Origin of the sequence: Emergencia timonensis, assembly GCF_900086585.1 — a bacterium.
Taxonomy (GTDB): domain Bacteria; phylum Bacillota; class Clostridia; order Peptostreptococcales; family Anaerovoracaceae; genus Senimuribacter; species Senimuribacter timonensis.
In genome coordinates, this window is record NZ_FLKM01000009.1 from 1,499,460 (window position 1) to 1,557,130 (window position 57,671).

Consider the following 57,671-nt stretch of genomic DNA (forward strand, 5'->3'; position numbering starts at 1 on the left):
TTGAGTTTGAAAAAATAGAAAGGCAAATAATTATGAAGACAATAGGAGTTATCGGTGCAGGCAGCTGGGGAACAGCACTTGCGATCACACTGAGCAACAAAGGTCACAACGTCAAAATTTGTGATGTCAATGCAGAGCACCTTGCAGAAATGCGTACAAATCGTGAGAATGTCAGATATCTGCCAGGTATTAAATTCTGTGACAATCTACATATGGTAGATAGCGCACAGGAAGCCTTAGAAGGCGCAGACGTGGCGCTTTTTTCCGCACCGGCACAACACTTCAGAAGTGCTTTTGAGGGCGCACTGCCTTATCTTACAGACGATATGGTAGTCGTCAATGTGGCCAAGGGCATTGAGCAGGGCACTTTGATGCGCCTGTCAGAAATCGCTTATGCACTCAAACCGGATGTGAAGTACGTAGTACTTTCCGGCCCGTCCCACGCAGAAGAAGTGGGAAAAGCCCTGCCGACGACTGTTGCCGTCGCTTCTAAAGACATGGAACTGGCAGAGTATATACAGGATATCTTTATGACGGACCGATTCAGAGTCTACACCAATGATGACGTTTGCGGCGTAGAGCTGGGCGGTGCATTGAAAAACATCATAGCCTTGGGCGCAGGAATCTCCGATGGTATTGGTTTTGGCGACAATGCGAAGGCTGCTTTGATGACTCGCGGCATCACAGAGATGTGCAGACTGGGCGTTAAGCTGGGCGCTGATATCGCTACCTTCTCCGGACTGACTGGAATTGGGGATTTAATCGTGACTTGCACCAGTATGCATTCCAGAAACAGGCGCTGCGGCATCATGATCGGTGAAGGCATTAAACCGAGCGAAGCGGTTGAGAAGGTGGGCATGGTAGTGGAAGGCATGTTTACGGCAGAAGCCGCTTATGAACTGGCTAAACGTGTCGGCGTGGAAATGCCGATTACCGAGTGCATCTACGAGTGCATCAACGAGCGAATTTCCGCAAAGGACGCTGTAGATATGTTGATGGGAAGAGATAAGAAGAACGAGAAACATATAAACTAATATGGATTTTTAGCTGATGAAGGCGTTGCCTTCAAAATCCAGTTGAATCGGTCGAAACGGCGCAAACCTCTAATTTTAGATATAGTAGCGCCGTTTTTATGTTGCCGGGGACGATCTGAAACAAAAGATGATTACTGCATCATCCAAATTAGTAAAAATATGAGAGATGAATTTGCAGTCTTGACTTTTTGATGGTAAAGATACTGTCTACAATTCCTGTTTTTCTATGAAAAACGGTGAACCTATCTCCTGAATCAGCGCAGAAACGGCGCCAGGCATCGAAAAAACAATGCTTTGCGCCGTTTCTGGTGTTCTTTTGCATATTGATAACGGAACGCTTTCGGCGTCCCGGGTCGCTGCGCAAATATGTAGTTAAGAGAATACCCCTGTTGGGCTACAGGCCAGAGTGACGGTTTTGATTAATGTGTCAAAGACTTTCCCATCTTAATATTGCTTGCCAGTGGCGGTTGCACTGGCCGCATTGCCGGACTTGCTGCCGCTGATGTTAGAGACTTTCCCTGTGCTGCCAATTGCTTGAGCTGATGGAGTTGAAGCAGTACACTTTGCAGTACCGCTGCCATATGTGAAGGTGCCGGTAACCCTCACGTACCACAACTGTTCACCTGATGAAGATTCGTAATAAGCAGTTTTGCTCTTGGTCTTTGTCGTGGTGGAGAATGTCTGTATAGTATCTGTCGGTACATCCTCGATGATGGTGACATAGCGGCTGCCGTCATCAAGATATTCTACAGTGATGACAGCATCAGATGCATATACGGGCTGTATCGCTAAAATCAGCACGGCAGCTAATATGAATATAATGGTTTCATGAGTCATAATGGAATTTTGTGCTTCTTTGTAAAGGTCATAATAAAAATAGGTCTTAACGGATAGCACAACTACGACCACAACGGTAATGATGATAATTGCTTTTGTGATGGTTTTGCGCAGCGAAATCCTTTTGCATAATTGTGGCTGATCCAAAGATATTATGTAATTGTATACGGCATCTTTTGGTTCTTCAAAGTGGCTGATTACATCTTCCAGGTACAGCCCAGGTTCAGCTCGATATATTCCGTTATGGATGCTTTTAAATCCCTGAGGAATACCCGTTCTTCCTTTCCATAAACCGGTAACAGAAGGCGAATTTCTTACAGCTTGTACAGGGTAGGGTACAGCGTGCTCTCTGTTACGATGACATTACCGTTGGATTGCTTTTTTATCAGGGTGGTCAACTGATATCCGTACAGGTCTTGTTTTTGTAGAAGAAACAGGACAATCATCTCTACTGTCCCCATTTTGAAATTACTTCGGCCTCTTGCCATTTTCGCCCCCTAAATTTTATATATGAAATATATCACATAAATTCTGAAAAAATAATACTATGAAAAACTTAATACATTTTGACAAAGATAAATAGGTGGTATAAAATATAGAAAAATAAGAAAATTGCAAATAGTTAAAGCGGGAGGGATGCGTATGCGCAAATAATTATATATATCAGCATAGAATAATGAATTAACGAATTTACAAATTCAGAGATTCATTGTGTTCTAAAGAAAGAGGTGAAAAGATGGAACATCGCTTAAATAAAAAAGTTATCCTGTTTTGCTTTTCTTTAATCTTAGTAATAATATCCCTTATTGCAACACCAACGATTTACTCTTTTTTATGTTATGAAAAAAACCAGGTGGGTGAAAGCTATGGAAAAGCAGCTGAAATGATTGATGGATCCGGTTTTTTAAAAAATCCTGATCTCATAGAAATAATTGCAGATAATGGGAAAAAGGGTTATGTAAGGAAAAGTGATTACTACATAACACAGCCTAATAACCCAGAAGAGGCTATTGTATATATGAAAAAACTTTCGGCAATACCAGTTTATAAAAATGACGGTATAACCAAAATTGGTGAATTAAATTTAGCTAATAGAGGTAAGGGAGACTAGTAATTTTAGAAAGAAGAAAGTGAGGACAGAATGTTTAAAATGAAATTTAATTAAAAGAAACTCAATGGAGCAAGTATTATTCACAAACTGCGTGGCCATAAAACAGATAAGCTATAACTTATTTGTTATAGCTTCATTCGTTGGAGTGTCATATTATTGACGGCTAAAAAATAATACACTTTGCAGTTGGATTCAAAAGAGAAACTTGATAGGAGTTGAAAGTGTTGCTGCAAGAGTACTTAAATGAAGACTCTAAGACAAAAGATTATGATTTTAACTATGTGTCTGGTTTTCTCGTTTGTTGGTTGTATCTAAGCGTATGCAGACACTGATATGGAAGAAATCAATGGGAAAAATGAGATTGCTGCAGTAAGTAATGGGGTAATAACTGGATCTGATCATTGGATACTACCTGTACGAGATCTCGTTGGGGGAACGTATTTGGATTTATATTCCGGTGCAGAAGGTTATACTGTAAGCAGTACATACCATAGAACTTCTGTAGAATATCTTGTTAGTTGGAAGAGCGTAAAAGTTTAACTGGTAAAATACAGGTTTCCACTGGCTATGTTAGGCCTCCATATTCTAAACACTAGAGCTGCATTTAAATCGGCAGTATACTATGAATTCTAAAGAGGTATGAGCAATGAAAAGTCATCATAAAAAATTGCTGGTCAGATTATTATTGTTAGTGGGAATGCTTGCAGTTACGATTGGACCTTCCCTTGCATATTATGGAAACTTAAGAATTGTAGGTCTGTCATCTGAGCCAGAAATAGTTGAAGAAAATGTATCACCCGTATTCAGTGTCCCGCTTTCGGACTTATATGGAAGGGCTGAGGGATATGATTTATCGCAGTTTATGGGACGAGAAAATGTTTTGTCAGATCTGATTGAAATCAATAATACGTTGCATAGCAGCGATGTATTTGAATATTATCAGGTGACAGAACCTTCTATCTACTATGTAGGAAATTATCAAGGAAAACAGGAAACAATTGTTGCTGGGGAAGAATATAGGAATCAGGTAGATACTGAGACACGGGAACTCATTACATCTTTGAATTCCTTTGAGATATCAAAAAACATTGCAGATCAGATTGCAGATCAGACAGTAAAGGGACAAGCATTTTCTGATGGTGACTTTTCATTAACTTGTAAGGACGAAATACCGGTTGTTATTGGTAGTGCGTTTGAAGAAAACCTGTCTGTGGGAGACATTTTAAATATCCGATATTATCTAGCCAATATCAGAGTGAAGATTGTCGGTATCATGAAGAAAGGCGCCAGTCTAAAGATTCCAAATATGGAGATGAACCTTGATGGATATATGGTTTTTCCTGATATTAAAATCAATAGAGAAAATTTAGTAGCTAAAAAGCACAATATCATCATGATGCTGGAAAAAGACGAGGGCTATATTGGAATATATAAACTGAAGGATTTTGAGAAGGTTATTGAGGAACTGAATAGAATCAGCAAAAAATATAATTTTGCTCTAGACATCGAAAGTATAGAAAACACTTATACATACTTAAAGGGAGAAAAAGCCGAAACTGTAGAAAATGATAAAGAACATAATGTGGAAGAAAAGGAAATCAATATAGATAATTCAATGTCAAGAAAGATAACCATCCTTCTTTATATTGTGTCTATAATTGGGGCAATCTGTATTTTGATAATTGCCTTCTTCTGGAAGAGGGTCTTTGTAGATGTGAAGGTGAATTATCGAGGGATCGTATTTAAGACAAGAGAAACGATCAAATTTATCAGCAATATTATGGCCTCCTATATCATTTCTTACAGTATCTGTGCATTGATATTTGGAAGAAGATACGAAAATTTTGACTATCACTACATTGCATATCCGCAAAGCTGGGTCAGATTGTTTTTGATGTGTATCATAATTATGGGCAGCATGATTCTGTGCAGACAGATTGGGAAGAGCATGCAGAAAGAGGAGGAACCGGATGATTGAGTTGATTACGGCAACATTTTTGCAGGCCTATCCGATGTACTTTGCAGCGATACCCTTTGTTATCCTGGGACTGCTCATTAGAAAGAAAAAAAGCACGTGTCAAAGTTCTGTATATTTAGGGGACTTAGCATTTGTACTTCTCTGTTCATCAATTCTGGTTACGCTAGCGGCAACATGTTATTCAAAAGAGTTTTTTGACAACTTTGATATAAAGCGCCTGCTGCATTATGAGCAAATTCATTTTGACCCTGAGGGTTTTTTGTCAAATATTCTGCTGGCTAGTTTTGCAGGGAGTTTCCATGCTACTGTAAACTGGCTGGGTAATATTGGTTTATTTGTCCCTATTGCCTTTTTCACAATGTGGATCAGCAGGAAGGATAAATACAAAAAAGTGCAGATCGTTATCTGTTGCTTGCTGTTTTCGGTACTAATTGAATCAATCCAATTATGTAGTGGAAGATTAGCAGACGTCATGGATGTTTTTCTTAATACACTTGGTGCGTTTGTTGGATGTTGGCTTTTTGATTATTTTGTAGCGATTACAGATCATTTGAATAAGAGGCTGTAGAGTATTGTATTCGGTGTAGGAAATGTGACAGGATTTTGTTACATTCTAAAATGTAATGGAGGTTATGATTGAAAATACAGTATTTATGACTTTAGCTATTTGTATTGTGATGGTTTTGAGTTTAGCAGCCGTTACTGCAAAAGCAGGCAGCGTAATTATCTTTATTGGATATGTACAGGGACCAGCTTTGTGGGCTGAATCCCTACATGAAGACAGACATCAAGCGAGGTCCTCTATTAAAGGCGGCGACACAAAGATTGTTACCGCAAGCGGTGGTAATTGGGCAAAAACCTTTACTCTTGACGGAAGCCTTCTTGGTCCAAGTGGCACGGCTTTAAGTAGAGTTACGCCAAATGGAACATGGTACATATGGACGTTTAAGTACGGAAAGCTGTTGTAAACTAGTATGAAAGAGGATTTGTTACTATGCAAATCCTCTTTGATAGTCGCTGGAGATGTCTTATGAAAAAACTGATGTATGTGATGTTTACTTTGAATTTGATTTTTCTCTTGTTCTGCACATTATGGAATTTTACTGTTGATAATGATATGCGCCTATATGACGGCAAGGCATCTATTTCGATTGAAAAACCAAAAGAAATGAGCAATAAAGAGTACTTAGTATGCTTAGAAAAACAAGCAGAGATGCAGGATACGGATATTTTTTATGTCACCCATGACTATACAAAGGATAAATATAGCGAAAACGTTTATGCTACCAGACATGATCTGTCATTCTTGAATCTTTCACTGGAGATGGGCGGCCATAATGAATTGTATTCAACGATGGCGTTGACAGGCTCAAAAAAAATATACGGATGCAACTTATTCATAGAGTATACGATATATCGGCTTACTGACTTACAAAAATACGGGTTGGAAAAATTGGTTTTTTATGTCGATCAGAATAAAAGCCAAGAAATGCTTTCTCAGTTACGAGAAAAGGATATTACTGCAAACTTGATTTCTTCCCACCAAAGCAAAAAAAACTATCAGTTGAGTTTTGGTACTCTGCAGTTAATCGAGATTATTTTAGGAATCTTTTTATTTACTGCAATTTTGTTTCATATGTTTCATAAAAGTAAAGAGATTGCAATAGAAAAAATCAACGGTCTTTCATTTTGGAATGTTTTTAGAAAAGAGATAAGAGAAGACTTTAAATTGATGACAGTAATATCTGTGATTTTGATAGGGACCGTGGCAGCTGCCATTGTTTTGTATTGGGAGAAAGAGACGTTGCTGCTATATATTGAAATTGCCGGGGGAAAGCTGCTAAAGTTTTTACTATATGTAATAGCTGCATATTTTCTATCATGTATTTATATCTATGCGCAATGTTCTATAAGAAATATCAAAGGACAATCGCAGAATAAAGAACTATATTGGATTATAACAATTGTGAGAATGCTGATTATCGTTATCCTTGTCGTGAATACCTCTTCCATTTTCACTACAGTGCAGACTTTGAAGACGCTAAATGACAGTAATCTTAGAATAAACAAGGAACTAGAAGGTTATGTATATACGACGCTGAGAGATCCGGACATGCTGCTTTTTGATGAGGAAGAGGAACAGAAGTTTAGGGAACACTGCCAGCATTTTGTTAAGGAAACAGAGAAAAAATTTCAGGGAATTATACTCAATACATCCTCCTACTATTTGAAAAAAGATGATAAGCAATATCATACAGAGTCGAGGGTTATAACAATCAATGGGAACTATTTGCAGGTAAATCCTATTTATGATATGAAGGGGAATTTGATTACGGAAAGAGATTTTGATCCTGATAAATTCAATATGCTGATTAGAGAAGATGAAGACGTGAACCAGGCAGTAGGGCAGCTATTAGAAGATGTCAACTTTTGTGAGAAGGCATATGAAACAAATAGGGTTCTTACGAAAGAAGATGTGAACGTGATTCGATATCAAAAAAATGCGAAGATTTATGCGCTGAACCCTTTTACCAATGCAAGATATAGCGATATTTTAAAGAAACCGATTATGTATGTATATGATGATCAATATTGCTACTTTATGGATATGGAGGTAATCATATCAAATGGTGCATATCTGCTGAAATGTGATACAGAAAATCCGAAAAAGGAATTGTCTTCATATTTACAAAAGTATGAGTTGGACAAATTTATTCATGAGACACCTTTTATCAGCAATGCCTTTTCTGATGAAATAAGTTATACGAGTAATTCCCTTTTTACAAACTTTGCAGTTCTGATACTGTATACAATTCCTTTGACTTTTCTCTTGATATACTTTGCATCACTTTATTGTGAGAATAAAAGCAAAGAGATTTTCTTAAAAAGGTTAAATGGTGCCGGTTACTTTCAATGTCATTCTTTGATCTACCTCGTAGAGCTGGCAGTGTGGTTGGTTATAGCAATAGCTTTGTTATGGATGGACATCCTTCCTATGATGTTTTATGTATTGGCACTGTCAGACTTTCTGGCATTGACGTTTTGTATCAGATATTTTGAGAAAAAGAATATGAATGAAATTTTGAAAGGCAGACTATGATGATAATACAATTAAAGCGGATTAATAAGTCCTATGGGAAACATAAGGTGATAAACGATTTTCACTTAGATGTGAAGCCTGGGGAATTTGTTTTGATCAGTGGGAAGAGCGGCAGTGGGAAGACGACCCTGCTAAATATGATAGGAACCTTGGAAAAACCGGATGAAGGTGAAGTCGTGATTTATGGACATCACAACCCTTATTTTAATACAAAAATTGGAAGACGGCTGCTACGAGAGGAAATCGCATACCTGTTTCAAAACTTTGGTCTAGTGGAAAATAAAACAGTTTTCCAGAATATGATTCTAGGATTAAATATAAGAAAAAATGCAAAGAGCATAGAAAAAGCGGAGGCTCTGCTTAAAAGATTAGATATAGAGGATACACTGAATCAAAAAGTATTTCAATTGAGTGGGGGCGAGCAGCAAAGAGTTGCTCTGGCAAAAATTTTATTAAAGAATCCGTCTATCATACTTGCAGATGAACCTACTGGAAGCCTTGACGTTGAAAATAAAGAAATGGTAATGGAGATTCTTGCAGAACTTAACAAACAAGGCAAAACAATCATACTAGTAAGTCATGATTCGGAGTTAGAAAAATATGCAACTCAGATCGTTAAAATCCCTAGAACTCGTGGTTAAATCATCAAGATAAATATATGATTGTGAATACTTATATTGACGAATAGAAAAATTTCGCCTATAATGGTTCCATAATCTTATGATGTTGTCGCAAAGAAAGAATCACTAAATTATGTGCTACGGTTCTATTTTCAGAATTAGGCGCATGGTACAATTACTACAAACAGATAACACGATTGCTTTCTTTACCCCCGGGTAAAGATATGATAGCATTCCGATTTCATTCCGTTAGGGCCATTTATGGAGGGGTGGAACGGAGTGCTTTTGTTTTTGAAAGGAGAAAATGATGAACAATACATTTACAGCACGCGAAGTCTATGACGCTTACGAGAGAATTAAGAACTATATCTACAAGACGCCTCTTGAGGAATCCCTCTATCTGGGGACGGAGGAACAGAAATACTTTTTCAAGCTGGAATCCACCCAGACGGTCAAAAGCTTCAAAATCCGTGGGGCGCTGAACAAGATGTCAACCTTGACGGAGGAAGAAAGGCAGCGGGGTGTCGCCACGATTTCTTCCGGTAATCACGGAGCATCGGTGAGTTACGCAGCCAAACTTTTGGGTATAAAGAATGCAAAGATCATCGTACCGGAAACGACACCGCAGGCAAAGGTTGACAAGATTAAGTATTATGGTGCCGATGTCATGCTCATGGGAAGCGGCTATGATGAGGCCCATGCTATGGGAATGTCTTATATCGAAGAAAACGGCATGACCTACATCGATGCTTACTATGACGATCCGAAGATTTACGGTGGACAGGGAACTGTTGCTGTTGAAATCCTCGACCAAAATCCGGATATTGATACCATCGTCGTACCAATTGGCGGAGGCGGATTAATTACAGGTATCGCAGTAGCGGCAAAGGCCATCAAGCCAGATATCAGAATTATCGGTGTCCAGACCGAGGCCTGCCCGGCTATGATTCGCGCCTACGAAGATAACGTATTCTATGAGGAATATCCGACCACAGGAGACACAATCTGTGACGCCCTGGTCGGCGGCGTTGGCAAGCTGTCTTATGATATCTTAAAAGACTATGTGGATGATCTGATTGAAGTAAAAGAAGCGACCATCAAAAAAGCAGTGAAACATATGATTAAAGAGGAGAAGTTCATCGTAGAAGGCGCTAGTGCAACGACAGTAGCTGCAGTTATGGACGATAGAGAGCGAGTGGCCGGCAAAAATATCGCCCTGGTTATGAGCGGCGGTAATATAGACGGAGATTTGATGGTCAAACTGTTAAACGAATAATGGAGGCTTGAAATGAATGGTGAACTACAGAAGAAAATATTAAATACGATAGAACAGAATTTGCCAGAGCTTTATGAAATCAGGAATTATCTTTACGAGAATCCAGAAGTGGGCGGCGAGGAGGAAAAAGCTTACGCCCTTATGACCAGAACCTTAAAGGAACATGGCTTTGCAGTGACAGAGAATTTTCATGGAATCGATCACTGCTTCAGAGCAGTAGCGGACAGCAGGAAACCGGGGCCTGCAATCGGGCTGACTGCAGAATTTGATGCGCTGCCTGGTATGGGTCACGGCTGCGGCCATAACATCATCGCTGCTGCGCCTATGGGTGCGGCCTTTGCTCTGCAATCGGTTATAGAAGAAACTGGCGGGAAAGTAGTTCTCTTTGGTACGCCAGGAGAAGAATGCATCTGCAGCAAAGTACCTCTGGCAGAGGAAGGTGCTTTCGATGAGGTAGACGTGGTTATGACTGTCCATCCAAATCCAGTGAATCAAGCTAGTGGAAAGACTACGGCTATCGATTCTTGGCAGATTGACTTTTACGGCAAATCCTCCCATGCCGGTGCCCGTCCAGAAGAAGGCATCAACGCCCTCGATGCTGCTGTGCACTTTTATTCGTTGATCGGATTTGAAAAGCAATATCTGAAAGACACCAATATTTACGGCGTCTTTGCTGACGGTGGAGAAAAATGCAGTGTGATTCCAGACCATGCCGCAGTAAAATATTTAGTCAGAGCCAAAGACATGAAGACGATTGAGCAGATTCGCGATATGTTTGAACGGTGTGCAGATGCGGCGGCAAAGGCGGTAGGTGCTACTTACAAGATTTGGAGAAATGAGCCAGCCAACAAGGACATGGTGACCAACGAAACCCTGTCGGAAGTCTTTAACAAATATTACGAAGAGTTGGGCGGCGGGGAAATGCCTCAGATCGACAGCACTGGCTCGACGGATATGGGGGATGTCAGTTATGTAGTTCCGGCAATTCACCCATGGATCGGCTTGAATTGTCCGTCTTACCAGCTGCATTCAAAAGAGTTTGCTGATACAACCATAACAAAAGCAGGGGACAGAGCCGTGAAATTGGGGGCGGAGGCCTTGGCCCTGGCTGGGGCCGAAGTGTTGACAACGCCGGAATTGCTTGATAAGATAAAAGCAGAATTCAAAAAAGGAGAGTGAATCAATGGAGATACGGGAGCTGAGAAAAAAGGAGTACGAGGCTGCCATAGCTTTATCTTGGCGGGTCTTTCTGGAATATGAGGCTCCTGAATACTCACAACAGGGAATAGAAGCTTTCTATAGATGCATACACGATGAGGAATATGTGCGCAGACTGAAGATATATGGAGCTTTTGAGAGAGGGAGGCTGCTTGGTGTTCTTGCAACCCGCAGCAGCGGCAATCACATTGCGCTTTTCTTTGTAGATGGGAAGTATCATGGCAGAGGGATTGGCAGACAATTGTTTAACCTTGCAGCTGCTGACAATTACTCTGGTCATATGACGGTGAACTCCTCGCCGTATGCTGTAGAAGTCTATCACCATCTGGGATTTTCTGATTTAAATTGCGAGCAGGTAACTGACGGTATCCGTTTTACACCCATGGAATGCTATGGTCTGTGAAAGCAGAACTTATATGTAACATTGTAAAAAATTTACAATGCTTGCTTGTATTCCCCATACATCCATGCTATACTTCCAGTAATTTACATTACGAAAGGAGGTAAAATGGATGAATCATACAAATGATAGCTGTTGGAACGAACATCCCCGTAGGAACTATCAGGATACTGTTTTCCACATGCTGTTCTCTGAACGTGAGAACGCTATCGAACTGTTCAATGCTTTGGAAGGCACAGATTACGGACCAGACACGGAGGTGAAATTTACCACCCTTGAAGATGCAATATATGCTGGACTTAAGAATGATCTGGGATTTATCATTAATAGGAAGTTTCTCGTCCTCAGCGAGGCGCAGTCAACCATAAATAACAACATGCCTTTGCGACAACTGGAATATATTGCGAGGACTTATGAAAAAATTATATCTGTCTCTGAACTTTACGGCAGATGCAATATTCAGATCCCGACCCCGGAGTTTTTTGTGATTTATACAGGAAGGGAGAGATGGGATACTTGTGAACTGCGTCTTTCTGACAGCTTTTTGGATTCAGCACCAAAAAATTCTTTGGAACTTGTGGTAAAAATCGTCAAGATGAAGTACAATAAAGGAGAAAACGAAACGCTTGACATTCTGGAAAGAAGTGAGAAACTCCGAGGCTACAGTACTCTGTTAGAATATGTGAAACAGCGCCGTGATGAGGGCTGCGAGCTGAAGGAGGCCATTGACGAAGCTGTGAGACGGTGCATCAGTGAGGGGATTCTCAGGGACTTTCTAAAAAGCAATAGCCCGGAGGTGATGAGAATGTTGTTTAATGAGATTACCAGTGAAGAATTCGCTGAAATCAGGGCAAATGAAGCAGCAAAAGAATTCTATGAAAAAGGCATAGAGAAAGGTATAGAAAAGGGGGCCGCCAGTCTGATTGAAACCTGTAAGGAACTGGGTTTATCCAGAGCGGAAACTGCAGAAAAGCTGGTGGACAAGCTTACTCTTTCAGAGGACACAGCAGAAGCATATCTGATAGAATTTTGGGAATAGATTGAGTTCCTTTCTTCGCATAAGGCTTTAAATCAATGAGAAACACCATGAAAAAAATTACCATAGTAACCATTAAAAAGATTGCGTTGGACGCATATACACAGCAGATTAGAGGCTTCTTCGGAGAAGAAGCCTCTGTTTTAGGTTATGCTATGGAAGACAACCCGTTAGTTATTCAAGGCGACATCGTATTAACCACCTCTTATTTTCTGCTGCAGTCCATCAAGAGAAAGCTGGTCAATACCAACGCTGAAATACTGCATATGAGTGGAACCTTCAGCAAAGAGCAGTTTAACCAGATTAGCAGTATTCCCAGTAGAGAAAAAGTTTTGGTTGTCAATTCAACAAAGGAAATTGCGCACGACTGTATTTCACAGTTTAAGCAGAATATCAAAAATGACCTGAATTTTGTGGCGTATTCCGAGGAAGAGGACAAGAAAATTTTACCAGGTGAATATGACTATGCGATTACATTTATCGAAGGTTTTCAGCAAAGAGATGCCGTGAAACACGTAATCAGCTTAGGGATCAGGAAAATTCATCCGTATATTTTCGAGCACATTATTGACCTCTGTTATGCAGACGATGTGGGAAAATTTGAAAAACTGGAGCAGTATAAAAAGAAGATGGTACCTGTCAATTATTCTTTGATTGAGTTTGGCAATGTAGCTAGTGAATGGGAGGAGATCCTCAACAATATCATCTTTCTTACAGAATCCGGCGTCATTGTACTGGATGACAACGATCATATCAAAGGTATGAACGGCTATATAGCCGACCTGTTTCAGGTAGGGAAGTCTCAGTACTATGGGCGGGATATTAAGGAACTCTTCGATTTGAAAGATCTCTACGACTTTGTAATTAGGCTGGGAGAGAATAAAGAGGCGGATTTTTATCTGAAATCAATTGAAACGAGAGCCATTATCAAAAAAAGAATTGTTCAGTTTTACGGTTACAAATTTTTCACTGTGATCTTTGTCGACGTTGATCGTGGAAGAAAACGTCTGCCAGAGCAAAAGATGAAAGCAAGGTTTACCTTTGATGATATTAGAGGAAAGAGTCCGACGATCACCAGGGTTATAGAAATTGCGAGACAGATTTCCTACTCTGATAATCCAGTATTACTTCTGGGAGAGACCGGAACTGGTAAAGAACTGTTTGCTAATTCCATCCATAACAACTCACAGAGGGCATCAAAGCCGTTTATTGCAGTTAACTGTGCAGCGTTTCCGGAAAATCTGTTAGAAAGTGAACTCTTTGGCTATGAGCCGGGAACTTTTACAGGCGCATTAAAAAGCGGAAAGAAAGGAATCTTTGAGTTGGCCGATGGCGGAACTGTTTTTCTGGACGAAATCGGTGATGCGCCTCTGAGCATTCAAGCGAAATTGCTCCGTGTACTTCAAGAAAAAGAGATACGGAAAATTGGCGGGGAAGAGAATATTCCTATAGATGTACGGATTATATCGGCTACGAATAAAGACTTAAAGAAGCTGATTTCACAGGAAACTTTCAGAAAAGATCTATACTACAGACTGAATACCTTTACTGTGAACATTCCGCCTCTAAGGGAACGAATCGACGATCTGGAGATACTGATTGCTTTTTTTCTGGAGGAAGGCCACTATGGATATAAAAAGGTATCTAGTGAGGTTCTCGCTATTTTGAGAAAATGTCTATGGGAAGGAAACCTGCGAGAATTAAAAAATTGTGTAGACTACATGGCATTTATGAGCGGAGATTTGATTGAGAAGGACGCGCTCCCTGAGGAATATTTCATCATCAAGCCAGACATCACGGCAGAGATAGAGTACGCAGAGGGGATTTCTCATGCAGACCAGATCATTGTCAGTTTCCTCCTTGAGACTTTGTATTATCGGCCTATGGGTAGGGAACGAATTTTGCGTACTGCTGCAGAAAAGAAAATACAACTGACAGAACATCACCTAAAGCGAATTCTCAAGATTATGAGTGAAAAGGACTATGTGACTATCACCAAAGGGAGAGGCGGTATCAAACTTACAAACAAAGGGATAGAAATGTACGAGAAAAAAGGATAATAAATGGATGAAAATACAGTTTTATCCGTTTATAAACAAAGAAAAAGACCGATTTATCAGAAAACACTGGTAAAATCGGTCTTTTTTATAACATAGGAAATATCGTCCACAGGACGAATTTCCGTATGTTTCAAAGAAAGCATCTTGCGAAGCGTCGCCCCTTGCGGGCGACATGTGTGCATAGGAATCTACGATTCCATCATGCACACTTTCTTTACTTGGCATGCAAATTGCTTATTATATTGACAATCAAAGAACAGATATGCGCATACAGTATTTGATTAAATTGGAGGAATCTATGGATAAGAAAAATATAAGCTCACTCATCGAAAGAAGAGCACAGGAATTTATCGATTTAGCTGAAAAAATTTGGGAAAGGCCGGAGGTGGCATTAGAGGAAGTTTATGCAAGCTCGCTGCAGATGGAGTATCTTGCAGCCAACGGCTTTAGAGTCAGAAATGTCAACGGACTCTCCACAGCCTTTACTGCAGAATTTGGCAATGGAAAGCCGGTAATAGGGCTTTTGGGGGAATATGATGCACTGCCAGGCCTTTCACAAAAAGTGACAGCTCAGAGAGAACCCATCGCAGCAGATGATCCAGGACATGGATGCGGCCATAACTTAATCGGTGTCGGCTGTATCGCCGCGGCCATTGCAATAAAGGAACTGATTGAGAAAGGAATTCTCAATGGAACCATTAAATATTTTGGCTGTCCAGCGGAAGAGCGATTTGGAGGAAAGCGGCTGATGCTAAATGCCAATGCTTTTGACGGGGTGGATTGTTGTTTCAGTTGGCATCCTGAAAGCGTGAATAAAATCACCAAGGAAACTTTTCGCGCCATTTATGATGTATCCTACAGATTTAGAGGAACCACTTCTTATATAGCGGCAGACAGGGAGATGGGCGGCAATGCAGTGTCAGCCATGGAACTGCTCAATATCGGCGTACAATATTTGAGAGCACACTTAAATGACGACTATATTATAGAATACTGTGTGACCAAAGGAGCAGAGACTTCCAATGTTCTTCCAGAAATTACCGAAATCTCCTATGCTCTTAGAGCCGATAACACGGATCAGTGTAAAAAACTGGTGGAACGAATCGGTAAGATTGCTGAAGGCGCGGCCCTTATGAGTGGAACTACGGTCAAGCCGGAAATTACAGGAGAATACTACAGCGAACTTTACAATGAAGTATTAGGTGATATTGTATATCGAAATATGGTAGAAGTGCCCAGACCAGAATATACGCCAGAGGAAATGGAGTTTGCCGATACTTTGGCCGAAACAATTGGGAAGTTTCCTGTGGACAGAACCAAATCCTATTACGGAATCGTAGAAACACAGGGCAGTATGCATCGAGGCGTGGCGAAACAAGATCGAATCAGTTACAAACCAGCCTCTGACGTGGGCAATGTGAGCTGGCAGATACCGACAGCAATGTTCTTCGTTGCTACAAATCCAATCGGCATGCCAATGCACACCTGGCAGGCGACAGCCACCAGTGGAAGCAGCCTGGGATACAAAGGAATGCTCTACGCCAGCAAAGTTATGGCGGCATCGATCTTTGAACTGATGGAACACCCGGAGAAAGTGGAAGCTGCAAAGAAGGCGTTTAATGAGAACTTTGCAGACAGAAAGTAGTGAATACATGAATTTATTAAGAGATAAGAACTTTCATATTTTGAACTTGATCAGCATCGTCAGCATCATGAGTAATGTGTTGAACCCAGCATTCAGAGCCATTGGTGATGCTTTTCAGATTACCGCTGATCAGGTGGGTCTACTTACCACAGTATATTCCATACCCATGGTTATTTTGTCACCAGTTGTGGGAATCATTGCCGATCGAATCGGCAGAAGAAGAATTCTGGGTCTTTCAGCGCTCATCTTTGGTCTTTCCGCTATTTTATCAGTCAACGCTGACACTTATGCTATTCTTCTTTTCAGTGAACTGTTGAGAGGAATTGGTCAGCCAGGGCTAGCCATCGTGACCATCGTACTGATTGGAGATTTTTACACTGATAAGAATCGCAATCACGTCATGGGAATCAACACGGCTATTATGAACGCAGGTCTGGCGGTTTTCCCTATCATCGGAGGCATTTTGGCGGGGATGAGCTGGAAATATCCTTACTTCGTGATCTTTGCCGCGATTCCTATCGCACTGCTGGCCTTTTTCGGTCTCGATGAACCAGAGATTAAAAAAGAGCAGGGCAAGATCCTGCCATATATTAAAGAGGCGTTGACCTACTATAAAAACGGGAGAGTGATAGCGATCTCATCAGTATCCTTTGCGGTATACACTCTGTTGGCAGGCTGCTTTCTGGTGTATGCGGCCTTTATCCTGGAAGATCCGTCCTGGATTGGAGTCATCTTTGCGGTGATGTCTGTTTTCAGCTGCATTCCGTCTGTGATGGTAGAACCTCTGATCAAGAAGCTGGGAGAAGAGAACCTGGTGAGAATCACCTTTGTACTCTTTGCCATCGCCTTTATCATCGGCGCAAATGTGACCAGCGTGCTGACTGCTATGATGTTCAGCGCTGTGTTTGGACTGGGTATCGGCATCATCATGCCGGTTCAGATGATTATGCTGCTACCGCTTTCACCAGATCATGTGAGAGGTGCATTTATTTCGATACAAAATCTGATGCACCGTCTTGGGCAGGCCATTGGGCCAGTGCTCTTTGGATTCATGTATGTAAGGGCTGGACTTCCCAGCGTATTTTACGCGGCAGCAACAGTTTCAGTCATCGTATTCATTATATCTTTGAAATTTCTCAAGAAAGGAAAATAATATGGAAATTGCAGAAAGATTAGAACGTCCAGAAGCAAAAGAAGGAAAGCTTCTGACTGATAAGAATTTACATATTCTAAATATAATATGTTTTGTCAGCATGATGAGCAACGCTCTCAGTTCCTCGTATACGCTGATTTCAGATACCTTTAACGTTACGGCAAATCAGGTAGGCATGATGAACACTCTGTATTCCACGCCGATGATCTTCCTATCGCTGGTGGTAGGAATTATTGCGGACCGGTTTGGCAGAAAAAAAGTAATGGGTGTTTCCACTCTGTTGTTTGGAGCATCGGCCGTCGTTTCTCTGACAGCAGCCAACTTTAATATGATTCTACTGGGAGAATTCCTAAGAGGCTGCGGACAGCCGGGAATCGTCATCATCTCTCTAGTTCTGGTAGGTGACCTATACGAATCCCAGAAGAGAAGAACTGACGTCATGGGAATCAATACTGCAGTACTGAACATCGGCCTGGCGATCTTCCCTCTGATTGGAGGCTGGCTGGCGGGTTATGGATGGAAGTATCCGTATCTGATCATACTGGTAGCTATTCCTGCGGCATTGGTCGTCTTCTTCGGAATGGATGAACCAAAAATGCAGAAGCAACAGGAAAAACTTCTTCCTTATCTGAAGGATGCTCTCAAGTGCTTCAAGCAGCCTAGAGCTGTCATCCTTCCTTTGATCAACTTCTGCGTTTATGCCATGCTCAGCGGATGTTTCCTGGTATATATGCCTTTCATGGTTATCGCTGTGCTGGATAAAGTATATATGATTGGAATTGTCATGTCCGTCATGGCCATAACCAGCTGTATCCTGTCAGCGCTCCTGGGACCACTTTCGAGAAAATTCTCGGCGGAATGGATGGAAATCGCTGCACTGGTGATATTTATTGTAGCATTTATCATCGGAGCAAAGACAACTACCATTAATGGCGCACTGCTTTGCAGCGCCGTCTTCGGTATGGGCATCGGTCTCAATATGCCGGCGATTATGGCGATGATCCTGCCGCTTGCGGATACGGAAGTCAGAGGCGCATTCATTTCCGTGACCAACCTGATCAAAAGAGCAGGCCAGGCCGTGGGACCGATTATCTTCGGGTGGATCTTTGTACAGTGGAATCTGACAGGCGTGTTCTACGGTGCCGCAATTCTCTCCTCGGTCACTTTGGTGCTGGCATGCATCTTCTTCAGAAATAACAAAACACAGGTGTAAGGAGCAGGGGACAATGAAAGAAAATTTAATGACGTTTTTAGATGAAAACACTAGGGATTATGCCGACATGGCAAAAGACATCTGGGACAGACCCGAGACTGCACTCCATGAAACGTATGCGGCCAAGAGACAGAGCGAATTCCTCAAAAGCAAAGGATTCCGAATTAGCAGTGTAAGAGGAGTGCCAACGGCTTTCATTGCCGAATACGGCAGCGGAAGCCCTATCATCGGTATTTTGGGCGAATATGATGCACTTCCCGATATGAGTCAACAGGTATGTACTGTTCGAAAACCCGTAGATACTGATGCACCGGGTCATGCCTGCGGCCACAATTTGATTGGAACTGCGGGCGTAGCAGCAGTGGATGCTTTGAGAGAAATCTATGGTCGGGAAAATCTTAGGGGAACGATTCGTTATTATGGATGCCCTGCCGAAGAGCGGTACAGCGGAAAAATATTGATGCAGAAAGAACGTGTTTTTGATGATTTGGACATTGCTATTATCTGGCACCCACAAGATATTACAGGAATTTCATGCAAAAACTACTACAGCGGCCTGACCATGATGAAAGTAGAATTCTCGGGAGAAACAGGTCATTCTGTGGCAGCGAAAAACTATGGGGGAAGCGCTTTACAGGCGGCAAATCTGATGATTAACGGCATCAATGCTATGAGAGAATACATCTGGGATTATCACAGACTGCATTACTATATGAGTGATACAGGAAAAACAGCAAATCTGTTGCCAAAGAAAACTTCTGTCTATTGTGAGACCAGAGCCGCTGATGTGGATGTTCTGCTCAAGATCAAAGAACGGCTGACAGAAATCGCTGAAGGCTGTGCTAAAATCGCAGGAACTGATTTTACCATAGAGATGGAAGAGGAGCTGTATAGTGACAAAGAAAATCCTGTTATTATCGAGGTTTTGAAGCATAATTTGCAGCTCCTTCCACGACCTGAATATACGGACGATGAAAAGGAGTTTGTGATAAAGCTGGCAGAGACTTTGCCTAAAGGCGCCGAGAAAAAAGTAGCGTCCTTCTACAATATCGATAGAGAGCAGATTGAAGACCATCTGCATATGGGTATGGTGCAGAAGGATGATTTGATCTACCTCCCGGCAGATGATGCGGGAAATGTAAGTCAGGAGGTGCCTTTTGGAACCTTTCTGGTTTCCCTGCCTCCTGTGGGCATGCCTATGCACTGTTGGCAGGTGACGGCTCTCGCAGGCAGCAGCATAGGCAGCAAATGTATGATGCGTGCAGCTAAAGTCATGGCTGGTGCAGTGTATGACTTTTTGACAGATGAAAAATTAGTGCAAAAGGCAGCTGAGGAATTTGATCAGTAATAGAAAAGGGAAGAATCCCACGATAATTTGTGGGATTCTTCCCTTTGGTCTATCCCCAGATTTTTATCTGCGGCAAGATTTGCATTTTTACTGTAGTGCGGTCGAGAGCCTGTATAAAGGATGCAGCATTTTCATCTAAAAACATCTTCTGTGAAGCGGATTTTAACTGCTCTGCAGAATCCCAATGCTGTATCATCAGCCACTGACCGTTTTTTTTATCCTCCAAAAGTTCAGTATCCACAAAACCATCCTGCTTTGAATGGAAATTCTTTTCAAGTCCATCTACGATGGCCAAGAATTCTTCTCTTGAAATATCCTCAATTGTTTTCATTGTTACGATTTCTGTTATCATAATAAAATCCTCCTTATTTCCTTTCAGTTTACATGAGAATAAATAAGAGGTATTGTAAAAAATCGACAGATTAGAAATATTTATATTGAGCATTTTCCTTCACTGTTATTTTTTCTGCTTGAAACTTGCCCGCAGTCGTGCCGGAAAAACGGCGAAACTCTTTTAAAAAATGAGACTGGTCTGTAAAATGATTGTCATAAGTGATGTCTGCAAAGCTATGTTCTTTTTGATGGGATAATTGATTGCTGCTCTTTTGAAATCTCATGATACGAATCAGTGTTTTGGGTGTAAATCCCGTATAAGCTTTCGTATATCTTTCAAAGGTTTTAATGTTGATGGATTTTTCCCTGCAAAAGGACTGTACCGTTAGAGTCTCATCAGCGTACAGGAACGCAGATAATTGATTCGCATTTTTTTCAAAGGCGGCATTTACTGTCAATTGCTCGATCAAAGTTTGTTCAATGGCGGTAATTACAGTTTCTATATCCCTTTCACTGACTGCCGAATGCAGCTTATCATATAGGCCCGGGCATAGTTCCTGCAGGTTGACGATGGAATCCTGCAGCCCCGCCAACGATTCGTGAACGAAGGGAAATAGACCAAAGGGACGAAAAGCGATGCCGAAAATATTGACCTTGCCTTGCTGATGTATAAAGCTGGGATTACTGCGCAGGCCATTGATATGGAAAGGCGGGGCAGTGATGAAACCGCCCTTTCTCTCGTAAATCAGGTCACTCCCAAGATTTAATAGGAGATCAATATTCTCTGTGGGCAGAAGTTTATAGTGAAAGTCTGCGTTTTCGGCCCTGAGGTGCCACATGAATTTGATCCATGGGGAAAGAGCTGGATTTTTTATATTATAGCGGGTGATGGGAATCATATCTTTACCCCGCAGCCGTGTCTTGCCGTGTCGTCAAAGGACTTGTCGTAAAGTATGTACTCGTAGAAACCATAGCCTCCGGACAAGTTATAGCAGCAGTAGCCAAGTTCGGATAAAATTCTGCAGGCAACGTAACTTCGAAGTCCGCTGTAACAATTAACGTATACTGGCTTATTTTTTTCAATTTGATGAAGATTTTCCCGCAGAGAATCCAGTGGAATATTGATGCTGCCCGCCAAGGCACCTTCCCTGTATTCGCTTTCTGTCCGCACGTCTAAAAGCGTAACGCTGCCATCTTGCTGCAGCTCTTTGATCTCTTCCCAGTGATATTGTTTCACTCTGCCTTCCAGGATATTTTCAATGACGAAACCAACCATATTGACTGGATCTTTGGCTGAGGAGAATGGAGGTGCATAAGCCAACTCCAATTCGGCCAGATCATAGCCGGTCATACTGCCTCGTATTGCTGTAGCCAAGACATCTACTCGTTTATCTACACCGTCAAAACCGACAATCTGACTGCCCAGAATTCTACCTGTCTCAGGGTCAAAGAGCGTCTTGATGGTCATATCGCTGGCGCCCGGATAGTAGGTGGCATGGGACGGCGAGAAATTGATAACCTTATCGTATTTGATTCCTGCAGCTTGAGCGGTCTTTTCGTTGAGCCCGGTAGAAGCGCAGGTCATATCAAAGAGTTTGATGATGGATGATCCCTGACTGCCTTGATATGTACTTTGACGGCCACAGATATTATCCGCCGCAATTCGGCCTTGTTTATTTGCTGGTCCTGCAAGAGGAATCACTGCTTCCAGGCCGCTGACAAAATGGGATACTTGGATGGCATCGCCTACCGCGTAAATATCTTTATCTGAGGTCTGCAAGTGTTCATCCACCACAATGGCATCTTTAGCGCCCAACGTCAGACCGGCTTCCTTGGCAAGCTGGGTATCCGGAGATACGCCGATGGCAAGAAGAACCATATCTGTTTCCAGAGCAGTTCCGTCTTTTAAGTGGATTTTGATGCCGTTTGCCATTTCTTCGTAACTTGCGATGGGACTGTTGAGACGCAGATCCAGCCCCTGGCTACGCAGATAGGCGTGAAGCTGGCATGCCATGTCATAGTCCAGAGGCGGCATGACCTGACTGCTTCTCTGCAGCAAAGTGGTATGAATCTGTTCCTGTATGAGGTTTTCGGCCATCTCAAGGCCGATAAATCCTCCGCCTACTACGACGGCAGAAGATGGTTTTTGCCGTTCTATGTACTCACGGATGCGGAACGTATCTTCCACGGTTCGCAGGGTAAAGATCTTGTCCGAATCTATGCCCGGAAGAGCAGGTTTGATGGCATTTGCTCCTGGAGAGAGGATCAGTTTGTCATAACTTTCTGTATATGTTTTTCCTGACTGTAAATCTTTTATAAATAAAGTCCTTTCTTTTGGATTGATTGACAAGACTTCGCTGTTTACTCTGACATCAATATTAAACCTTTCCTTAAAACTTGCAGGCGTCTGCAGAGTCAATGCTTTTTTGTTTTCGATGATCCCGCCGATGTAGTAGGGCAGGCCGCAGTTGGCATAGGATACATAACCGCTCTTCTCAAAAACGATAATCTCTGCCTTTTCATTGAGTCTGCGGAGCCTGGCCGCTGCTGTTGCGCCGCCGGCCACACCTCCGATGATTAAAACTTTCATATTATACCTTTACCTTTCTAAATCTCCGCTGTAACTTGAAATACCGCCGATATTTGTAGTCTCATAACCCTGATCTTTGAGATAGGAACAGGCCCTGCTGCTCCTTGCTCCGCTGAGGCAGTAGACGAATAAAGGCTTGCTCTTATCCAGCTTGGCGCTGTGCAGGCTGTCGAGAGGGAGGTTGACAGCACCTGGTACATGACCTGTTTTATATTCCTCCTTTGTTCTTACATCAAGAAGGACGGCTCCTGCTGTTTTTCTGGCTGTTTCAATTCCTTCGCTGAATTTGCTGCCTCTATTAAAAAGATTAAATATTGACATTTTAACTCTCCTTTTGCTGTTTTGATAGTATTATCATACCCCAAAAAAACCCTTTTTACAGTGACTTTGTTACAAAGATGTCGATATCAAAATCAGGCTTAACCTTATGAGTCTGTTAAACAGTCCGCAGAGCAGCGAATTGCGTCTTCTGCAGTCAAAATTTATGCTTCGTATTGTAATTCTGCCGTATTTTATGATATACTAAAATTTCAGTTGAGAAAATAGAGGAGACTTGCATATGACAATGAAATTAATACTAGCGATTATCACTATTACAGCGGCACTTGTATTCTATACTATGGGCGTATTTTCTGAGAGACGCAGTGGAACCCTGCAAAAAAAGCATGTGATTCTTTTTTGGTGTGGTCTGCTATTTGATACAACCGGAACGTCTATTATGTCCAGCATGGCAAAAGGAGCTGGACTTCTGAGTGCCCATGGAATTACCGGTGCATTGGCCATCGTTTTGATGTTGTTCCATGCACTGTGGGCGAGTATTGTATTAGGCAAAAAGGATGAACGAAAGCAGCGCAGCTTCCATAAGTTCAGCATTGTAGTATGGCTGATCTGGCTGGTACCATACATTCTCGGCATGTTTATCGGTATGAGAGGTTAATTACAATAAGGAGAAGATTTAATGAGCAAGACATTTCACATAACAACTTTTGGCTGTCAGATGAATGAACACGATTCTGAAGTCATGGCAGGCATGCTGCTGGAAAAGGGCTTTGAACCAGTAAAAGAACGGCGGGATGCAGATGTGGCGATTATTAATACCTGCAGTGTCAGAGAAAATGCTGACAAGCGTTTCTTTGGAACCCTGGGGCAGCTGAAACGCAGGAAGAAAGAGAATCCGGATTTTGTGGTTTGTGTCTGTGGGTGTATGATGCAGCAGCAGCATGTCATCGACACCATCAAAGCCAAATATCCTTGGGTAGATATCATATTCGGAACCCACAATATTCATCAGTTTCCAGAACTAGTTGACAATGCTTTAAATGAGAAAAAGAAACAAATAGAAGTTTGGTCTGATGGCGGTGACATCGTAGAAGGCCTTCCGGCGAAACGTCTCTTTGACTGCAAGGCCCTTGTCAATATCATGTTTGGCTGCAATAATTTCTGCACCTATTGTATCGTCCCTTATACCAGAGGCAGAGAAAGGAGCAGGCAACCAGAAGAAATCATCAAAGAAGTTAAATCTCTTGTAGAAGACGGAGTAAAAGAAATCATGCTGCTAGGGCAAAATGTCAATTCTTATCGAGGCGATGAGCAAACTGATTTTGCGAGACTGCTCTACAGGCTTAATGAGATAGAAGGGCTTGAACGAATCCGCTTTATGACTTCCCATCCAAAAGATTTGTCAGACAGGCTGATTCAAGCTTTCGTGGATTGCAACAAGCTCTGTAAGAACATCCACTTGCCGGTGCAGTCTGGCAGCAGCCGTGTTTTAAAGAAAATGAACAGGAGATATACCAAGGAACAGTATTTGGAGTTGGTTGCAAAACTGAAAGCGGCCGTACCAGGCATCACCATGTCTACCGATATCATCGTAGGATTCCCCGGCGAGACCGAGGAGGATTTTGAGGAAACCCTGGATTTGGTCAGAAAGGTGAGATTCGACTCTGCCTTTACCTTCTTGTACTCCATTAGAAAAGGAACACCGGCAGAAAAATATGAAGACCAGGTACCGGAGGAAGTAAAGCACGAGAGATTTAACCGTCTTGTCGATTTGATCAACGCAATCAGCGCAGAAAAAAATGGGGAGTATGCTGGCAGAGTGGAACGCGTTCTGGTTGAAGGCGCAAGTAAAACCAACAGCAAAACTTTTTCTGGAAGAACCGACGGCTTTAAACTAGTTAACTTTGAAGGTACAAAAGATATGGTTGGAAATCTCGTCGATGTAGAAATCATAGAGGGAAAAACTTTCAGCTTGGACGGCAGAATAGTGAAATAGGAGAGATTTGATGGAGAAACTGAAGCGTACAATAGAAACTTACGTACCTGCTTGCGAGCAAGAAGAAAGAGATCGAGAAATCATGCTTCGTTTTTTAAAAAGCAATGGAGATTGTCTGACTCGTGACAACCAAATCGCTCACTTTACTGCGTCTTCTTGGATTATAAATGAGAGTAGAGATAAAGTCTTGATGGCTTACCACAATATTTATGATTCCTGGGCTTGGACTGGCGGTCACGCTGATGGAGAGGCGGATCTGCTGCAAGTGGCCATTAGAGAAGCCAAAGAGGAGACAGGGATTGAGAAGATGAAAGCGGTGAAAGATGAGCCTTGTTCTCTTGAAATCATCACCGTAGAGGGACATATCAAAAGAGGTGCATACGTAGCGTCTCATTTACATCTCAATCTGACTTATCTATTAGAGGCCGATGACAGACAGGAACTCACAATCAAAGCTGATGAAAACAGTGATGTCAGGTGGATTTACATAAGTGAACTGGACAAGTGCGTCAGCGAGCCGTGGATGATGAAATGGGTATATAAAAAGCTGATGAAACTGTGAAAGTTTCTTTCCAATCAGTTGACAGTGCTGGCAATATATAATATAATTTTACTGTTGAAATTGAATAGAAATATTGGTTGACAGAACAAGTTGTAATATGGAATCAGGTGAAAGACCTGAACAGTCCTGCTGCCGTAATGATTAAGTTTCATGCAAGGCGAGAGCCAGCCACTGAGGGAGGTCTTGGGAAGGTGCATCGGAAACGTTAGAGATCAAAGTCGGAAGACATCCCAATATTTGGCCATAAAAGTCACAGGATATGAGTTTTAGGTTAATATTGGAGAATTTATTTTGGAAGATATTAAAAACCCGAGTCCTGGAGATTCGGGTTTTTGTGTACTTAGGAAATCTGTATTTCTTAGGTATACAAATAATATGATTTAGTAGGGAAATACATGGAGAAATTCACAGTTAAAAATGGAAAAGCGCTGAGATTTGGATATACTACTGGCAGCTGTGCCACCGCAGCCGCCGCAGCGGCGGCGGAGATGCTCTTATCGGGCAGCCGCGTAGAGAGAGCGGATATTACGCTGCCCTCGGGGGAGAAGGCGGTCTTTACCATAGAGGACATCGATATGAGAGAAGATGCAGTCACTTGTTCCGTCACCAAAGATGGCGGAGATGATCCCGATGCAACCCATGGAGCGAAGATTTTTGCGAAGGTGAAGAAACGGGAAGCGGACATCTTGCTCATTGGCGGCCGGGGTGTAGGACTGGTTACGGCCAAGGGCCTGCAATGTAAGGTGGGAGAGCCGGCAATCAATCCAGTTCCAAGAAAGATGATAAGGGAAAATGCTCGCCGCATTTTACAGAGCTACAATGCGGACTGCGGACTGGAGATTACGATTTCAGTGCCGGACGGGGCTGAAATTGCCCAAAAGACTTATAATCCGCGACTAGGCATTGTAGATGGCATTTCCATCTTAGGTACGACAGGGATCGTCGATCCTATGAGCGAAAAAGCACTGGTAGACACCATCAAAGCAGTGGTTGATAAACAGTATGCCGAAGACTCTGAGAACATTCTCATTTCGCCAGGCAATTACGGCAGAGAGTTCTGTCAGGAGTATCTGCAGTTAGATATCCAGCGATCCGTGCCCGTGTCAAATTACATCGGCGAAGCCCTGGACTATATCCGCTACAAAGGCTTTAAAAGAATCCTCTTCGTAGGTCATACGGGGAAACTGATTAAAATCGCCGCTGGCGTCATGAATACCCATTCTTCTTATGCAGACTGCAGAATGGAGGTAATCGGTGTTCACAGCGCAATCTGCGGAGCTGATCCACAGACTGTAGGGCAGATTATGAACTGTGTTACGACTGATGAAGCCTTTGATTTGATAAAAGACATGTCCTATTATGAGGCGGTGAAGAATAGAATCTTAGAGAAGGTACTCTATCATCTGCGCTTTCGTCTCAAGGGGGCGGCAGAGATAGAAATCGTCATGTTTACATCAGATAGAGACCATATTATTAAAAGCCCCGGAGCAGATGATATGGCGATGCGATACCACAAAGCCCTAACCAGCTAAAGCTGGGGATTTAGCCGTAGAGTGCCGCGCTAAAGTGCTGCACTCCTGACAGGGGACCTGCCAACGATTTTGCTTTACAAAATCGGGCCAGGTCTGCCTAGCCAAAACAAGTTTTGGGGCAGAACCATAATACGACAAAATCCAGCCAATAGTGTTTCGCACAAGTGCTCACACTCTTGGGGATTTACAGCATAAGGTCTGCCTAGCCAAATCAGAGATTTGGGGCAGAACCATTAAGGAGAAACAATGAGAGGTAAATTTTTTGCAGTAGGTGTTGGACCTGGTGATCCGGAACTGATTACACTAAAGGCCATCAACACCATGAAGAACAGCGATGTTATTGCGGTGCCAAGAAGCGGTGCCTCAGAGAATATCGCTCTGAAAATTGCTGGTGCATACATAGAGGGAAAAACTCTTTTGGAATGCGACATGCCAATGATTAAAGATAAGGAACAGTTAGACCGGTATCACGACCAGTCCGCAATGGAAATAGGCGCGCTGCTTTCTAAAGGCAAAACCGTTTCATTCCTGACTTTAGGAGACCCTGCCATTTACAGCACAGTCATGTATGTTCATCGAAGATTGACAGAACAAGGGTTTGATACAGCCATTATCCCGGGCATCCCCTCCTTCTGCGGAGCGGCAGCCAGTCTCAACACTTCTCTCTGCGAACGCGATGAGATGCTGCACATCATACCTGCCACTTATAAAGGACATCAGGCGGAAGAACTAGAGGGAACCAGAGTTTTGATGAAATCAGGCAAAAAGATTATGGCGCTGAGAGATGATCTCATCCGCCAGAATGCTATGATGGTAGAGTGCGCTACTATGGAGAATGAAAAAGTGTACAAGAATCTGATCGATCTGAAAGAGCAATCCAGCTACTTTTCATTAATTGTCATTCATTCAGAGGACAGACAAAAGGAGAAATAAACAATGATATACTTTATCGGAGCCGGTCCTGGGGCCGCAGACTTAATCACGGTGAGAGGCGCAGAACTTCTCAAAAAAGCTGACGTCATCATCTACGCAGGGTCTCTTGTAAACCCGGCCCTTTTGGACTACGCGAAAGAGAGCTGTAAGATCTATAACAGTGCCAAAATGACTTTAGAGGAAGTCACCAGCGTGATGAAAGAAAATAAAGAAAAAGAAGTCGTCAGACTTCATACAGGAGATCCTTGTATTTATGGCGCCATCAGAGAACAGATGGACATCCTCGACAGAGAAGAGATGAAATATGTTTCCGTTCCGGGCGTCAGTTCTTTCATCGGCGCGGCTGCTGCGCTGAATGCAGAATATACTTTGCCAAATGTGAGTCAGACCGTAATCCTGACCAGAATGGCAGGCAGGACCCCTGTGCCGGAAAAAGAGGAAATCTCTAAATTGGCATCTCACGGTGCAACTATGGTGGTATTCCTCACATCTACCATGCTAGCGGAGCTTTCTGAGAGGCTGATAGAAGGCGGATATGCGCCGGATTCTCCGGCTGCTATCGTATACAAGGCTACCTGGCCGGACGAAAAGGTTGTGAGAACGACGGTCAAAGAAATCGCAAAGGCGGCCGAAGAAAATGGCATTAACAAAATGGCGCTGATTATGGTAGGCGGATTCCTGGGCAGCGAATATGAGCGGTCAAAGCTCTATGACCCATCCTTTACTCATTTATTCAGAGAGGCGAGCAAATAATGAGAGAGATAGGAATTCTTGCTTTTACAGATCGGGGAAGACACCTGGCAGCAAAGGTTTCTGACCGCCTCAGTTGCGAATGCAATGTAGACCTTTTTGATAACAAAGGCAGCGCCAAAGACTATTTAAGGGAACACTTCGATCAGAAAGACACCTTTATATTTATCTGCGCTGCAGGCATTGCAGTCAGGATGATTGCGCCGTTAATTAAATCAAAAGATGTCGATCCGGCAGTCATCGTCATGGACGAATTTGGACAATTTGTGATTCCCATTTTATCTGGGCATCTGGGAGGGGCCAATGAGGCGGGGGAGAGAATATCTTCTCTGTTAGATGCCACATTGGTGCTGACTACAGCGACCGATATCAACGAGAAATTTGCTGTAGATGTATGGAGCAAATATGCAGGCTGCAAAATTGTCGACATAAGCTGTATCAAAACCATTTCAGCGGCGATTTTGAGAGGTGAAAAGGTGGGATTTGAAAGCGGTTTTCCTTTTGAAGGAAAAGTACCGAAAGAACTGACTTTAGATGCTGCAGAAATTGGAATCTGTGTCAGCCTTTCTGATCAATTAAAGCCCTTTCCACAGACCTTCAATATGGTACCCAGAATCGTAACCATGGGAATAGGCTGCCGCAAAAATACCAGTATCGAACAATTTGAGAAGTTTGTATTGGGTGTTTTAGAGGAAAACAAGGTGTCCATTCATGCCATAGAGAAGATTGCATCCATTGATATTAAGAAATACGAAAAATGCATTTTGGCTTTCAGCGACAAATACCAAATTCCATTCGTCACCTACAATGCCGAGGAACTGTCCACGGCAACGGGCGATTTTGAGGTTTCGGAGTTTGTAAAAAGCGTTACCGGCGTGGATAACATCTGTGAGCGCAGCGCCTGTCTTGGAAGCGGAAACGGCAGAAGAATATTATCAAAGACCAGTGGCAGCGGCGTGACCTGCGCCCTGGCTATGAAGGATTGGAAGTGTAAGTTTTGAATATCGTAATGTCATACATCGATTATAATATGGCAGGGCTATCTGAACGAGAGATCTTCTCCTGTACAAAGACACAGACGACGGAAATCTATGGCAGACTGAAGGAAAAACCGGAGATACTTGGCTGTGTACTGATTGCAACCTGCAACAGGACAGAACTATATCTTTCATTGAAAGAGGGAACGAAAGTAAATCCCTTCAAACAACTCTGCGAGGCCATAGATATCAATTATACCGATTATGCTTTTATGAACAAAACTCTGGTGGGAAAAGACGCTATGATTCATCTGTGTAAAGTCGCCGCCGGGGCTGAATCTCAGATTTGGGGAGACGGACAGATTGTCACTCAGGTCGATGCCGCTATCAAAGGCGCACAGAAAGCAAAGTCTTCAGACGCAGTTCTCAACGTATTGTTCCGCATTGGCGTCACTGCCGGCAAAAAGATTAAAACATTGGTGGACTTTAAGGTCAATGACAACTCTACTGCATCTAGGGCAGTATCCGTCATAAAAGACCATCCGAATATCAAACATGTTCTGGTCATCGGAAATGGTATGATTGGCAGATTGGTGGCAGGCCTTTTGGTCAGAAACGGAATGCAGACAACGATGACTTTGCGTCAATACAGACATGGTGAAAACATCGTACCGAAAGGTGCTGACACAGTGAACTATGGAGATCGTTATGCGGTAATAGAGAAGAGCGATGCGGTTATCAGCGCCACATTAAGCCCCCATTACACAGTCAGTTATGAGCAGGTAAAAGAGTTGTCCCGGGTACCGGGCGTTTTTATCGATTTGGCTGTTCCAAGGGATATCGACCCTGAGGTTGAAAAAATAGATCGCGTTACATATTATGATATCGATCATATCAGCCAGGGTGAGCGAGACGCTCGTCAAGAAAAGCAAATGAAAGAAATAGAACGAATCATTGAGAAATATATTACGGATTTTTACAAATGGTACGACTATAGAGAAAAACTGAAATTGAAAGAGGAAGCATAAATGAAAATATATGTAGTGGGCATCGGCCCCGGAAGCAGTGAATACATGACGCCCCAGGCCAGAGCTGCAATTGAAGATAGCGACGTGGTGGTAGGTTATACTCTCTACGTCGATCTGGTCAGCGATCTGACTAGTGGCAAAGAAGTCAAATCCACAGCTATGAAGCAGGAAGTAGACAGATGCAGGATGGCGCTGGATTCTGCCCTGGAGGGAAAGAATGTGGCCTTCGTATGCAGCGGGGACGCCGGCGTATACGGCATGGCTGGTATCATGGCTGAAGTTGCAAAAGAACATCCTGAAGTGGAGATTGTGACAATTCCAGGCATTACAGCGGCCTGCAGCGGAGCGGCAGTTCTGGGCGCACCTCTGATTCACGATTTTGCCGTCATCTCCCTCTCTGACTTGCTGACTCCGTGGGAAAAGATTGAAAAGAGACTGCGCATGGCGGCTGAAGCTGACTTTGTCGTCTGTCTCTATAATCCGAAGAGCAAAAAACGTCACGACTATATCGACAAGGCGGCTGATATCATGCACTGTGCAAAAGCCTGGGATACTCCTTGCGGTTATGTGAAGAACATCGGCCGTGAAGGGGAGAAGGCAATCGTCTGTACTATGGCAGATTTGAAGGACAACGATGATATCGACATGTTCACCACGGTCTTTATCGGAAACAGTGCGACGAAGGTGATAAATGGAAAGCTGGTAACGCCTCGTGGATACAAAAATATCTAAAAAAACGGCTTGTGCCACACCTCGTTTTGATAGTATAGATCATTGCCCTGACTGCAATTTCCAATGCAATCAAAAAATCTTAGTCTTTGCTGGTACCTTTGAAGGGCATGAACTGGCGAAGTATTTTGATCAGAGGGGCTGGAACCGGTGCGCTGATTTCTGTGTGGCTACAGAGTACGGGACAGAAACTTTTTCGGATATCAAGGGTCTTTCAATTATAGAGGGGCGTCTAAACGAGGCAGCCATGGAGGAGCTTCTAAAGTCCGGCCTGTACGGTCTGGTCGTCGATGCGACCCATCCTTACGCCAAGGCGGTGACAGAGAATCTTCAGAAAGCCTGCCAGATTTCTCATGTCGAATATGTCAGACTTCTGCGAGGGGAAGTTTTTTTTGACTATGAGGGCGTGAATACAGTGGAATCTGCAGAAGAAGCTGTAGCATATCTTTTGGAGATGGAAGGGAAGATTCTGCTGACCACCGGTTCCAAAGAACTGTCAAAGTACCGCAGGCTTTCAGATCGGATTGTCGCCAGAGTTCTGCCCAGCCAGGATTCGCTGCGGTTGTGCTTTGATGCCGGCATCCCGGCAAAGAACATCATCTGCATGCAGGGTCCTTTTACGAAGGAAATGAATTTTGCAACCATGGAGCAGTACGGCTGTAAGTGGCTGGTGACCAAAAATACAGGAAAACCGGGAGGTTTTGACGACAAGGTCAGACTCTGTGAGGAAGGATATAGAATCATTGTCATCGGCCGGCCGCAGGCGGAGACGGGGCTGTCATTAGAAGAGGTGAAGGAAAGAGTGGAGGCTTTTTATGGAGAATAGAGTTTTTCCGGTATTCGTACCGTCAGACGGAAAAAAAGTCATCGTTTTCGGCGGCGGTAAAATCGCCAGCCGCAGGGTCAGGTCACTGATGGAGTTCGACTTTGACGTGACAGTAGTGTCCAGCTCAATCACCGAAGAAATCAGAGATTTTGCCGATGCTGGCAGTTTGACCTATATCGAGGGCAGATATCGTCCATCTTATATCGACGACCAATTCATGGTCATCGCCTGTACCGACGACAGGGAAGTGAACCGGAGCATCGGTTTTATCGCAAAGGAACACGGGTGCTTGGTCAGTGTCTGTGACAGTAAAGAGGAGTGTAATTTCTTTTTTCCTGCTATCGCAGTCAATGACGAGGTGACGGCGGGAATCGTCGGCAGCGGAAGAACTCATCATATTACGAAGAGAGCCGCTGCAGAAGTTAGAAAGATTATTGAAGGAAAGGCGTACTGATGAAAGTAGTAGTAGGAAGCCGTGAAAGTAAGCTGGCTGTCATTCAGTCAGAGATGGTGATCAGAGCCATCAAAGAATACGACGAGAATATCGACGTGGAACTGGTCACCATGAAGACCACGGGAGACATCATTTTAGATAAGACGCTGGATAAAATCGGCGGCAAGGGACTCTTCGTCAAGGAATTGGATAAGGCTTTGATGGATAAAAGGGCAGACTTGACGGTTCACAGTCTCAAAGATATGCCCATGGAGGTTCCTGATGACTTACCCCTTCTCGCTTTTTCAAAGAGGGAAGACCCAAGGGATGCTTTCATTTTGCCAGCAGGAGCCTCTGAAATCGATTTCAGCAAGCCGATCGGCTGCTCTAGTCTCAGGAGAAAACTGCAGCTTGAAAAACTTTTTCCGCAGGCCAGCTTTAAACCCATTCGCGGTAACGTACAGACGCGTCTTAAAAAACTAGACAGCGGCGAATATGGCGCTATCGTTTTGGCATATGCGGGAATCAAGAGATTGGGTCTTGAAGAAAGAGTCAGCAGGCTGTTTTCAATCGAAGAAATTCTTCCGGCAGCCTGCCAGGGGATTTTGGTGGTCCAGGGCAGAGCGGGATATGAAGTGCCGTATCTTGCTGGCTTTGCAGACGAAGAAACAAAACTGATCGCGCTGGCAGAGAGAAGCTATGTGAGAACCTTAGACGGCGGGTGCAGTTCGCCGGTTGCGGCCTACGCATGCATAGACGGCGAGGAAATCACAATTCAAGGTTTTTACGTTGACGAAGAAGAAAACCAGTACATAGATTCCATCAAAGGTAGTAAATACGAGGGCGAGGCTTTGGGTAAAGAGCTGGCGCTGCGGATGAAAGGGTAAAGAATATGGCAACAGGTAAAGTATATTTAGTGGGGGCAGGTCCGGGAGATCAGGAGCTGCTGACCGTAAAAGCCGTCAGATTAATACAGGAAGCGGAGGTGATCGTCTTTGATAGACTGGTTTCTGGCAGCATCATGAATCTGATTCCGGAAGGAACTGCGCTGATCGATGTGGGCAAAAACGTAGGAAATCACCCGGTTCCTCAGCATGAAATCAACGAGATTCTCCTCAGAGAAGCTTCCGCCGGGAAAATGGTGGTTCGTCTCAAAGGCGGAGATCCCTTTGTCTTTGGCAGAGGCGGGGAGGAGTTAGAGCTGCTCTCAGAAAATGACGTGCCTTTCGAAGTGGTGCCAGGTATTACTTCCAGCATTTCGGTTCCTGCCTATGCAGGTATTCCTGTCACGCATAGAGACTTTTGTTCTTCCTTACATATCATTACAGGTCATGCCAAGGCCGGTGCAGAGTTGTCCATCGATTTCGACGCTTTAGTCAGGCTCGGCGGCACCTTGATTTTCATGATGAGCGTGTCTACTGTGGGAAAAATTGCAGCGGGCTTGATGGCTGCGGGCATGGCGGAAACGATGCCTTGCGCAGTGATTGAAAACGGGACTTATCCGAAGCAGAGGAAATTTATTTCTGATTTGGCGCGCATAGAGGAAACCGTTAGAGAAAATCAGGTAAAATCCCCTTCTGTCATCGCTGTGGGAAAAGTCTGCACTCTTTCAGAACAATTCGACTGGTTTGGTCACAAGCCCCTGAAAGGTAGACGAATCATCGTCACCCAACCCAGAAGCAAAGCCTCCAAGCTGGAAAGCAAACTGCGCAGTCTAGGTGTAGAGACCATGCTCTATCCTTGCATTAAAACAGACTTTATCAGGCCGCTGGAGCCGCCCATTGCAGAATATGACACGCTGGTGTTCACCAGCACAGAAGGAGTGCGTTCCTTCTTTACCTGGCTCCTTAACAGCGGTAAAGATAGCCGGGACATTGCCGGCAAACGTCTCGCCTGTATTGGCAGCGCCACAGCAGAGGCGCTTAGAGAATTCGGCTTAACGGCGGATTTTGTGCCTTCTGTCTATGACGGCGAACACCTTGGAAAGGAAATGGTTTCAGAGAAGTTTGTAACTGATGAGAATCGCGTGATTCTGCTCAGGGCGAAGATTGGAACCCAGGACTTGACAGAGGCCCTGGACGCTGGCGGCATCCGCTATTTGGATTACCCAGTCTATGAGACTTCCTATGTAGAACACGAAGAAATATACGATTTAGAAAGCTGGGATTACGTGACCTTTACTAGCAAATCCTGTGTCGATGGGTTCGTCAATACACAGAAACGAAAAGATTTTGCAGGCATCCGCGCTCTGTGCATCGGGAAACAGACAGCGGCAGAAGCTGCTAAGTTCGGATTTGATACAGTAATTTCAGATACTGCTACAATTGACAGTATGATTGAGAAAGTTAACGACAAAGTCCAAGCCAGCTAAAGCCGGGGACTTTAAGCATAAGGTCTCCCCGACAATTTGTTGGGCGACCTAACCACATTTGCAAGGCAAATGTATGGTAGGTCCCCTGTGAGGATTGCAGTGCTTCAGCACGTGGCAATCTACGGCACACAAATTGGGGCGAGAACCATTATACGACAAAGTCCAAGCCAGCTAAAGCCGGGGACTTTAAGCATAAGGTCTCCCCGACAATTTGTTTCACAAATTGGGGGCGAGAACCATTAAGGAGTGATTGTGATGATTAACAGACCAAGAAGGCTTAGAGAAAATCCATTGATCAGAGGCATGGTTCGTGAGACCAGGGCATCAAAGGACAGTTTGATTTATCCGATATTCTTTGAAGAAGGGAAGGATATCAAGGCGCCGATTTCTGCCATGGACGGGCAATTTCGTTATAGCCCGGACAGAGCAAAAGAAATCATCGACCAGTGCCTTGCCCACGGAGTCAGCAAAGTATTGCTCTTCGGCATTCCCAAGGAAAAGGATGAAATGGGCAGCCAGGCATATGCCGAAAATGGCATTGTGCAGCAGGCTGTGCGCGCTATTAAAGAAGAATATAAAGAGCAGATTTACGTGATTACCGACGTGTGCATGTGCGAATACACATCCCACGGTCATTGCGGCATTCTCTGCGGACATGACGTTGATAACGACCAAACTTTAGAGTATCTGTCGGCTACAGCTGTGTCTCATGCGGCGGCCGGTGCTGACATGGTGGCTCCATCGGATATGATGGACGGTCGCATTGCGGCGCTGAGAGCGGGACTGGACGAGAATGGCTTTAAGAATACGCCGATTATGAGCTACGCCATTAAATACGCCTCAAAGTTCTATGGGCCGTTCAGAGAAGCGGCAGGTTCCGCGCCGTCTTTCGGAGACAGAAAAACCTATCAGATGGACCCTCACAATGTGCGCGAAGCTATGAAGGAAGCAGCTCTGGATGAAGCAGAAGGGGCCGACATCTTGATGGTAAAGCCGGCGCTATCCTATCTGGATATCATAAAGGAGCTCTCCTACAATACCAACCTCCCGATTGCAACTTACAGCGTCAGCGGAGAATATGCTATGATTAAGAATGCCGGGAAAGCCGGACTTGTAGATGAGTATGGCATCATGTGTGAAACTGCCACTTCTATGTACAGAGCAGGCAGCGATATCATCATGACTTATTATGCCATGGAAATTGCAGATGCCATTCAGAGAGGAGATATCGGATAATGAGCAAAACTTCACAGCAGCTATTTGAAAGAGCACAGAAGGTCATGCCTGGCGGGGTTAACAGCCCGGTCAGAGCATTCAAGTCGGTCGGACTGACGCCAAAGTTTATCGATAAAGCCAAAGGCAACAAAATCTACGACATTGAAGGCAATGAATACTTGGACTATGTTGGTTCCTGGGGCCCGATGATTTTGGGACACGCAGACCCAAAGGTAGTGCAAGCGGTGCAGTGCAGAGTGGAAAAAGGACTTAGCTTCGGCGCGTGTACGGAGTTGGAAGTGGAGTTGGCAGAGCTGATTACCTCCAATATCCAGCATATTGATATGATCAGAATGGTCAACAGCGGTACGGAAGCAGTTATGAGCGCCTTACGGCTTGCCAGAGGATATACCAAGAAAAACAAGATCATCAAGTTTGAAGGCTGTTATCACGGTCACAGTGACGCGATGCTGGTAAAGGCAGGTTCTGGTGCTATGACTTTTGGCGATCCTGACAGTGCCGGCGTAACAAAGGGCGCTGCAGAGGACACTCTGCTGGCCAGGTATAACGATCTGAACAGCGTAGAAGCTCTGATGAAAGAGAACAAAGAGGACGTAGCCTGCGTGATCGTGGAAGCAACGGCAGCCAACATGGGCGTAGTTCCAGCGGCCGCTGGTTTCCTAGCCGGACTTCGCAGTCTGTGCGATCAGTACGGCGCACTTTTGATCTTTGACGAGGTAATCACAGGTTTTAGACTGGCTTTCGGCGGCGCCGCAGCATACTTTGGTGTGAAGCCTGACCTGGTGACGTATGGTAAAATTATCGGCGGCGGTATGCCGGTAGGAGCGTATGGCGGCCGCAGAGAAATTATGGAGAATGTATCCCCGATGGGAAGTGTTTATCAAGCGGGAACGTTATCTGGAAATCCAATCGCGATGACAGCGGGAATTGAAACGCTGAAGCAGCTGCTCAGCGAGCCAGAGATTTATGATCGGATTAACGAGATGGGAGCCTACCTGGCAGACGGCTTGCGCCGGATCAGCGGTTTTACTGTCAACAACATCGGCTCTTTAGTCTGTATGTTCTATACCAAAGAGCCAGTTGTCGATTATGACAGCGCCTGTAAGTCTGACACAGTTGGGTTCAGCCACGTGTTCAGAGAACTTCTGGCAGAGGGCATTTACGTGGCGCCGTCCCAGTACGAAGCCATGTTCCTGAATACGGCATTTACAAAGGAAGAACTGAATTTTACAATCGAAACCTACAGAAAGATTTTGACACGATAAAAAGAGTTATAGTAGTAGTTCCTAATTCTTAACTAGTCCGAACTCGGACTAGTTAAGAGTCGGCATAGATATATATGAGCAAAGGAGTCAATATGAGAGGCGTACTAATTTTAGCACATGGCAGCAGAGTAGAGGCGACAAAGAAAACAATCAACGAAGTAGTAGACATGGTAAGAAGCAAAATATCCGACATGCCTATCCAGATTGCATACATGGAGTTTTGTGAAGAGAACATCGAACATGGCATCAAGACCTTGGTTGATAAAGGGGTTACGGAAATTAAAGCAGTGCCTTACTTTCTCTTTGAGGGCATCCATATCAAAGAAGATATCCCCAATGAAATCGGCGAGATTTTAAAAGATTACCCCAATGTAAAGCTGGAAATGGGCCACACTTTGGGCGTGGACGAGAGGCTGGCGGATATTTTAGTTGATAGAATAAAAGGATAATTGACGATGAAAGTAATTGTAGTGGGTGCAGGCCCAGGGGCGCTGGCAGATTTTACAGGAAGAGCGACAGACGCCGTGAAAGAAGCAGATATCGTTCTGACTTCGGACAGGCTGGCGCAGCCTTTAAAACAACTGAATGGGAATGTGCGGATTTTGGGCGTCATGGATACGGCAGCGTTTATCAATGATAAGGCGGGCGAAGATATGAAGATCTGTGTCTGCGCATCTGGTGACACAGGCTTTTACAGCATAGCATCTACACTGGCTAAAAAAATCGATCCGGCCATCGACCTGGAATTCATCAGCGGCATCGGCAGTTTAGCCTATTTTGCAGCGAAAGTCAAAATGGGGTATGAGGACATGAAGCTTGTCAGTCTTCATGGAAAGGACAAGTCCATCGTTCCTTATGTCTGCTACAATGAGCGGGTTTTCACCCTCACCGGCGGCAGCATCAAGGCCCATGATATTATAAAGAGCTTACGAGAGGCAGGACTTAGCAATGTCACCCTCTATATCGGTGAAAAGTTGTCAATGGAAGAAGAAAGAATCGTCAAAGGGTCACCGGCAGAACTGGCTGATGCAGTATTTGACGATCTCACAGTGATGATTATCGAGAACAAAGATTATGTAAACCGATATGTAACCCTAAAAGATGGAGATTTTGTACGGGGAAAAAGCCCGATGACAAAAGAAGCGGTGCGCAATCTATCAGTATCTGCCTTGGAGATAGAGCCTGCTGACATAGTCTACGACATCGGGGCAGGGACTGGTTCCGTTACCTGCGCCATGGCGCTTAAGGCCTGCGAGTCCATGGTCTACGCTTTGGAAAAAGAAGACTATGCCGTAAATTTAGTCAAAGAGAACATGGAAAAGACTGGCGCACGGAATATCATCATCAGACAGGCGGCGGCGCCAGATGGAATTGCAGCCTTCCCTGCTGCGGATAAAGTGTTTATCGGCGGCAGCACTGGGAATCTGAAGGGCATTATAGAGACTATTTTGGCGCAAAATGATAAAGCCGTATTCGTCATTACAGCAGTCACCTTGGAAACCATCTCACAATCAGTAGATGTATTAAAAACGCTGGGTATGGAGATGGACATTACTTGTGCAAACATTTCCCAGGCGCAGAAGTTAGGACGGTACAATCTGATGAAAGCAGAGAATCCAGTCTATATTATAAAAGGAGCAAAGACCTTTGAAAAGTAAAATCAACAGAGTTCTGCTGGCCGGCACTGGAAGCGGATGCGGCAAGACTACAGTAGTCTGCGGACTTTTAAAAGCCTTGGCGGATCGCGGACAGAAAGCGGCCAGCTTTAAATGTGGTCCAGACTACATCGATCCTATGTTTCACAGCGAAATTATCGGTACAAAATCGAGAAATCTGGATTTGTATCTCTGCTCGGCCGATACGGTAAAATATCTGCTGTCAAAAGACGCAGCCGGTTTTGACGTAGCGATTATCGAAGGCGTCATGGGAATGTACGACGGTTTGGGATTTGAAACTGACGATTTTTCAGCCAACCATATTTCTCGGGAAACCCAGACGCCGGAACTTTTGATCGTTAATGTAAAAGGCAAGAGCCTCTCCCTTTTAGCCGAAATTTCAGGTTATCTCAATTTTGCTGAAAATCAAGTGCAGGGAGTGATTCTGAACAATTGCGCAAAGGGAATGTATCCAGTATATCGAAAAATGATTGAGGAAAAATTGAACCTGAAGGTTTATGGATTTCTTCCTCAACTGAAAGAAGCGGAAATCGGCAGCAGACATCTGGGACTTGTAACGGCCCAGGAGATAGAAGACTTAAAAACGAAAATCGAAATAATGGGAAAGGCGGCAGCAGAGTCACTGGATCTGGACGGCATTCTCGCCTTGGCAGAATCCACGCCAGAGCTTACATATGAAGAGCTTCAAGTAACTCCGGTCTGCAAAAAGCCAGTGAAGATCGGTGTCGCCAAAGACAAAGCCTTTTGTTTTTATTATGAAGATAATTTTGAATTACTTACAGCTTTGGGTGGTGAGCTGGTGTTTTTTTCACCTATGGAAGACGATGCACTGCCAGAAGGCATCTGCGGATTGATTTTAGGAGGAGGCTATCCCGAAGAGCATCTGAAGCGTTTGACGGCAAATCAGTCTATGATGTCCTCAATCAAAGAAGCGGCAGGAAAAGGGATGCCCATTTATGCGGAGTGCGGTGGGTTCATGTACCTGGGCCGCACCATCACGAAGGATGGCGAAACTTTTGAGACCGTAGGTGTTATCGACGGCAATTCCCAAATGACAGAGGGGCTGGTTCGATTTGGCTACAAGACCCTCACTGCCAACCGTGATAATTTGATGTGTAAAGCAGGAGAGCAGATTAGGTGTCATGAGTTCCATTACAGTGACACAGATCATCATGGGGATGGTTTTACAGCGGCAAAGAGCAGCGGCAAGTGCTGGCAGGCCGTCGTGGCGAGCGATACCATCTTTGCAGGTTATCCTCATCTCCATCTGTGGAGCAATCGCCGCTTTGCGGAGAATTTTGTCAGGAAATGCGGTGAGTTTGGAGGACGGTTATGGAGATAGTCATCATCGTCGCCGTGGCCTTTCTATTGGATCTGATCTTTGGCGATCCATATTGGCTGCCGCATCCTATTCGTCTGATCGGACTTCTAATCAGCGGGTGTGAAACGATACTTGGCAGAATTTTTCCGGAAAGTAAAAGAGGAGCATTGATTGCGGGAATCTTTCTGAACCTGATCGTCGTTGCGACATCCTTTGCAGTGCCTTTTTTTCTGCTGAAAGGTCTGGCGCTGATTAATCCTTGGCTGCGGTACGTGGTCGAAACCTTGTTCTGTTATCAGATTTTTGCGGGTAAATCTCTGAAACAAGAGAGTATGCGAGTGTATAAATACATCAAAGCAGGCGATTTACAGAACTCCAGAAAATATCTGTCCTGGATTGTGGGCCGGGATACCGAAAGCCTCGACTTTAAGCAGATTACGAAAGCTGTAGTGGAGACCGTGGCAGAAAATGCCTCTGACGGTGTGATCGCACCGATGATTTTTATGCTTCTCGGCGGAGCGCCTTTCGGTTTTTTATATAAAGGCGTCAATACCCTGGACTCTATGGTGGGATATAAAAACGAAAAATACCTTTATTTTGGCAAATTCTCCGCCATTATTGATGATATCTTGAACTTTATTCCTGCAAGGATTACAGGGATGGCCATGGTGCTCGGTGCGTTTTTAGTCGGACTGGATGGCAAAAACGCCTGGAGGATTTTTTTGCGCGATCGACATAATCACGCCAGTCCCAACAGTGCAAATCCGGAATCTGCCTGTGCGGGCGCTCTAAACATCCAGCTGGCAGGGGACGCCTTTTATTTTGGAAAGCTATATAAGAAAAAGACGATCGGCGATGATAATAGAGCGGTTTCGGCGGAAGATATCGTGAAAGCAACGAATCTCATGTACGTTGCGTCCCTCTTGAGCCTCATCGTTTTTGAAGGAATCAGACTAATTTTGGTGGTATATTTATGATAAAAGAGACACACGGCGGAAATATTTATAAGTTCGATCACAAGGTATATGACTTTTCAGCTAACTTGAATCCGCTGGGCATGCCGGAAACAGTAAAGCAGGCAGTCATCGGCAATATTGACAAATATGAAAGTTATCCCGACCCTTTTAATCGGGAGTTAGTTAGAGAAATCAGTAAATTTCATCAAGTACAGGAAGAACTGATCTGCTGCGGAAACGGCGCAGCAGACATCATTTTCAGAAGCACGCTGGCCCTGAAACCTGCTAAAGCGCTTATTGTCTCTCCGACTTTTTCTGAATATGAGCAGGCTTTGGCAGCAGCAGACTGCAGAAAAATAGACCATTATCTGTTAAAGGAAGAAAAAGGCTTCCAAATTCAGGATGATATCTTTGACCTTTTGGACAACTCCTATGATATGATGTTCCTCTGCAACCCGAACAATCCTACGGGTATTCCGGTGGAGAAAGAGTTCGTACTGCGGCTAGCGGGGCTGTGTGCTGAGAAGGGCATTTATCTGATGATTGACGAATGCTTCTGTGAATTCCTCGATGAAGAAGAAAATTATTCTATTATGGCATCTGTAGATCAACTAGAAAAAGTCATCATTCTGAAGGCCTTTACGAAGATTTACGCTATGGCCGGTCTTCGTCTGGGTTACTGCATCTGCAGTGATGAAGAGACCGCCGACTTGATTAACGGTTGTCTGCAGCCCTGGTCCGTTTCAACACCGGCGTCAAAAGCCGGCATAGCAGCCATGCAGCTTTCCGGTTTTGTGGAAGAAACCAAGGCTTATGTCAAGGAGAACCGGGATTATCTTCTGCGTGGCCTTGCGGAACTGGGGTATCAAACCTATGGACCGAAAGCAAACTACGTGTTCTTCAAAAGCGAAGCAGATTTAATTGAACCTTTGTCGGCTTTTGATATTATGATTAGAAGCTGCGCTAACTATATGACGCTGAATGAACATTATTACCGCATTGCGGTGAGGACCAGAGAAGAAAACACCTATTTTTTAGAGAGCCTCGCCCAAGTAACTAAGAGAAATGAGGAACAAACCAATGGCTAAAACAATTATGGTACAGGGAACCTGCTCAAATGCTGGAAAAAGTCTTCTGGCAGCCGGCATCTGCAGAATATTAAAGCAAGACGGTTATAAGGTTGCTCCGTTTAAATCGCAGAACATGGCGCTGAATTCTTTTATTACAAAAGATGGAATGGAAATGGGGCGAGCGCAGGTTATGCAGGCAGAGGCCTGCCAGATTGACCCTGACTGCAGAATGAATCCGATTTTGCTGAAGCCGACCAGCGATGAAGGCTCTCAAGTTATCATCAATGGTGAAGTATACGGCAACTTTTCTGCTAAGGATTTTTATGAAAAAAAGGACGAATTCAGAGGCGCCGTAAAGGAGGCTTTTGACAGCCTGGCGGCTGAATATGACGTTATCGTGTTGGAAGGTGCGGGCAGTCCGGCGGAAATCAATTTGAAAGATAATGACCTTGTCAACATGGGCATGGCCGAAATGGCTGACGCGCCGGTGCTTTTGGTAGGAGATATCGACAGAGGCGGTGTCTTTGCCTCTTTGGCAGGGACCATGCTGCTCTTTGACGAAAAGGAAAAAGCCAGAGTCAAAGGTGTGGTCATCAATAAATTCAGAGGCGACGTAACAATTCTTGAGCCAGGTCTGCGCATGCTGGAGGATATTATTCAGGTGCCCGTAGTCGGAGTGGTTCCTTATATGCATCTGGATGTAGACGATGAGGACAGCCTCACTGACAGATTTGTGAACCGCAAAGGGGACGCTTTGGTCGATATTGCTGTGATCAGAACACCGAGAATCTCCAATTTTACGGACTTTAATCCTTTCGAATACATAGAAGGGGTGAATGTGAGATATGTTGGTTCTGTAGGCGAATTAGGGGAGCCTGACATGATTATGCTGCCAGGGACAAAGAATACCATGTCTGATTTGCTGTGGCTCAGACAGTCAGGACTGGAAGCCTCCATTCTCAAGTTCTACGCTAAAGGGAAACCGATCTTTGGAATCTGCGGTGGATACCAGATGCTGGGACAGTCTCTCTCTGACCCAAACGGTGTGGAACACGGCGGCGATATGGCCGGCATCGGGTTATTGCCCCACAGTACAATCTTTGAAGATCAAAAGGTACGGACAGCTGCCAGCGGCATTTTGTCCGGTGTTGACGGTATCTTTGCGGGTCTTTCAGGCAAAGCGTACCAGGGCTATGAGATTCACATGGGTGTGTCCGGTGCTGAGGGCAATATCATCAACGAAGGAAACGTCTACGGTACTTATATTCACGGTGTCTTTGACAAGGAAGAAATCGCCAGGACCATAGTGGAAGGGCTGCTGGCAGCCAAAGGCCTGGACTTTTCGGATGTAAAAGCTTTTGATATTGAGGCGCACAAACAGACGCAGTATGATATACTGGCAGAGGGGCTTCGAAAATCCCTGGACATGGAATTGCTATACAAGATTGTTAATGGTACGACTTAATTCACCAATCGAACAGCACTGCGTTTGTTCTCTTGGGAATGAGCCGTCAAGTGCCACGCGCTGAAGCGCTGCACTTTTCGCAGGGGACCTGCTAGCGATTCTGTTTCGCTGAATCGGGCTAGGTCTCCCAAAGCATAAGGAGTTCCCAGCAATTTACTGTGCAAATTGGGGCAACTCCATTATACGACTAGCGCCAAGCCAGCTAAAGCTGTGGCGCAAAAGCATAAGGAGTTCCCAGCAATTGCTACGCAAATTGGGGCAACTCCATTAGGAGGTAGAGGAATGAAAAAAAACGATTTAGGATTAGTTCATATCTATTGTGGCGAAGGAAAGGGCAAAACGACTTGCTCTGTAGGCTTGACAGTGAGAGCCTGCGGTTACGGTCTGCATGTTCTCTTCATGCAGTTTCTAAAATCAGGAGACAGCAGCGAACTGAATGTGCTGCGAAACTTGCCGGGCATTGAAGTACTAGGTACGAAACCGATCAAAAAGTTCTCTTTCCAGATGACAGAAGAGGAAAAACAGGAAACGAGAACGGTCAACGCACAGCAGTTTGCAGATATGGTGAGAATGTTAGAGACAGATCACTACGATATGTTGGTGTTGGACGAGTGTCTGGGAGCGATCGAGGCAGGACTTTTGGACGACCAAGTGGTCGCATCGTTCTTAAAAAACAGACCTGAGCAGCTGGAAGTCGTACTGACCGGCAGATATCCTACCGACCAGCTGGTGGAACTGGCAGACTATGTTTCCAGAATTGACAAAGTAAAACACCCATTCGACAAGGGAATCCCAGCAAGGGCAGGTATAGAAGGATAATGAAAATAGAAAACGTAAAACCAGACCAGATAGAGACAAAAAGTTTTGAAATCATCAGTGAAATCTTAGGTGACAAGGTGTTGGACCCAAGATATGAAGCAGTCATCAAGAGGTGCATTCACACTTCTGCTGACTTCGAGTATGCAGACAGCATGTACTTTAGTGACGGCGTCATTGAAAAGCTGCAGGATGCCATAAAAAACGGCGCATACATTGTGACAGACACGACCATGGCCCGCGCCGGCATCAACAAAAAACGGATTGAAAAATACGGCGGAGAAGTCCTCTGCTTCATCGGCGATCCGGACGTGGCTGCTGAAGCAAAGGAACGAGGCGTGACCAGATCTCTTGTCAGTATGGAAAAGGCCAGCCGCCTGGATAGACCAGTTATTTTTGCTATCGGTAATGCGCCGACAGCCTTGATGTCCATCTGTGACTTGGTAAAGGCGGGGAAGCTTTCTCCTGTAGCCGTAGTTGGCGTACCGGTGGGATTTGTCAACGTGGTGGAATCTAAAGAAATGATGATTGATTCAGGCGTACCCTGCATTGTAGCGAGAGGCAGAAAAGGCGGCAGTAATATAGCTGCGGCAATTATTAATGCAATTCAATACAAAATTGTAGAATAGATGAATATATTCAGTACTTCCTTCATACTATTTTTATAGAGTTATGTGAGAAAGAGGATGAAGGTATGACTGATGGAAATATTTATAAGAGTATAGCTGAGAGAACAGGCGGAGAGATATATGCAGGAATTGTAGGCCCAGTGAGGACAGGTAAATCTACATTTATCAAGAGATTTATGGAACTGTTTGTTGTGCCGGGCATCGAGAACACATATGTCAAGACCAGAGTAGTCGATCAGCTGCCGCAGAGTGGTGATGGCAGGACCATTACTACGACAGAACCTAAATTTGTTCCTGAAGAAGCTGTAAAAGTAAAAATTAACAATGCATCCATGTCTATGAGACTGGTGGATTGTGTCGGCTATCTTGTTCCAGGCGTGCTCGGACATCAGGAGGATGGAAAGAGCAGGATGGTAAAGACTCCTTGGGATGAGGAAGAGATGCCTTTTGAAGTCGCAGCTGAACGGGGAACGGAAAAAGTAATTACAGACCATTCAACTGTTGGTATCATGGTCACCTGTGATGGAAGTTTTGGCGAAATCCCGAGAGAGAATTACATAAAAGCAGAAGAGAAAACAGCTAACCAGCTCAAGCAGCTTGGTAAACCTTTTGTAATCATATTAAACAGCAGCGAACCTTCGTCATATAAAACAAAGGAATTGGCGAAAAAACTGCAGACGAAATATGCGGCGCCGGTCATTCCAGCCAACTGCGCTACCATGGAAAAGGACATTCCAGAGAAGATCTTCGACGAACTGCTGGGGCAGTTCCCAGTCAGCGAAGTGTTTATCGATCTTCCAGAATACATGGATGCGCTGTCACCAGACCACTGGATCAAAGCTGGCATTGTAGGTACCGTTCTTTCCTGGATGGATACCGTTGACACTATGGGCAGTGTAGAACCGTCGATTCAAGCCATCATGGCCAACGAGAATGTAAAGAAGGCCAGCGTGGTCAGTTGTGAAATGGCCACAGGCAGAGTCATCATTGAGATTCAGCTGAAAGATGGTCTTTATTATCAGATTATTGAGGAACTGCTCAATCATCCAGTAGCCAGCGATCGTGAACTATTCTTGCTGTTAAAAGAATATTCCAAAGCGAAGCAGGCTTATGACGATATGGAAGAAGCGCTCAGCAGTGTGAGCCGCACCGGATACGGCATCGTCCACCCGAAGCTGCAGCAGATGAATCTTGGGCAGCCAGAGGTCTTTAAACAGGGCAATAAATTCGGTGTCAGACTGGTGGCATCTGCGCCTTGTCTGCATATCATTAGAACGGATATCAGTACTGAGATTTCTCCGATTGTGGGCACTGAACAACAGTCTGCAGATTTGGCAAGTTTCCTGATGGAGAAATTCTCGGGTTCCGAGGAAGAAAACGAGATTTGGGATACGAATCTTTTCGGTAAATCTCTGCAGGATCTGGTTGTTGAACAGATGGACGGCAAACTGACATCTATGCCAGAGACACTGCAGGTCAAAGTGCAGAGGTCGCTGCAGAAGATCAGCAACGAAGGAAAAGACTATTTTATCTGTATCATATTGTAATCGAAAAGACCTGAAACTGTCGTAGTGGAAACGATTGTTTCAGGTCTTTTGGTTTTTATTATTTGGATTTTTCCAGATAGGCCAAAGCCTCTGTCTCTTCTATCTGATACTTTTCTATCAACTTTTTTAGAATCTGGTCATCTGACAGATGGAATTCTCTGTAGGCGGCTATCAGATTGGTGATACCAAGCTCGATGCCTTCGCTGCGGCCTTTGTTGTAGTATTCTTCGGCTGCTTCCTTCGCTCTGATTTCAGCAAATTCTTCGCTTGTGATTTCCTTGAACAACATACTCCCCACCTCCGGACTGTTTTTCTCGAGAAAGTCTTTTAGGATACCTTCACTGATACAGCGCTGGATAGCCATATTGACTGCCTCTTTTGCGTCTTTTCCTTGGCTGCGGTAGTCCTTAATGCATTCCAGTAAAAGGCTGTAACCCCGTAGTTTTTCGCTCCGCTCCAAAACTTTCTGGCTCTGTTCGTCATCATTATTATAATGCATCTTAATGATTTTTACCACAAGTTCTACCGAATTTTCCGGTGGTTTATGCAAAAAACTATCAGATAATCTTAATGTCGTTGTTTTCCACTTCTGACTGCCTGTATAGACGACAAAAAATTCAGGAGTGGGGATTTTGACCCTTTTACTGCCATATAGTGCGACTGCGTCTACTAGCTTTTCATAGGTTCTTGCTATGTATTCCAATTGGCGAAGGGGCATGTTATGATTGATAGCAGCTTGATGTTCCGTCAAAATGATAAATTGTTTGTCGATGATAAATCCGAGATCGTTTTTCAGGTTTGTGTAGACCGCATCTTCTAAAGTGGTGAATTCCACCTCTGTATCAGGGCCATAGTTTGTATCCTCTAGTGCGTTGAACAATTCAATTGCATTTTCTTTTTCAGAAAAAAGCATACGGAAAACAGTGTCCTGATGATTTCGTTTTGGTTCAGCTGCTTGATTCATAAATCTACCTCCTGTAATTATTTACCAATATTATATCGCATGAAATTGGTAAAATCAAGAAATAATCCAAATTATGTAAGTTAATGCGGGCATAATATTTACTGAAGAACGATAAAATTTATGGATTCTCTTGCAGATTTGTGATAAAATATTCCCATTAATGGTAATTCTAAAATCAAAATGGGGTATATTGAATGACATATTTTATCAGCTTTTTCACAGAACACGATTGGACTGCGTTTATTTATAGTATCAACTTAATCATCGCACTGGCTATTATATTCTTAGAAAGAAAAAATCCAGCAGCTTCACTTGCTTGGATTTTAGTTCTTTTTGTTCTGCCCATCGCGGGTATATTTTTCTACATGATACTGGCGCAAAATATTTCCAGACAAAAGATATATAAATTGACAGACAGTGAAAAAAGCGTCATCACAGAGGAATTAAAATACCAAATTGAAAGCATCGATAACGGAAAATTTGAATTTGTAAATGATACTGCAGAAAAGTGGAAGCACATGATAAAACTAAATCAGGTGTATGGTGCATCTTATCTGACGCAGAATAACGATATAGAGATTTTTGATGATGGCAAGAAGATGTTTCACAAGCTGATGAGAGATATCAATCATGCCACCAAATCTATCAACGTCATGTATTATATCGTCAAAGACGACATGGTGGGTAAAAAGTTTCTCGAGGCTTTGACACAGAAGGCCCGGGAGGGCGTAGAAGTAAAGCTGATGATGGATGCTATGGGGTCAAGATTTATCACTAACAGAAAACTGCGCGATTTTCTGGCAGCTGGCGGCAAAGTTGCATATTTTTTTAAGCCCAAATTGAAATATATTAATCTGAAGTTAAATTACAGAAATCACAGAAAAATTGTCGTCATAGACGGTAAAGAAGGTTATATCGGCGGATTTAACATTGCCAACGAATATCTGGGATTTAAGCGGAGATTCGGATATTGGCGTGACACCCATATCAAGATACGCGGCAGTGCGGTACAGGATCTCAACGCTACTTTTGTTATGGATTGGCGTTTTGCTTCAAAAGAAAACATTGAACTGGCAGAAATATATTTTAATCCCATGGAGGATAAAGGCGCATCCCCCATACAGATTGTTTCCAGCGGACCTAATTCAGTGAGGGAAGAAATCAAACGCTCCATGATGAGAATGATTACTTATGCAGAAAAGACGGTATACCTTCAAACCCCATATTTCATTCCAGATCCCAGTATGCTGGAATCGCTGAAAATGGCTGCACAGTCAGGAGTAGACGTGAGGATTATGATTCCCTGCATGCCAGATCATATCTTTGTCTATTGGGCGACCTATGCCTATTGCGGAGAACTGATCAGATCAGGGGCGAGGGTGTACATCTATGACAGCGGTTTTCTTCACGCGAAGACCATGGTTGTAGATGGGGAGGTGGCAACTGTCGGATCAGCAAACTTTGACAGGCGCAGCTTCCGCCTTAACTTTGAATCGAATGCCTTTGTCTACGATGAAGGGTTTGCAAAGAAAATGGACGATCAGTTCATGAAAGATATTGAACACGGCCATGAACTGACTTTAGAAGACTACAATAATCGATCTGTTATAATTAAGTTTAAAGAAGCGATTTCAAGATTGCTTTCAGATATACTATAATTTACGACTAAATCCGTCCAATCGGGCAACGCAAAAATGCTTGCCCGATTGGGGATTTAAAGCATTAAGCCTTCCATCAGTTTCTTTTCAAGAAACTGTGGCAAGGACCATTAGGAGGGAAAAGAATGAAATTTTATATTGCACTTTGGTTTGCAAAGATAATCAACGTCATCATCAATATTGTGGACAAGAGCAGAGGCTCGAACTTCTCTGGAGAAAAAGCCATGAAAATTGATCCGCAGATGGTAGCTCATTTTAAGGGAATTGACTACGCAAAGGTTCTCTTTATCACAGGAACCAACGGAAAATCTACTACGACGAACCTAGTTCACCACATATTTAAGAGTAACGGTAAAAAGATCATTGCAAACCTGGAAGGCGCAAATTTGATCTACGGCGTCGCTACAGCTCTTTCAAAAGCTTCTACGCTGACAGGAAAGATAAAGGCAGACTACATCATCTTTGAGACGGACGAAAGATATCTGCCGTTGATTTACAAACAGCTGCCGGCAGAGAACATTATGATTACCAACCTGCAGAAGGACCAGGTGCAGCGTAACGGCGATCCGGATTTTATCTACAGGAAGCTCTTTCCTACAATCGGCGGCAATGTGCGTCTGTTTCTGAATAACGAAGAGCCGCGCACCAAGTCTTTTGACGAGAATAGCGACAAAATCATCACCTATGGCGTAGAACGGCACGAAGAGTCTTTTACCAAGGACGGTACTTATCCGACCATGGCCTGTCCGAAGTGCAGACATAAAATTGTCTTTGACTATTATAACAACGACGGAGTTGGCAAATTCCACTGTGTCAATTGCGGACACAGAAGTGACGACACAGCAGACTATACGGTTACCGATGTAAATTTTGCTGATCGTTCGTTTAAATTTGAGGACGTAAGCTTCAATATGCCATATGACACGCCGTATATGTGCTATAACTATGCCGGCGCTTTAGCCGTTGCCAAAGAACTGGGCGACATCAGTCCCGCAGAAGCGGCAAAGGCTTTCGGAGAATTCAAAAACGTGGGCGGCCGTTTTGAAATCTTGAAATATAAAGGCAAGACAATCAAATATATGAGAATCAAGCAGGAAAATCCAGAGACCTTACAGACCTGTATCAACGTCATGGCGGCAGATCCGGAAAAAAAGATGGTATGTTTGGGATTGTGTCCGCTGATTGACATGATTCCACACTACGCCAACTCCTTTTACGCATTTGACTGCCAATTAGATAAACTAGTACAGTCCAATGTGGAAAAGTATTTCTGCTTCTCTGACAGAGTCTGCTATGACACTGCAAATAGATTGATTTACGAAGGGGTGGACAAGTCCATGATTTCCATCGCTGATACAGAAGAGGTGGACACCATTTTCAAAGAAATTGAAAGCGTTGAAACAGATAATATCTATCTGATTACGTGGATTCATACGTTCTACTATATGAAAAAGTATATCGAAAAGGAGGGAAGATAAATGAATACGATGAAAATAGCATGGCTCTTCCCGGACACATTGTATCTTCACGGCGAAAGAGGCAATATATTAGCTCTGGCTCGTTTTGCAGAGCTGGCAGGTTTTCAGGCACAGATCGAAAAAGTTGACTTTGAGACAGAGAATTTTGACGCGATGGATTATGACGTCATTTTTTGTCCGCCGGGAGAAATCGCATCCTATCCTACCATATTAGATTGGCTGAAACCTTATAAAGAACTGTTTCAGAATTTTGTAGAAGCTGGAAGGCCGATGGTTGTAACAGGAACCTCTATTGCACTATGGGGCAGCAAAGTAGTACGAACAGATGGCAGTGAATTCGAAGGAATGGGACTCTTAGAAGTAGAAGCCAGAGAGAATGAAGCCGTCTATGGAGACGATATATATTTTTCCTGCAGCTACCACGGCGCAGAGATGGAAATTATCGGAAACCAGATTCAAATGGCTGATTTTATCAATCAAGGTGAGGAACCTTTTGGAAAGTTGATTTACGGTTATGGCAATACTGGCAAAAATCGGGAAGAAGGATTTCAAAAAAAGAATGCTATCTTCACCAACACTCTGGCGCCAATGCTGGTAGTCAGTCCGAAACTGACCATGGAAATCATCAAAGCGGCAGCAGAAAGCAAAGGTCTGCCAATTGAAAATATCCAGTTTGATATGGAGTTAGAAGAAAAATCCTTTGCGACGAAAAAAGAATTTATCTTTGGTAAAGAGAGCAGACTGACCAACTGTAAAGAGAAGGAATAGAAAAAGACGGCGTAAATAAGCGCCGTCTTTTATTCTCTTGAACATCATGATTTTCTGGTTGTTTTGCTACAGTCGTTATCGTAATTGCCGCAGCCATTGTGAGAACCGAGAGAAACCTCAAGCCCAATTCCGCCTCGAATTGGGGAGATGACCATACCGATCACAATTCCGGCCATAAGTCCGCCTGCAACCATAAGCCCTTTTTCGATAGGCGTATGCTGTCTGTTAAAAAATTCCTTAATCTTGCACGGCTTGCATGCTGGAGCCGTATTTGTATCTTCACACATCTAACGTTCCTCCTTAGTTTTTTTATCGTTTTATCATAGTTTAGAGTGGGATGTAAAGTTCCGTACCGATCATTAAATTATATGGATCGATATTTGGGTTCGCATTCATGACATCGTCTAATTTTACGCCATGTTTCTTTGCGATTAAGTACAAGGTGTCGCCAGCTTCTACGACATGAACCTTCATTGAAGGCATTGGTTTTTCTTCTGGTTTTGTAAGCTGAGATTCGTCTCCAGGGATGCATAGTCTTGTTCCAATCTCCAGATTATACGGATTGGTAATGCAGTTCACCTTCATTAAGAGACTTACAGGCAGATCGTATTTATCTGCAATGGTATAAAGTGTATCACCTGCTGTAACAGTGTAAACGTCGATACACACAAGAGAATTATTCATAAAAAACCACCTTTCATTTTTGACCATAAAGGCCATCTTTGTAATATAATATTTCAAATTGTTCAATTCTGTGATAAAATATGATGAAATATATTGGGAAAGGAAAGAATTAATTTTGAAACGTTTTGTTAAATCGCCAGTATTTGTCATTCTAATCATGCTGGTCATACTGAATATTGTAGAGGGCAGGTTTGAAAATCCAATGGATTGGCTCATGAGCGAACTGCTCATGCTTCCAGGCATCATTATCGGCCTCTCTTTCCATGAATTTGCTCATGGCATAGCATCTTATGCTTTAGGAGATCCTACGCCGAAACTGCAGGGGAGATTGACCATCAACCCGGCGGCGCATATTGATCCCTTTGGATTCATCGCATTGCTTTTGGCAGGATTTGGCTGGGGCGTACCGGTACAGATTGACCCTAGATATTATAAGCACAGAAGAAGAGACGAGTTTCTGGTATCTATTGCCGGTGTAGTGATGAACTTCTTCATTGCCGTCATCTTTACCTTCATCTTGCGGATTATAATATCTGTCAATCCAGCCTGGGCCTTTGGAGAAATTGGAAGTATTGTGGTGAATATCTTTCAGTATGTCATTCTAATCAACCTGGTTTTGATGATCTTCAACCTGCTTCCAGTGCCTCCATTGGATGGATTCGGCATTGTAACCCAGATTTTTAATCTGGAGAAGTATTCATGGTATTACAAAGTATATGACAAAGGATTTTTAATATTATTAGTCCTGATATTTTTAAATGTCACAGATTATATACTGACTCCAGGAGTTGACTTCGTTTATGGCTGGCTGGTAAATACGATTATTTTTTAGAAAGCATGAGGCCCGCAGATAAAATCTGCGGGCTGTTCGCTTTTTTGACGCAGTTCCGCGTCAAATATTTTTAAAATTCCCATACTCCAAAACCATTGACTTCCCCATACAGCGGTTGTAAGATTATTCCAATAATCATAACAGAGGGACATATTGAAAGGAGAAGAAAAATTATTAGCACTCTATGTAGGTGAGTGCTAAAAAACGCTTTACTTTTTGTTTTAATAGGTATAGAATAAGACTAGAGATTAAAAATAAAGCTAAACTAATAAATGTTACATGATTTGGGGGTGAACATTATGAACATAGAGAGATTTACGCAAAATGCACAGACAGCGATTATGGATTGTCAAAATATCGCTATTTCCGAAGGGCATCAGATGCTGGATGGAGAGCACTTGCATCTGGCTTTGCTGATGCAGAAAGACGGATTGATTCCAAAGCTTCTGAAATACATGGAGGTGGATCCGACGTCACTGATTGCAGACCTGGAAGAGCAGATGGAAAAGCTTCCGAAGGTCTCAGGCGCAGCAGATAATATCTATTCTTCCAGAAGACTGAATCAGATTTTGATGGATGCGGAGAAAAATGCTGACAAATTCAAAGACGAATATGTCAGTGTAGAGCACATCTACCTGGCCCTTTTAGGAGAAAGAGGCACGCCGTCTGCTAAGATTTTCTCTAAGTACAATATTACAAAAGACAAATTCTTAGAAGCATTGTCCAAGGTCAGAGGCAATCAGAGAGTTACCAGTCAGAATCCAGAAGAGAATTATGACGCCTTGAACAAATATGGCCGCGACTTGGTGGAAATGGCTAGAGAGGGCAAGCTGGATCCCGTTATCGGAAGAGACAGCGAAATCAGACATGCCATTCAGATTTTGTCCAGAAGAACCAAAAATAATCCCGTTCTTATCGGTGAACCGGGAGTCGGCAAAACCGCGGTCGTAGAGGGGCTGGCACAGAGAATTCTTAACGGAGACGTACCGGAAGGACTAAAGGATAAAACCATCTTTGCTCTGGACATGGGCGCTTTAATTGCAGGCGCTAAATTTCGTGGAGAATTTGAAGAGAGATTAAAGGCCGTTTTAAACGAAGTCGAGAAATCGGAAGGAAGAATCATTTTATTTATCGACGAGATTCATAACATCGTCGGCGCTGGCAGAACGGAAGGCTCCATGGATGCAGGAAACCTGCTGAAGCCAAAACTGGCCAGAGGAGAACTGCACTGCATCGGTGCGACGACCTTAGACGAATACAGAAAGTATATCGAGAAGGACGCTGCGCTAGAGAGGCGTTTTCAAAAGGTCATGGTCGACCAGCCGTCGGTTGAGGATACCATCTCTATTCTGAGAGGTTTGAAGGAACGTTTTGAAATACACCACGGCGTCAGAATCACAGATAACGCTCTGATTGCCTGTGCGACCTTGTCAGATCGGTATATCTCTGACAGATTCCTGCCTGATAAGGCGATTGACTTGATGGACGAGGCGGCTTCAAAGATCAGAACGGAAATTGACAGTATGCCGACAGAGCTGGATGAAATCTCCAGAAAAATCATGCAGCTGGAAATTGAGAAGCAAGCCCTTGGCAAGGAAACCGACAGAGGCTCAAAGGCAAGGCTGGAAACCCTGGAGAAAGAATTGGCCCAACTGAAAGAAGAAAACGCCTCTATGCGGGCACAGTGGGAAAATGAGAAAAAAGCGATCACCGAACTGAAAGGCACGAAAGAACAGATTGAAGAAGTAAAGCATCAGATGGAAGAGGCTGAGAGAAACTACGACCTTGAAAAATTAGCACAGCTGAAATATGGCGTGCTGCCCGAATTAGAGAAAAAGCTGGAAGAAGAAAAACGCAGCAATGAAAACTCAGAAGAGAATCGTCTATTAAAAGAAGAAGTCGGTGAAGAAGAAATTGCCGATGTAGTCTCCGGCTGGACAGGGATTCCTGTTGCAAAGCTGGTAGAATCTGAAAAGGAAAAACTGCTGAAATTGCCAGATATTCTGCACACAAGGGTAGTCGGCCAGGAAGAAGGTGTTTTGTCGGTCTCTGAGGCTATTTTAAGGGCTAGAGCGGGTCTGAAGGAAGAGAACCGGCCCATTGGCTCTTTCATTTTCCTCGGTCCAACAGGGGTAGGTAAGACAGAGCTGGCCAAAGCCTTGTCAGAAGCCCTCTTTGATACTGAGAAAAACATGATTAGAATTGACATGTCAGAATATATGGAGAAGCATTCTGTATCCAGACTAGTAGGCGCGCCTCCAGGATATGTAGGTTATGACGAAGGCGGTCAGCTGACAGAAGCCGTAAGAAGGCGTCCATACAGCGTTATTCTCTTCGACGAAATTGAAAAAGCTCATCCTGACGTATTTAACATCTTGCTTCAGCTGTTGGACGATGGGCGTTTGACCGATAATCAAGGAAGAACCGTAGACTTTAAAAATACGATTATCATCATGACGTCCAATATCGGCAGCAGTGAGTTAATTGACAATATCAAGGCTGACGGCTCTATCGATGCGGCGACAAAGGAAAATGTGGAAAACCAGCTTAAGAATTACTTCAGACCGGAGTTCCTCAACAGAATTGACGACATCGTCGTATTCAGCCCGCTGACGGAGCAGCAGATCGTCAAAATCATCGAGCTGTCACTGGTCGGTTTGGAACACCGCCTGGCTGAGCGTGATGTCAAACTGGAACTGACAGATAAGGGTAAAAAATTCATCGCAAGAGAATCTTATGATCCGAATTACGGTGCAAGACCGGTGAAGAGATACCTGCAGAAGAACGTGGAAACACAGCTGGCGTCAAAACTGATTAAAGGTGAGATTGTTGACGGCGACACTGTGGTCATCGATTCCAACGGAGAAGCGCTTTTGTTTACAACAAAATAGAACAAAAAATTGAGGATTGTCTCCCTTTGAGACAATCCTTTTTTTAAAACTATCGTAAATTAACACAGTCGAGATTTTGGATTTTACATCAAGATTACTTAAACTTCCGGCTTCCCGAATTATCCATATGAATGCTCATGGCGAGAGCGCCTCCTTCGACGTCTTTGGCCATGAAAGCATCAAATATCGCTTTATGCTCCTTCAGCACATTGGTTAGGTAGTCTGGTGCATAATAATTAGATGGATTACAGTGTTTCAAATAAACTTGATAAGAAGACAAAAGCTGTTTCAGCATTCTGTTATGTGTTGCATTGTAGATGATTTGATGAAAAGCAGTATTGATGTTGAGCATTTTGTTGATATCGTTTTTCATCGTGTAGAATTCCATGAATTCAAAGGTCTCTTCCAGTTCGTTGATTTCTTCTTCAGTAATTCTTTCAATGGCCCAACGCACCGCTTGTATTTCGTAGGCTTTTCTAAGCACATACATATCTTCAATGTCCTGTTCTGAAAGTCCTAATACAAAGGCGCCTCTATTGGGAATATTTTCAATCAGTCCGTCCATTTCTAACTGGCGCAGGGCTTCGCGAACAGGAGTCCTGCTCACTTTATACTCGTCGCAGATCTTTTGTTCCGTGAGTTTTTCGCCTGCTTTTAATTTTCCTGTGAGAATATCCTCTTGCAGTTCTGAGTAAAGATTGGTAGACAACGGTTGGTTACTAGTCTTACCGTCCTCTAAATATTGAATGATTGACATTTTGTTCCTCCTTAATAACTGTATACAATTATATGTCTGGCATACAATTTTGTCAAGACTGTCAGCGGAAGATGAAATTCCATCTACTGACACAAGGATTACTGGTTGTCAAAATTTGTTTTTTCTTGTATAATCTTTTGTATGAAAAAAGAAGTGATAAATAAGATATTGGATATCTTGGAAGAAACCTATCCTGAAGCGGAGTGTGCGCTTCATCATCAAAATGTATTTCAGCTGATTGTTTCAGTGGCATTGTCGGCACAGACGACGGACAAGAGTGTTAACCAGGT

The 57,671-nt window shown here is 43.7% G+C and carries 58 protein-coding genes and 1 riboswitch (2 of these 59 cut by a window edge); of the genes, 48 read left to right on the forward strand and 10 right to left on the reverse strand.

Going from position 1 to position 57,671, the window contains the following annotated elements:
* Positions 1-18, forward strand: partial view of a glycerol-3-phosphate 1-O-acyltransferase PlsY gene (plsY, locus tag BN6539_RS17960; RefSeq protein ID WP_067541539.1) — the end only. 570 nt of this gene lie to the left of the window's left edge; 18 of the gene's 588 nt are visible here — the last part of the coding sequence; its start codon lies beyond the left edge, outside the window; the stop codon is at positions 16-18.
* 14 nt (positions 19-32) lie between these two features.
* Positions 33-1,034, forward strand: a complete 1,002-nt coding sequence (locus BN6539_RS17965) for an NAD(P)H-dependent glycerol-3-phosphate dehydrogenase (protein WP_147363146.1) — start codon at positions 33-35, stop codon at positions 1,032-1,034.
* Between the two features lie 444 nt (positions 1,035-1,478).
* Here BN6539_RS17965 and BN6539_RS17970 read toward each other — a convergent pair whose 3' ends face one another.
* Positions 1,479-2,018, reverse strand: a complete 540-nt coding sequence (locus tag BN6539_RS17970; protein WP_082907601.1) for a hypothetical protein — start codon at positions 2,016-2,018, stop codon at positions 1,479-1,481.
* Positions 2,019-2,185: 167 nt separating this feature from the next.
* A complete protein-coding gene (locus tag BN6539_RS22015; RefSeq protein WP_082907602.1) occupies positions 2,186-2,359 on the reverse strand; it encodes a PadR family transcriptional regulator in 174 nt (57 codons plus the stop codon).
* A gap of 248 nt (positions 2,360-2,607) precedes the next feature.
* Here BN6539_RS22015 and BN6539_RS17975 point away from each other — a divergent pair, with 248 nt between their 5' ends.
* The 16 genes from BN6539_RS17975 to BN6539_RS18045 all read left to right on the forward strand — a co-directional run bounded on the left by BN6539_RS17975 (position 2,608) and on the right by BN6539_RS18045 (position 20,029).
* A complete protein-coding gene (locus tag BN6539_RS17975; RefSeq protein WP_067541543.1) occupies positions 2,608-2,982 on the forward strand; it encodes a hypothetical protein in 375 nt (124 codons plus the stop codon).
* Between the two features lie 333 nt (positions 2,983-3,315).
* Positions 3,316-3,522, forward strand: a complete 207-nt coding sequence (locus BN6539_RS22485) for a hypothetical protein (protein WP_148484505.1) — start codon at positions 3,316-3,318, stop codon at positions 3,520-3,522.
* A 106-nt stretch (positions 3,523-3,628) separates the two neighbouring features.
* Positions 3,629-4,960, forward strand: a complete 1,332-nt coding sequence (locus BN6539_RS17980; protein WP_067541545.1) for a hypothetical protein — start codon at positions 3,629-3,631, stop codon at positions 4,958-4,960.
* Positions 4,953-5,528, forward strand: coding sequence for a VanZ family protein (locus BN6539_RS17985; RefSeq protein ID WP_067541547.1), 576 nt, complete (start codon positions 4,953-4,955; stop codon positions 5,526-5,528). The genes BN6539_RS17980 and BN6539_RS17985 overlap by 8 nt, the downstream gene beginning before the upstream one ends.
* Positions 5,529-5,592: 64 nt before the next feature.
* On the forward strand, positions 5,593-5,928 hold the full coding sequence (locus tag BN6539_RS17990; RefSeq protein ID WP_067541549.1) for a hypothetical protein: 336 nt from the start codon (positions 5,593-5,595) through the stop codon (positions 5,926-5,928).
* A 62-nt stretch (positions 5,929-5,990) separates the two neighbouring features.
* Positions 5,991-8,060 carry an ABC transporter permease gene (locus BN6539_RS17995; protein WP_067541551.1) on the forward strand — a complete coding sequence of 690 codons (2,070 nt, stop codon included), beginning with the start codon at positions 5,991-5,993 and terminating at the stop codon, positions 8,058-8,060.
* Positions 8,057-8,701 (forward strand): ABC transporter ATP-binding protein, encoded by a 645-nt coding sequence (locus BN6539_RS18000; protein WP_067541552.1) that lies wholly within the window; start codon positions 8,057-8,059, stop codon positions 8,699-8,701. Before BN6539_RS17995 ends, BN6539_RS18000 begins: the two co-directional genes overlap by 4 nt.
* Positions 8,702-8,984: 283 nt before the next feature.
* Positions 8,985-9,956 carry a threonine ammonia-lyase gene (locus BN6539_RS18005; RefSeq protein ID WP_067541554.1) on the forward strand — a complete coding sequence of 324 codons (972 nt, stop codon included), beginning with the start codon at positions 8,985-8,987 and terminating at the stop codon, positions 9,954-9,956.
* A 12-nt stretch (positions 9,957-9,968) separates the two neighbouring features.
* Positions 9,969-11,135, forward strand: a complete 1,167-nt coding sequence (locus BN6539_RS18010; protein ID WP_067541556.1) for an amidohydrolase — start codon at positions 9,969-9,971, stop codon at positions 11,133-11,135.
* A gap of 4 nt (positions 11,136-11,139) precedes the next feature.
* Positions 11,140-11,577, forward strand: coding sequence for a GNAT family N-acetyltransferase (locus BN6539_RS18015; RefSeq protein WP_067541558.1), 438 nt, complete (start codon positions 11,140-11,142; stop codon positions 11,575-11,577).
* Between the two features lie 109 nt (positions 11,578-11,686).
* Positions 11,687-12,613, forward strand: coding sequence for an RpnC/YadD family protein (locus BN6539_RS18020; protein WP_067541560.1), 927 nt, complete (start codon positions 11,687-11,689; stop codon positions 12,611-12,613).
* A gap of 47 nt (positions 12,614-12,660) precedes the next feature.
* Positions 12,661-14,670 (forward strand): sigma-54 interaction domain-containing protein, encoded by a 2,010-nt coding sequence (locus tag BN6539_RS18025; RefSeq protein WP_067541562.1) that lies wholly within the window; start codon positions 12,661-12,663, stop codon positions 14,668-14,670.
* A 298-nt stretch (positions 14,671-14,968) separates the two neighbouring features.
* A complete protein-coding gene (locus BN6539_RS18030; RefSeq protein ID WP_067541564.1) occupies positions 14,969-16,315 on the forward strand; it encodes an amidohydrolase in 1,347 nt (448 codons plus the stop codon).
* Positions 16,316-16,322: 7 nt separating this feature from the next.
* Positions 16,323-17,468, forward strand: coding sequence for an MFS transporter (locus tag BN6539_RS18035; protein WP_187375536.1), 1,146 nt, complete (start codon positions 16,323-16,325; stop codon positions 17,466-17,468).
* Between the two features lies 1 nt (position 17,469).
* A complete protein-coding gene (locus tag BN6539_RS18040) occupies positions 17,470-18,681 on the forward strand; it encodes an MFS transporter (RefSeq protein WP_067541569.1) in 1,212 nt (403 codons plus the stop codon).
* Positions 18,682-18,694: 13 nt separating this feature from the next.
* A complete protein-coding gene (locus BN6539_RS18045) occupies positions 18,695-20,029 on the forward strand; it encodes an amidohydrolase (protein WP_067541571.1) in 1,335 nt (444 codons plus the stop codon).
* A 49-nt stretch (positions 20,030-20,078) separates the two neighbouring features.
* Here the strand turns inward: BN6539_RS18045 and BN6539_RS18050 are convergent, their stop codons facing one another.
* From BN6539_RS18050 to BN6539_RS18065, 4 genes are all read right to left on the reverse strand, one after another.
* Positions 20,079-20,381, reverse strand: coding sequence for an antibiotic biosynthesis monooxygenase family protein (locus tag BN6539_RS18050; protein ID WP_067541572.1), 303 nt, complete (start codon positions 20,379-20,381; stop codon positions 20,079-20,081).
* A gap of 70 nt (positions 20,382-20,451) precedes the next feature.
* On the reverse strand, positions 20,452-21,261 hold the full coding sequence (locus BN6539_RS18055) for a helix-turn-helix domain-containing protein (RefSeq protein ID WP_067541573.1): 810 nt from the start codon (positions 21,259-21,261) through the stop codon (positions 20,452-20,454).
* Entirely contained in the window at positions 21,258-22,952 is a 1,695-nt protein-coding gene (locus BN6539_RS18060) for an FAD-dependent oxidoreductase (protein WP_067541574.1), read from the reverse strand. The genes BN6539_RS18055 and BN6539_RS18060 overlap by 4 nt, the downstream gene beginning before the upstream one ends.
* A 9-nt stretch (positions 22,953-22,961) precedes the next feature.
* On the reverse strand, positions 22,962-23,273 hold the full coding sequence (locus BN6539_RS18065) for a rhodanese-like domain-containing protein (protein WP_067541576.1): 312 nt from the start codon (positions 23,271-23,273) through the stop codon (positions 22,962-22,964).
* A gap of 238 nt (positions 23,274-23,511) precedes the next feature.
* Here BN6539_RS18065 and BN6539_RS18070 point away from each other — a divergent pair, with 238 nt between their 5' ends.
* From BN6539_RS18070 to spoIVA, 24 genes are all read left to right on the forward strand, one after another.
* On the forward strand, positions 23,512-23,889 hold the full coding sequence (locus BN6539_RS18070) for an HsmA family protein (RefSeq protein WP_067541578.1): 378 nt from the start codon (positions 23,512-23,514) through the stop codon (positions 23,887-23,889).
* 21 nt (positions 23,890-23,910) lie between these two features.
* Positions 23,911-25,227: a tRNA (N6-isopentenyl adenosine(37)-C2)-methylthiotransferase MiaB gene (gene miaB / locus BN6539_RS18075; protein WP_067541582.1), complete on the forward strand. Its 1,317-nt coding sequence runs from the start codon at positions 23,911-23,913 to the stop codon at positions 25,225-25,227.
* Positions 25,228-25,237: 10 nt separating this feature from the next.
* The gene (locus BN6539_RS18080) at positions 25,238-25,789 is read left to right on the forward strand and encodes an NUDIX hydrolase (protein ID WP_067541584.1); all 552 of its coding nucleotides are present in this window, start codon (positions 25,238-25,240) and stop codon (positions 25,787-25,789) included.
* A 57-nt stretch (positions 25,790-25,846) separates the two neighbouring features.
* A riboswitch (cobalamin riboswitch) is annotated at positions 25,847-26,038 on the forward strand.
* Between the two features lie 146 nt (positions 26,039-26,184).
* Entirely contained in the window at positions 26,185-27,321 is a 1,137-nt protein-coding gene (cbiD, locus tag BN6539_RS18085; protein ID WP_067541586.1) for a cobalt-precorrin-5B (C(1))-methyltransferase CbiD, read from the forward strand.
* A 246-nt stretch (positions 27,322-27,567) separates the two neighbouring features.
* On the forward strand, positions 27,568-28,254 hold the full coding sequence (cobI, locus tag BN6539_RS18090) for a precorrin-2 C(20)-methyltransferase (protein WP_067541588.1): 687 nt from the start codon (positions 27,568-27,570) through the stop codon (positions 28,252-28,254).
* A 3-nt stretch (positions 28,255-28,257) separates the two neighbouring features.
* Positions 28,258-29,007 (forward strand): precorrin-4 C(11)-methyltransferase, encoded by a 750-nt coding sequence (cobM, locus tag BN6539_RS18095; RefSeq protein ID WP_067541590.1) that lies wholly within the window; start codon positions 28,258-28,260, stop codon positions 29,005-29,007.
* Positions 29,007-30,005, forward strand: a complete 999-nt coding sequence (locus BN6539_RS18100; protein WP_067541591.1) for a cobalt-precorrin 5A hydrolase — start codon at positions 29,007-29,009, stop codon at positions 30,003-30,005. The genes cobM and BN6539_RS18100 overlap by 1 nt, the downstream gene beginning before the upstream one ends.
* Before the next feature lie 8 nt (positions 30,006-30,013).
* A complete protein-coding gene (locus tag BN6539_RS18105; RefSeq protein ID WP_207645111.1) occupies positions 30,014-31,009 on the forward strand; it encodes a glutamyl-tRNA reductase in 996 nt (331 codons plus the stop codon).
* Positions 31,010-31,741, forward strand: a complete 732-nt coding sequence (cobJ, locus tag BN6539_RS18110; protein ID WP_067541595.1) for a precorrin-3B C(17)-methyltransferase — start codon at positions 31,010-31,012, stop codon at positions 31,739-31,741.
* Positions 31,722-32,564: a precorrin-6A reductase gene (gene cobK, locus BN6539_RS18115; RefSeq protein ID WP_082907605.1), complete on the forward strand. Its 843-nt coding sequence runs from the start codon at positions 31,722-31,724 to the stop codon at positions 32,562-32,564. Before cobJ ends, cobK begins: the two co-directional genes overlap by 20 nt.
* Entirely contained in the window at positions 32,554-33,018 is a 465-nt protein-coding gene (locus BN6539_RS18120) for a precorrin-2 dehydrogenase/sirohydrochlorin ferrochelatase family protein (protein ID WP_067541597.1), read from the forward strand. Before cobK ends, BN6539_RS18120 begins: the two co-directional genes overlap by 11 nt.
* Complete coding sequence (gene hemC / locus BN6539_RS18125) at positions 33,018-33,884, forward strand: hydroxymethylbilane synthase (protein WP_067541599.1); 867 nt, start codon at positions 33,018-33,020, stop codon at positions 33,882-33,884. The genes BN6539_RS18120 and hemC overlap by 1 nt, the downstream gene beginning before the upstream one ends.
* Before the next feature lie 5 nt (positions 33,885-33,889).
* Positions 33,890-35,368 (forward strand): uroporphyrinogen-III C-methyltransferase, encoded by a 1,479-nt coding sequence (gene cobA, locus BN6539_RS18130; RefSeq protein WP_067541601.1) that lies wholly within the window; start codon positions 33,890-33,892, stop codon positions 35,366-35,368.
* Positions 35,369-35,623: 255 nt separating this feature from the next.
* The gene (hemB, locus tag BN6539_RS18135; RefSeq protein ID WP_067541603.1) at positions 35,624-36,604 is read left to right on the forward strand and encodes a porphobilinogen synthase; all 981 of its coding nucleotides are present in this window, start codon (positions 35,624-35,626) and stop codon (positions 36,602-36,604) included.
* Positions 36,604-37,869 carry a glutamate-1-semialdehyde 2,1-aminomutase gene (gene hemL / locus BN6539_RS18140; RefSeq protein WP_067541605.1) on the forward strand — a complete coding sequence of 422 codons (1,266 nt, stop codon included), beginning with the start codon at positions 36,604-36,606 and terminating at the stop codon, positions 37,867-37,869. Before hemB ends, hemL begins: the two co-directional genes overlap by 1 nt.
* A gap of 92 nt (positions 37,870-37,961) precedes the next feature.
* Complete coding sequence (locus BN6539_RS18145) at positions 37,962-38,318, forward strand: sirohydrochlorin chelatase (protein WP_067541607.1); 357 nt, start codon at positions 37,962-37,964, stop codon at positions 38,316-38,318.
* Between the two features lie 6 nt (positions 38,319-38,324).
* Positions 38,325-39,527, forward strand: coding sequence for a bifunctional cobalt-precorrin-7 (C(5))-methyltransferase/cobalt-precorrin-6B (C(15))-methyltransferase (locus tag BN6539_RS18150; protein ID WP_067541609.1), 1,203 nt, complete (start codon positions 38,325-38,327; stop codon positions 39,525-39,527).
* Complete coding sequence (locus tag BN6539_RS18155) at positions 39,517-40,887, forward strand: cobyrinate a,c-diamide synthase (RefSeq protein WP_067541611.1); 1,371 nt, start codon at positions 39,517-39,519, stop codon at positions 40,885-40,887. The genes BN6539_RS18150 and BN6539_RS18155 overlap by 11 nt, the downstream gene beginning before the upstream one ends.
* Positions 40,878-41,843: an adenosylcobinamide-phosphate synthase CbiB gene (cbiB, locus tag BN6539_RS18160; protein WP_067541613.1), complete on the forward strand. Its 966-nt coding sequence runs from the start codon at positions 40,878-40,880 to the stop codon at positions 41,841-41,843. Before BN6539_RS18155 ends, cbiB begins: the two co-directional genes overlap by 10 nt.
* Positions 41,840-42,910 carry a pyridoxal phosphate-dependent aminotransferase gene (locus tag BN6539_RS18165; protein ID WP_067541615.1) on the forward strand — a complete coding sequence of 357 codons (1,071 nt, stop codon included), beginning with the start codon at positions 41,840-41,842 and terminating at the stop codon, positions 42,908-42,910. Before cbiB ends, BN6539_RS18165 begins: the two co-directional genes overlap by 4 nt.
* Positions 42,903-44,357, forward strand: coding sequence for a cobyric acid synthase (locus tag BN6539_RS18170; protein WP_067541617.1), 1,455 nt, complete (start codon positions 42,903-42,905; stop codon positions 44,355-44,357). The genes BN6539_RS18165 and BN6539_RS18170 overlap by 8 nt, the downstream gene beginning before the upstream one ends.
* A gap of 282 nt (positions 44,358-44,639) precedes the next feature.
* Entirely contained in the window at positions 44,640-45,176 is a 537-nt protein-coding gene (locus tag BN6539_RS18175; RefSeq protein WP_067541619.1) for a cob(I)yrinic acid a,c-diamide adenosyltransferase, read from the forward strand.
* Positions 45,176-45,802, forward strand: coding sequence for a precorrin-8X methylmutase (locus BN6539_RS18180; protein WP_067541621.1), 627 nt, complete (start codon positions 45,176-45,178; stop codon positions 45,800-45,802). Before BN6539_RS18175 ends, BN6539_RS18180 begins: the two co-directional genes overlap by 1 nt.
* 65 nt (positions 45,803-45,867) lie before the next feature.
* Positions 45,868-47,349, forward strand: coding sequence for a stage IV sporulation protein A (gene spoIVA, locus BN6539_RS18185; RefSeq protein ID WP_067541623.1), 1,482 nt, complete (start codon positions 45,868-45,870; stop codon positions 47,347-47,349).
* A 58-nt stretch (positions 47,350-47,407) separates the two neighbouring features.
* Here spoIVA and BN6539_RS18190 read toward each other — a convergent pair whose 3' ends face one another.
* A complete protein-coding gene (locus tag BN6539_RS18190; RefSeq protein WP_067541625.1) occupies positions 47,408-48,313 on the reverse strand; it encodes an Rpn family recombination-promoting nuclease/putative transposase in 906 nt (301 codons plus the stop codon).
* A gap of 194 nt (positions 48,314-48,507) precedes the next feature.
* On the opposite strand from BN6539_RS18190, the gene cls reads away from it, so the two are divergent.
* The 3 genes from cls (at position 48,508) to BN6539_RS18205 (ending at position 52,217) form a co-directional block, all read left to right on the forward strand.
* Entirely contained in the window at positions 48,508-49,971 is a 1,464-nt protein-coding gene (gene cls / locus BN6539_RS18195; RefSeq protein ID WP_067541627.1) for a cardiolipin synthase, read from the forward strand.
* A gap of 125 nt (positions 49,972-50,096) precedes the next feature.
* Complete coding sequence (locus BN6539_RS18200; RefSeq protein ID WP_067541629.1) at positions 50,097-51,449, forward strand: MurT ligase domain-containing protein; 1,353 nt, start codon at positions 50,097-50,099, stop codon at positions 51,447-51,449.
* On the forward strand, positions 51,450-52,217 hold the full coding sequence (locus tag BN6539_RS18205) for a type 1 glutamine amidotransferase (RefSeq protein WP_067541631.1): 768 nt from the start codon (positions 51,450-51,452) through the stop codon (positions 52,215-52,217).
* A 44-nt stretch (positions 52,218-52,261) separates the two neighbouring features.
* Here BN6539_RS18205 and BN6539_RS18210 read toward each other — a convergent pair whose 3' ends face one another.
* Entirely contained in the window at positions 52,262-52,504 is a 243-nt protein-coding gene (locus BN6539_RS18210; RefSeq protein ID WP_067541633.1) for a hypothetical protein, read from the reverse strand.
* A 40-nt stretch (positions 52,505-52,544) separates the two neighbouring features.
* Positions 52,545-52,901, reverse strand: a complete 357-nt coding sequence (locus BN6539_RS22650; RefSeq protein ID WP_067543522.1) for a lytic transglycosylase — start codon at positions 52,899-52,901, stop codon at positions 52,545-52,547.
* Between the two features lie 115 nt (positions 52,902-53,016).
* Here BN6539_RS22650 and BN6539_RS18220 point away from each other — a divergent pair, with 115 nt between their 5' ends.
* On the forward strand, positions 53,017-53,733 hold the full coding sequence (locus BN6539_RS18220; RefSeq protein WP_187375538.1) for a site-2 protease family protein: 717 nt from the start codon (positions 53,017-53,019) through the stop codon (positions 53,731-53,733).
* A gap of 299 nt (positions 53,734-54,032) precedes the next feature.
* Complete coding sequence (clpB, locus tag BN6539_RS18225) at positions 54,033-56,624, forward strand: ATP-dependent chaperone ClpB (protein ID WP_067541635.1); 2,592 nt, start codon at positions 54,033-54,035, stop codon at positions 56,622-56,624.
* Between the two features lie 94 nt (positions 56,625-56,718).
* Here clpB and BN6539_RS18230 read toward each other — a convergent pair whose 3' ends face one another.
* Positions 56,719-57,381 carry a GntR family transcriptional regulator gene (locus tag BN6539_RS18230; protein WP_067541637.1) on the reverse strand — a complete coding sequence of 221 codons (663 nt, stop codon included), beginning with the start codon at positions 57,379-57,381 and terminating at the stop codon, positions 56,719-56,721.
* A gap of 141 nt (positions 57,382-57,522) precedes the next feature.
* On the opposite strand from BN6539_RS18230, the gene nth reads away from it, so the two are divergent.
* Positions 57,523-57,671 carry the beginning of an endonuclease III gene (gene nth, locus BN6539_RS18235; protein WP_067543528.1) on the forward strand. Its footprint extends 475 nt past the window's final position, so 149 of the gene's 624 nt are visible here — the first part of the coding sequence; it begins with the start codon at positions 57,523-57,525; the stop codon falls past the right edge of the window.

Excerpts from the sequence above, each read along its gene's own strand:
- BN6539_RS18015 (WP_067541558.1), top strand. The coding sequence starts at position 11,140 with ATGGAGATACGGGAGCTGAGAAAAAAGGAGTACGAGGCTGCCATAGCT.
- BN6539_RS18065 (WP_067541576.1), bottom strand. The coding sequence starts at position 23,273 with ATGTCAATATTTAATCTTTTTAATAGAGGCAGCAAATTCAGCGAAGGA.
- cobA (WP_067541601.1), top strand. The coding sequence starts at position 33,890 with ATGGCAACAGGTAAAGTATATTTAGTGGGGGCAGGTCCGGGAGATCAG.
- BN6539_RS18190 (WP_067541625.1), bottom strand. The coding sequence starts at position 48,313 with ATGAATCAAGCAGCTGAACCAAAACGAAATCATCAGGACACTGTTTTC.
- cobJ (WP_067541595.1), top strand. The coding sequence starts at position 31,010 with ATGAAAATATATGTAGTGGGCATCGGCCCCGGAAGCAGTGAATACATG.
- BN6539_RS22650 (WP_067543522.1), bottom strand. The coding sequence starts at position 52,901 with ATGAATAATTCTCTTGTGTGTATCGACGTTTACACTGTTACAGCAGGT.
- BN6539_RS18165 (WP_067541615.1), top strand. The coding sequence starts at position 41,840 with ATGATAAAAGAGACACACGGCGGAAATATTTATAAGTTCGATCACAAG.
- BN6539_RS18035 (WP_187375536.1), top strand. The coding sequence starts at position 16,323 with ATGAATTTATTAAGAGATAAGAACTTTCATATTTTGAACTTGATCAGC.
- BN6539_RS18060 (WP_067541574.1), bottom strand. The coding sequence starts at position 22,952 with ATGAAAGTTTTAATCATCGGAGGTGTGGCCGGCGGCGCAACAGCAGCG.
- BN6539_RS18030 (WP_067541564.1), top strand. The coding sequence starts at position 14,969 with ATGGATAAGAAAAATATAAGCTCACTCATCGAAAGAAGAGCACAGGAA.
- hemL (WP_067541605.1), top strand. The coding sequence starts at position 36,604 with ATGAGCAAAACTTCACAGCAGCTATTTGAAAGAGCACAGAAGGTCATG.
- BN6539_RS18055 (WP_067541573.1), bottom strand. The coding sequence starts at position 21,261 with ATGATTCCCATCACCCGCTATAATATAAAAAATCCAGCTCTTTCCCCA.
- miaB (WP_067541582.1), top strand. The coding sequence starts at position 23,911 with ATGAGCAAGACATTTCACATAACAACTTTTGGCTGTCAGATGAATGAA.
- BN6539_RS18040 (WP_067541569.1), top strand. The coding sequence starts at position 17,470 with ATGGAAATTGCAGAAAGATTAGAACGTCCAGAAGCAAAAGAAGGAAAG.
- cobI (WP_067541588.1), top strand. The coding sequence starts at position 27,568 with ATGAGAGGTAAATTTTTTGCAGTAGGTGTTGGACCTGGTGATCCGGAA.
- BN6539_RS17975 (WP_067541543.1), top strand. The coding sequence starts at position 2,608 with ATGGAACATCGCTTAAATAAAAAAGTTATCCTGTTTTGCTTTTCTTTA.
- BN6539_RS17990 (WP_067541549.1), top strand. The coding sequence starts at position 5,593 with ATGATTGAAAATACAGTATTTATGACTTTAGCTATTTGTATTGTGATG.
- BN6539_RS18205 (WP_067541631.1), top strand. The coding sequence starts at position 51,450 with ATGAATACGATGAAAATAGCATGGCTCTTCCCGGACACATTGTATCTT.
- BN6539_RS18020 (WP_067541560.1), top strand. The coding sequence starts at position 11,687 with ATGAATCATACAAATGATAGCTGTTGGAACGAACATCCCCGTAGGAAC.
- BN6539_RS22015 (WP_082907602.1), bottom strand. The coding sequence starts at position 2,359 with ATGGCAAGAGGCCGAAGTAATTTCAAAATGGGGACAGTAGAGATGATT.
- cbiB (WP_067541613.1), top strand. The coding sequence starts at position 40,878 with ATGGAGATAGTCATCATCGTCGCCGTGGCCTTTCTATTGGATCTGATC.
- BN6539_RS18180 (WP_067541621.1), top strand. The coding sequence starts at position 45,176 with ATGAAAATAGAAAACGTAAAACCAGACCAGATAGAGACAAAAAGTTTT.
- BN6539_RS18120 (WP_067541597.1), top strand. The coding sequence starts at position 32,554 with ATGGAGAATAGAGTTTTTCCGGTATTCGTACCGTCAGACGGAAAAAAA.
- hemB (WP_067541603.1), top strand. The coding sequence starts at position 35,624 with ATGATTAACAGACCAAGAAGGCTTAGAGAAAATCCATTGATCAGAGGC.
- BN6539_RS18150 (WP_067541609.1), top strand. The coding sequence starts at position 38,325 with ATGAAAGTAATTGTAGTGGGTGCAGGCCCAGGGGCGCTGGCAGATTTT.
- BN6539_RS18200 (WP_067541629.1), top strand. The coding sequence starts at position 50,097 with ATGAAATTTTATATTGCACTTTGGTTTGCAAAGATAATCAACGTCATC.
- BN6539_RS18080 (WP_067541584.1), top strand. The coding sequence starts at position 25,238 with ATGGAGAAACTGAAGCGTACAATAGAAACTTACGTACCTGCTTGCGAG.
- BN6539_RS18175 (WP_067541619.1), top strand. The coding sequence starts at position 44,640 with ATGAAAAAAAACGATTTAGGATTAGTTCATATCTATTGTGGCGAAGGA.
- BN6539_RS18070 (WP_067541578.1), top strand. The coding sequence starts at position 23,512 with ATGACAATGAAATTAATACTAGCGATTATCACTATTACAGCGGCACTT.
- BN6539_RS22485 (WP_148484505.1), top strand. The coding sequence starts at position 3,316 with ATGGAAGAAATCAATGGGAAAAATGAGATTGCTGCAGTAAGTAATGGG.
- hemC (WP_067541599.1), top strand. The coding sequence starts at position 33,018 with ATGAAAGTAGTAGTAGGAAGCCGTGAAAGTAAGCTGGCTGTCATTCAG.
- BN6539_RS18050 (WP_067541572.1), bottom strand. The coding sequence starts at position 20,381 with ATGATAACAGAAATCGTAACAATGAAAACAATTGAGGATATTTCAAGA.
- BN6539_RS18210 (WP_067541633.1), bottom strand. The coding sequence starts at position 52,504 with ATGTGTGAAGATACAAATACGGCTCCAGCATGCAAGCCGTGCAAGATT.
- cbiD (WP_067541586.1), top strand. The coding sequence starts at position 26,185 with ATGGAGAAATTCACAGTTAAAAATGGAAAAGCGCTGAGATTTGGATAT.
- BN6539_RS18045 (WP_067541571.1), top strand. The coding sequence starts at position 18,695 with ATGAAAGAAAATTTAATGACGTTTTTAGATGAAAACACTAGGGATTAT.
- clpB (WP_067541635.1), top strand. The coding sequence starts at position 54,033 with ATGAACATAGAGAGATTTACGCAAAATGCACAGACAGCGATTATGGAT.
- BN6539_RS17965 (WP_147363146.1), top strand. The coding sequence starts at position 33 with ATGAAGACAATAGGAGTTATCGGTGCAGGCAGCTGGGGAACAGCACTT.
- BN6539_RS17995 (WP_067541551.1), top strand. The coding sequence starts at position 5,991 with ATGAAAAAACTGATGTATGTGATGTTTACTTTGAATTTGATTTTTCTC.
- BN6539_RS18145 (WP_067541607.1), top strand. The coding sequence starts at position 37,962 with ATGAGAGGCGTACTAATTTTAGCACATGGCAGCAGAGTAGAGGCGACA.
- BN6539_RS18230 (WP_067541637.1), bottom strand. The coding sequence starts at position 57,381 with ATGTCAATCATTCAATATTTAGAGGACGGTAAGACTAGTAACCAACCG.
- BN6539_RS18000 (WP_067541552.1), top strand. The coding sequence starts at position 8,057 with ATGATGATAATACAATTAAAGCGGATTAATAAGTCCTATGGGAAACAT.
- BN6539_RS18100 (WP_067541591.1), top strand. The coding sequence starts at position 29,007 with ATGAGAGAGATAGGAATTCTTGCTTTTACAGATCGGGGAAGACACCTG.
- cobM (WP_067541590.1), top strand. The coding sequence starts at position 28,258 with ATGATATACTTTATCGGAGCCGGTCCTGGGGCCGCAGACTTAATCACG.
- cls (WP_067541627.1), top strand. The coding sequence starts at position 48,508 with ATGACATATTTTATCAGCTTTTTCACAGAACACGATTGGACTGCGTTT.
- spoIVA (WP_067541623.1), top strand. The coding sequence starts at position 45,868 with ATGACTGATGGAAATATTTATAAGAGTATAGCTGAGAGAACAGGCGGA.
- BN6539_RS18010 (WP_067541556.1), top strand. The coding sequence starts at position 9,969 with ATGAATGGTGAACTACAGAAGAAAATATTAAATACGATAGAACAGAAT.
- BN6539_RS17980 (WP_067541545.1), top strand. The coding sequence starts at position 3,629 with ATGAAAAGTCATCATAAAAAATTGCTGGTCAGATTATTATTGTTAGTG.
- BN6539_RS18005 (WP_067541554.1), top strand. The coding sequence starts at position 8,985 with ATGATGAACAATACATTTACAGCACGCGAAGTCTATGACGCTTACGAG.
- BN6539_RS18025 (WP_067541562.1), top strand. The coding sequence starts at position 12,661 with ATGAAAAAAATTACCATAGTAACCATTAAAAAGATTGCGTTGGACGCA.
- BN6539_RS18170 (WP_067541617.1), top strand. The coding sequence starts at position 42,903 with ATGGCTAAAACAATTATGGTACAGGGAACCTGCTCAAATGCTGGAAAA.
- BN6539_RS18105 (WP_207645111.1), top strand. The coding sequence starts at position 30,014 with ATGTCATACATCGATTATAATATGGCAGGGCTATCTGAACGAGAGATC.
- BN6539_RS17985 (WP_067541547.1), top strand. The coding sequence starts at position 4,953 with ATGATTGAGTTGATTACGGCAACATTTTTGCAGGCCTATCCGATGTAC.